The sequence below is a fragment of the Herbaspirillum camelliae genome (genome assembly GCF_001929405.1).
In the GTDB taxonomy this organism is placed as follows: Bacteria; Pseudomonadota; Gammaproteobacteria; order Burkholderiales; family Burkholderiaceae_D; genus Herbaspirillum; species Herbaspirillum seropedicae.
The window spans coordinates 454,371-512,041 of record NZ_KV880769.1 but is presented as its reverse complement, the minus strand read 5'-3'; the positions used below and the strand labels follow the sequence as shown (position 1 = coordinate 512,041).

The 57,671-nt window shown below is 62.2% G+C and carries 50 protein-coding genes, 1 tRNA gene and 1 pseudogene (2 of these 52 cut by a window edge); 35 read left to right on the top strand and 17 right to left on the bottom strand.

The window, feature by feature from the left end:
* The 6 genes from BGK68_RS02325 to BGK68_RS02300 form a co-directional block, all read right to left on the bottom strand.
* A protein-coding gene (locus BGK68_RS02325; protein ID WP_233149221.1) for a toxic anion resistance protein crosses the window boundary here: on the bottom strand, positions 1-1,128 show its 5' portion. It extends 72 nt beyond the left edge of the window; 1,128 of the gene's 1,200 nt are visible here — the first part of the coding sequence; it begins with the start codon at positions 1,126-1,128; the stop codon falls past the left edge of the window.
* An 18-nt stretch (positions 1,129-1,146) separates the two neighbouring features.
* A complete protein-coding gene (locus tag BGK68_RS02320; protein WP_075255756.1) occupies positions 1,147-2,256 on the bottom strand; it encodes a hypothetical protein in 1,110 nt (369 codons plus the stop codon).
* Between the two features lie 368 nt (positions 2,257-2,624).
* Entirely contained in the window at positions 2,625-3,758 is a 1,134-nt protein-coding gene (locus BGK68_RS02315) for an NAD(P)/FAD-dependent oxidoreductase (RefSeq protein WP_075255755.1), read from the bottom strand.
* A gap of 28 nt (positions 3,759-3,786) precedes the next feature.
* A complete protein-coding gene (locus BGK68_RS02310; RefSeq protein WP_075255754.1) occupies positions 3,787-4,137 on the bottom strand; it encodes a RidA family protein in 351 nt (116 codons plus the stop codon).
* Positions 4,138-4,208: 71 nt separating this feature from the next.
* Entirely contained in the window at positions 4,209-5,729 is a 1,521-nt protein-coding gene (locus tag BGK68_RS02305) for an amidase (RefSeq protein ID WP_075255753.1), read from the bottom strand.
* 19 nt (positions 5,730-5,748) lie between these two features.
* Complete coding sequence (locus BGK68_RS02300) at positions 5,749-6,963, bottom strand: MFS transporter (protein ID WP_075255752.1); 1,215 nt, start codon at positions 6,961-6,963, stop codon at positions 5,749-5,751.
* Between the two features lie 186 nt (positions 6,964-7,149).
* Here BGK68_RS02300 and BGK68_RS02295 point away from each other — a divergent pair, with 186 nt between their 5' ends.
* Both BGK68_RS02295 and rfbD read left to right on the top strand, forming a co-directional pair.
* Complete coding sequence (locus BGK68_RS02295; RefSeq protein WP_075255751.1) at positions 7,150-8,070, top strand: LysR family transcriptional regulator; 921 nt, start codon at positions 7,150-7,152, stop codon at positions 8,068-8,070.
* Between the two features lie 187 nt (positions 8,071-8,257).
* Positions 8,258-9,196, top strand: a complete 939-nt coding sequence (rfbD, locus tag BGK68_RS02290; RefSeq protein ID WP_075255750.1) for a dTDP-4-dehydrorhamnose reductase — start codon at positions 8,258-8,260, stop codon at positions 9,194-9,196.
* Between the two features lie 44 nt (positions 9,197-9,240).
* On the opposite strand, the gene BGK68_RS02285 is transcribed toward rfbD, so the two are convergent.
* On the bottom strand, positions 9,241-10,026 hold the full coding sequence (locus tag BGK68_RS02285; protein WP_013236292.1) for an alpha/beta hydrolase: 786 nt from the start codon (positions 10,024-10,026) through the stop codon (positions 9,241-9,243).
* A gap of 218 nt (positions 10,027-10,244) precedes the next feature.
* Between BGK68_RS02285 and BGK68_RS02280 the strand changes: the two genes are divergently transcribed.
* The 12 genes from BGK68_RS02280 to BGK68_RS02225 all read left to right on the top strand — a co-directional run bounded on the left by BGK68_RS02280 (position 10,245) and on the right by BGK68_RS02225 (position 20,998).
* Entirely contained in the window at positions 10,245-11,702 is a 1,458-nt protein-coding gene (locus BGK68_RS02280; RefSeq protein WP_075255749.1) for an HD domain-containing phosphohydrolase, read from the top strand.
* A gap of 559 nt (positions 11,703-12,261) precedes the next feature.
* On the top strand, positions 12,262-12,606 hold the full coding sequence (locus BGK68_RS02275) for an ATP synthase subunit I (RefSeq protein ID WP_075255748.1): 345 nt from the start codon (positions 12,262-12,264) through the stop codon (positions 12,604-12,606).
* Positions 12,603-13,424: a F0F1 ATP synthase subunit A gene (atpB, locus tag BGK68_RS02270; protein WP_039783516.1), complete on the top strand. Its 822-nt coding sequence runs from the start codon at positions 12,603-12,605 to the stop codon at positions 13,422-13,424. The genes BGK68_RS02275 and atpB overlap by 4 nt, the downstream gene beginning before the upstream one ends.
* A 76-nt stretch (positions 13,425-13,500) precedes the next feature.
* Positions 13,501-13,746, top strand: a complete 246-nt coding sequence (gene atpE / locus BGK68_RS02265) for a F0F1 ATP synthase subunit C (protein ID WP_006461334.1) — start codon at positions 13,501-13,503, stop codon at positions 13,744-13,746.
* 74 nt (positions 13,747-13,820) lie between these two features.
* Entirely contained in the window at positions 13,821-14,291 is a 471-nt protein-coding gene (locus BGK68_RS02260) for a F0F1 ATP synthase subunit B (RefSeq protein WP_075255747.1), read from the top strand.
* A 1-nt stretch (position 14,292) separates the two neighbouring features.
* A complete protein-coding gene (locus tag BGK68_RS02255) occupies positions 14,293-14,826 on the top strand; it encodes a F0F1 ATP synthase subunit delta (RefSeq protein ID WP_075255746.1) in 534 nt (177 codons plus the stop codon).
* 45 nt (positions 14,827-14,871) lie between these two features.
* Positions 14,872-16,413 carry a F0F1 ATP synthase subunit alpha gene (gene atpA / locus BGK68_RS02250; RefSeq protein ID WP_075255745.1) on the top strand — a complete coding sequence of 514 codons (1,542 nt, stop codon included), beginning with the start codon at positions 14,872-14,874 and terminating at the stop codon, positions 16,411-16,413.
* 30 nt (positions 16,414-16,443) lie between these two features.
* Positions 16,444-17,316, top strand: coding sequence for a F0F1 ATP synthase subunit gamma (atpG, locus tag BGK68_RS02245; protein ID WP_075255744.1), 873 nt, complete (start codon positions 16,444-16,446; stop codon positions 17,314-17,316).
* 57 nt (positions 17,317-17,373) lie between these two features.
* Positions 17,374-18,774 carry a F0F1 ATP synthase subunit beta gene (atpD, locus tag BGK68_RS02240; RefSeq protein WP_008332979.1) on the top strand — a complete coding sequence of 467 codons (1,401 nt, stop codon included), beginning with the start codon at positions 17,374-17,376 and terminating at the stop codon, positions 18,772-18,774.
* Between the two features lie 121 nt (positions 18,775-18,895).
* Positions 18,896-19,318, top strand: coding sequence for a F0F1 ATP synthase subunit epsilon (locus BGK68_RS02235; protein WP_013236284.1), 423 nt, complete (start codon positions 18,896-18,898; stop codon positions 19,316-19,318).
* Positions 19,319-19,670: 352 nt separating this feature from the next.
* A complete protein-coding gene (locus BGK68_RS02230) occupies positions 19,671-20,132 on the top strand; it encodes a CoA-binding protein (protein WP_075255743.1) in 462 nt (153 codons plus the stop codon).
* Between the two features lie 53 nt (positions 20,133-20,185).
* Complete coding sequence (locus BGK68_RS02225) at positions 20,186-20,998, top strand: polyphosphate kinase 2 family protein (protein ID WP_075255742.1); 813 nt, start codon at positions 20,186-20,188, stop codon at positions 20,996-20,998.
* A 28-nt stretch (positions 20,999-21,026) separates the two neighbouring features.
* Here the strand turns inward: BGK68_RS02225 and BGK68_RS02220 are convergent, their stop codons facing one another.
* Positions 21,027-21,830, bottom strand: coding sequence for a transporter substrate-binding domain-containing protein (locus tag BGK68_RS02220; protein ID WP_075255741.1), 804 nt, complete (start codon positions 21,828-21,830; stop codon positions 21,027-21,029).
* A 258-nt stretch (positions 21,831-22,088) separates the two neighbouring features.
* On the opposite strand from BGK68_RS02220, the gene hemE reads away from it, so the two are divergent.
* From hemE to fmt, 7 genes are all read left to right on the top strand, one after another.
* A complete protein-coding gene (gene hemE / locus BGK68_RS02215; protein ID WP_075255740.1) occupies positions 22,089-23,168 on the top strand; it encodes a uroporphyrinogen decarboxylase in 1,080 nt (359 codons plus the stop codon).
* A gap of 717 nt (positions 23,169-23,885) precedes the next feature.
* On the top strand, positions 23,886-26,012 hold the full coding sequence (locus BGK68_RS02210; RefSeq protein WP_075255739.1) for a primosomal protein N': 2,127 nt from the start codon (positions 23,886-23,888) through the stop codon (positions 26,010-26,012).
* Between the two features lie 213 nt (positions 26,013-26,225).
* Positions 26,226-27,959: an arginine--tRNA ligase gene (argS, locus tag BGK68_RS02205; protein ID WP_075255738.1), complete on the top strand. Its 1,734-nt coding sequence runs from the start codon at positions 26,226-26,228 to the stop codon at positions 27,957-27,959.
* A 21-nt stretch (positions 27,960-27,980) separates the two neighbouring features.
* Positions 27,981-28,640, top strand: coding sequence for an SPOR domain-containing protein (locus tag BGK68_RS02200; RefSeq protein WP_075255737.1), 660 nt, complete (start codon positions 27,981-27,983; stop codon positions 28,638-28,640).
* A 107-nt stretch (positions 28,641-28,747) separates the two neighbouring features.
* On the top strand, positions 28,748-29,437 hold the full coding sequence (locus tag BGK68_RS02195; protein ID WP_075255736.1) for a thiol:disulfide interchange protein DsbA/DsbL: 690 nt from the start codon (positions 28,748-28,750) through the stop codon (positions 29,435-29,437).
* 97 nt (positions 29,438-29,534) lie between these two features.
* On the top strand, positions 29,535-30,341 hold the full coding sequence (locus tag BGK68_RS02190) for an SDR family oxidoreductase (RefSeq protein WP_075255735.1): 807 nt from the start codon (positions 29,535-29,537) through the stop codon (positions 30,339-30,341).
* Positions 30,342-30,374: 33 nt separating this feature from the next.
* Positions 30,375-31,328, top strand: a complete 954-nt coding sequence (fmt, locus tag BGK68_RS02185) for a methionyl-tRNA formyltransferase (RefSeq protein WP_075255734.1) — start codon at positions 30,375-30,377, stop codon at positions 31,326-31,328.
* 20 nt (positions 31,329-31,348) lie between these two features.
* Here the strand turns inward: fmt and BGK68_RS02180 are convergent, their stop codons facing one another.
* Positions 31,349-31,933 carry a phosphorylase family protein gene (locus BGK68_RS02180; RefSeq protein ID WP_075255733.1) on the bottom strand — a complete coding sequence of 195 codons (585 nt, stop codon included), beginning with the start codon at positions 31,931-31,933 and terminating at the stop codon, positions 31,349-31,351.
* A gap of 200 nt (positions 31,934-32,133) precedes the next feature.
* On the opposite strand from BGK68_RS02180, the gene metH reads away from it, so the two are divergent.
* A complete protein-coding gene (metH, locus tag BGK68_RS02175; RefSeq protein WP_075255732.1) occupies positions 32,134-35,877 on the top strand; it encodes a methionine synthase in 3,744 nt (1,247 codons plus the stop codon).
* Between the two features lie 132 nt (positions 35,878-36,009).
* On the top strand, positions 36,010-36,294 hold the full coding sequence (locus BGK68_RS02170) for a WGR domain-containing protein (protein WP_034336458.1): 285 nt from the start codon (positions 36,010-36,012) through the stop codon (positions 36,292-36,294).
* 41 nt (positions 36,295-36,335) lie between these two features.
* On the opposite strand, the gene BGK68_RS02165 is transcribed toward BGK68_RS02170, so the two are convergent.
* Together BGK68_RS02165 and BGK68_RS02160 are read right to left on the bottom strand one after the other, a co-directional pair.
* Positions 36,336-37,118 carry an SDR family oxidoreductase gene (locus tag BGK68_RS02165; protein WP_075255731.1) on the bottom strand — a complete coding sequence of 261 codons (783 nt, stop codon included), beginning with the start codon at positions 37,116-37,118 and terminating at the stop codon, positions 36,336-36,338.
* Positions 37,115-37,441 (bottom strand): nuclear transport factor 2 family protein, encoded by a 327-nt coding sequence (locus BGK68_RS02160; protein WP_075255730.1) that lies wholly within the window; start codon positions 37,439-37,441, stop codon positions 37,115-37,117. Before BGK68_RS02160 ends, BGK68_RS02165 begins: the two co-directional genes overlap by 4 nt.
* Before the next feature lie 102 nt (positions 37,442-37,543).
* Between BGK68_RS02160 and BGK68_RS02155 the strand changes: the two genes are divergently transcribed.
* The 3 genes from BGK68_RS02155 (at position 37,544) to BGK68_RS02145 (ending at position 40,624) form a co-directional block, all read left to right on the top strand.
* Positions 37,544-38,455 (top strand): LysR family transcriptional regulator, encoded by a 912-nt coding sequence (locus BGK68_RS02155; RefSeq protein ID WP_075255729.1) that lies wholly within the window; start codon positions 37,544-37,546, stop codon positions 38,453-38,455.
* A 136-nt stretch (positions 38,456-38,591) separates the two neighbouring features.
* Positions 38,592-39,842 carry an MFS transporter gene (locus tag BGK68_RS02150; RefSeq protein WP_075255728.1) on the top strand — a complete coding sequence of 417 codons (1,251 nt, stop codon included), beginning with the start codon at positions 38,592-38,594 and terminating at the stop codon, positions 39,840-39,842.
* Between the two features lie 92 nt (positions 39,843-39,934).
* The gene (locus BGK68_RS02145; protein WP_013236267.1) at positions 39,935-40,624 is read left to right on the top strand and encodes a MarC family protein; all 690 of its coding nucleotides are present in this window, start codon (positions 39,935-39,937) and stop codon (positions 40,622-40,624) included.
* Between the two features lie 204 nt (positions 40,625-40,828).
* On the opposite strand, the gene BGK68_RS02140 is transcribed toward BGK68_RS02145, so the two are convergent.
* The 4 genes from BGK68_RS02140 to BGK68_RS02125 form a co-directional block, all read right to left on the bottom strand.
* Positions 40,829-41,482: an LON peptidase substrate-binding domain-containing protein gene (locus tag BGK68_RS02140; RefSeq protein WP_075255727.1), complete on the bottom strand. Its 654-nt coding sequence runs from the start codon at positions 41,480-41,482 to the stop codon at positions 40,829-40,831.
* 22 nt (positions 41,483-41,504) lie between these two features.
* On the bottom strand, positions 41,505-43,034 hold the full coding sequence (locus BGK68_RS02135) for a SpoVR family protein (protein WP_075255726.1): 1,530 nt from the start codon (positions 43,032-43,034) through the stop codon (positions 41,505-41,507).
* Positions 43,031-44,299, bottom strand: coding sequence for a YeaH/YhbH family protein (locus tag BGK68_RS02130; protein WP_075255725.1), 1,269 nt, complete (start codon positions 44,297-44,299; stop codon positions 43,031-43,033). The genes BGK68_RS02135 and BGK68_RS02130 overlap by 4 nt, the downstream gene beginning before the upstream one ends.
* A 102-nt stretch (positions 44,300-44,401) precedes the next feature.
* The gene (locus tag BGK68_RS02125) at positions 44,402-46,324 is read right to left on the bottom strand and encodes a PrkA family serine protein kinase (RefSeq protein ID WP_013236263.1); all 1,923 of its coding nucleotides are present in this window, start codon (positions 46,322-46,324) and stop codon (positions 44,402-44,404) included.
* 1,143 nt (positions 46,325-47,467) lie between these two features.
* On the opposite strand from BGK68_RS02125, the gene rpmH reads away from it, so the two are divergent.
* The 7 genes and pseudogenes from rpmH to BGK68_RS02090 all read left to right on the top strand — a co-directional run bounded on the left by rpmH (position 47,468) and on the right by BGK68_RS02090 (position 52,759).
* A complete protein-coding gene (gene rpmH, locus BGK68_RS02120; protein WP_006461360.1) occupies positions 47,468-47,605 on the top strand; it encodes a 50S ribosomal protein L34 in 138 nt (45 codons plus the stop codon).
* A gap of 27 nt (positions 47,606-47,632) precedes the next feature.
* Positions 47,633-48,046, top strand: coding sequence for a ribonuclease P protein component (gene rnpA / locus BGK68_RS02115; RefSeq protein WP_075255724.1), 414 nt, complete (start codon positions 47,633-47,635; stop codon positions 48,044-48,046).
* Positions 48,047-48,063: 17 nt separating this feature from the next.
* Positions 48,064-48,270, top strand: a pseudogene (gene yidD, locus BGK68_RS28175) (membrane protein insertion efficiency factor YidD); the annotation flags it as partial.
* Between the two features lie 172 nt (positions 48,271-48,442).
* Complete coding sequence (yidC, locus tag BGK68_RS02105; protein ID WP_075255722.1) at positions 48,443-50,140, top strand: membrane protein insertase YidC; 1,698 nt, start codon at positions 48,443-48,445, stop codon at positions 50,138-50,140.
* A gap of 147 nt (positions 50,141-50,287) precedes the next feature.
* Positions 50,288-51,688, top strand: a complete 1,401-nt coding sequence (gene mnmE / locus BGK68_RS02100; protein WP_075255721.1) for a tRNA uridine-5-carboxymethylaminomethyl(34) synthesis GTPase MnmE — start codon at positions 50,288-50,290, stop codon at positions 51,686-51,688.
* 290 nt (positions 51,689-51,978) lie between these two features.
* A complete protein-coding gene (locus tag BGK68_RS02095; protein WP_075255720.1) occupies positions 51,979-52,572 on the top strand; it encodes a nitroreductase family protein in 594 nt (197 codons plus the stop codon).
* A gap of 110 nt (positions 52,573-52,682) precedes the next feature.
* A tRNA-Asp gene (locus tag BGK68_RS02090) sits at positions 52,683-52,759 on the top strand.
* 387 nt (positions 52,760-53,146) lie between these two features.
* Here the strand turns inward: BGK68_RS02090 and fusA are convergent.
* Positions 53,147-55,252: an elongation factor G gene (fusA, locus tag BGK68_RS02085; protein WP_075255719.1), complete on the bottom strand. Its 2,106-nt coding sequence runs from the start codon at positions 55,250-55,252 to the stop codon at positions 53,147-53,149.
* A 250-nt stretch (positions 55,253-55,502) separates the two neighbouring features.
* Between fusA and BGK68_RS02080 the strand changes: the two genes are divergently transcribed.
* Positions 55,503-56,135 carry a TetR/AcrR family transcriptional regulator gene (locus tag BGK68_RS02080; RefSeq protein ID WP_075255718.1) on the top strand — a complete coding sequence of 211 codons (633 nt, stop codon included), beginning with the start codon at positions 55,503-55,505 and terminating at the stop codon, positions 56,133-56,135.
* A gap of 79 nt (positions 56,136-56,214) precedes the next feature.
* On the top strand, positions 56,215-57,423 hold the full coding sequence (lhgO, locus tag BGK68_RS02075; RefSeq protein ID WP_075255717.1) for an L-2-hydroxyglutarate oxidase: 1,209 nt from the start codon (positions 56,215-56,217) through the stop codon (positions 57,421-57,423).
* Positions 57,424-57,498: 75 nt separating this feature from the next.
* Here lhgO and BGK68_RS02070 read toward each other — a convergent pair whose 3' ends face one another.
* On the bottom strand, positions 57,499-57,671 hold the end of the coding sequence (locus tag BGK68_RS02070; RefSeq protein WP_075255716.1) for a recombination-associated protein RdgC. 754 nt of this gene lie beyond the right edge of the window; only the last 173 of its 927 coding nucleotides appear in the window; the start codon falls outside the window, past its right edge; it ends in the stop codon at positions 57,499-57,501.

Sequence of the window (57,671 nt, the reverse complement as noted above, 5' to 3'; positions counted from 1 at the left end):
GTCAATGTATTGCTCTGACTTGCTCAGCAGGTTCCTGAGCACCAGGTTGTTCTTGCCCATGTTCTCGATCGCAGCGGAGCGGAAGTTGTCCATGGCGTCCATCGCCTTGTAGGTCGTATCCAGGGATTCCTGCAGGACCTGAATCCCGATCAGTGGATTGGCAGCGAACTCGCCGGTCTTCTGAACGTGCTGATCCAGTTGCTTTGCAGTGTCGGAGACCAGGTTGCCGATACTTTGGCTCACTCCGCTGAGCATGTTCATGACTTCGATCTGGTTGCCCGTGGCGCGGGCCACCGTTTGCGCTGTCGCCAACGCCGACATCCCGGTGGTGGCCACCCGATCGCAACCGTTGATCATCTGCCGCGCGTTCTTGAGCAAGATATCGGTGGACAAGTAACCGAACACATTCACGGCCATCTGCGTCTGCATATCCTGCAAGTTCTGGCGGGTATAGAACAGGACTTCCTGCTCGATGGCCTTGGCGCGCGCGGGATCGGTCGCCTGCAGCGAGGCGGTCTTGGCGGCCAGCTGGGCATCGAGCTGCTCGGCGAAGTGAATCGCTTCCTTGAGCTTGAGCATGGCCTGCCACAGGCTGGCGCGCACTTGCTTGATCTCGATCTCGTCACGCGCCATATCATCCTTGGCCGCGTAGATCTGCGCCATGATCGATTTCAACTGCGCGCCGGCGCTCTGGTACTTGCGGAAATAGGCTTGCAACTGGTTCCCGAACGGGATGAGCCCCAGAATCTTGCGCGGCGCCATCAGATCCCCTTGCCGTCCGGGGTTGAGCTCATCGAGCTGGGCGCGCATGGACTGGATGGCCTTGAAGGCGGACGATTCTTCGATACCCGTAAAATTGCGTTCCATGAACCGACCGCTCATCAGCGCGGCGGCGTTGGAGATCTGTTCCCGGCCGAGGCGGAAGGCCGCATCCAGGTTCTTCTGGAATGATTCGCTCTGGACGTCTTCCTTGAGCAGCGCTTCAACGAACGACGTTACCTGGTTTTCCACCTGCGTCTTTACCTGGGGAGCCAACTCCACCGAATCAGTCGCCTGCGTTGCTGGCACCTCTTCCAGGACATCCGGAGGTGTCAGGGTAAATTTCTTTGTCTGCTCTTGGGTTTCCATGCGTTCCTCAAAGGTGGTTTATTGGAATTTCGCTTCGATGGACTTGATCATCCGTTCGAGGATTTCATACGACGGCGGATCGATGACGTCGGTCAGGATCGTCGGCGCCTCGAGTTTCTTTTGCTTCAGGAACGAAGCGAACAGGTCTGGCGACGATGTGCGGTAGCCATAGTCGGCGGCGAGCTTTTGCAATTGCGCATCGGTGGATAACAGCTCGCCCAGTCGCCGGCCGTTTTCGTTGAAAGGCACCAAGGTGTGCTTGGTGTACAGGGTCGGCTGGGGATAAAGCAGCACCATGTCCGCATTGGGTTGGGCCCGCTTGGACTGGTATTCGAGGAATTGGCTTTCGTAGATAAAGACCAGCGGCGCCTTGCCCATGCCCATCGTCGTGAAGTCTTCGAAGGGGCCGGCGGAACTCGACTCCTGCAGGCCCTGGCGGACAAAGAGCGAGGTCACGAACGGAAGCACCTTGTTCAGTTGCGCATTGTTGTCCACGACGTTGTTGCCGTTGGCCACATAGGAGGCCAGCGCCAGGTACATTGCGCCCGAGTTCGATTTGCGCACGTCGGTTGAGCTGATCAGGATGGTCTTCCCGGTGGGGAAAACGGTGTTCCCGGGAAGATCCTTCCAGCGCAGTCCCTTTTCGCTCATGGACAGCAATTTCCCCATGTCGACGACATACCATGAGCCGTCCGCGCCTTTTTTCACCACTGCTGACTGTTCGAGCACCGGTATGAGCTGGCGCCAGCTGGCGATCGCCATGGGCGTAAAGAACGGCGTGAAGACCTCTTTTGCCTTGATCTTGTTCTGAAGCGTGATCGCCGCAGGCGTGCCGGCCGGGAATGCAAAGTCGTACCCGGCCAGGTCGCGCGAAGCAATTTCGCGCGAGCCGACCTTCTCGACCGTCAGCTCAAAGCCATGCTTGGCTAGCAGTTTGACAACAGATGGATCGTTGAAGAATGACTCCTTTTCAGACCCGATCATGCCTTTCAGGTGGATGATGGCCGCCTGGGCCGCTGTCCGTGCATCTGATTCGACCTGCCGGGTGTGGGATACATAGACGGCGCCGGCAACGCCAGCCAGTACCAGTACGGCGAGAACCGGGCCGAGAATCTTCCTCAAGCTCATCAATGCTCCATCTTGGGTTTAAACGATTGTGGTGACCGGAATACCGGATTCATCCACATCGTAATGAACGAATGTGACAAGTTCGTTAGATTCCCCGTTATCAATAAAAATAGTTATGAAAATTCGGCAGAAGACAGAGTGGGAAGCACAATGACAACACTAAGTTGCGAGCTGGTGCGCATGTGAAGCCATGACTCCATGGGGGGAGCCGTCCGGCCTCGCCGGGGATCTCTTTCCGTTTCGCCAGCAAATCACTTGGCTGGCACAGACCGCCGACCTCTGACAGCCGGCTGCACCCATCGACATCACACGAAATAGGCGAAAAAAAGGACCGCGCTGGCGGTCCCCTGTCCATCTGCTTGCCGGCCTCAGCCCAGTCGCCCCGGACTCAACGCCGCCGCCTCCACCCCAAACCGCGCAATATGTGCCGGCACCGGTTCGCCGCGCACCAGCGCCGCGTAGGTCTCGCCAGCAGCAGGCGCAGACTGGATGCCATAGCCACCCTGGCCGGCGGCCCAGAAGAATCCCGGCAATTCGCGGTCATACCCGCCCACGAAACTCCCATCGGCCACGAAGGAACGCAAGCCCGCCCAGACATGCGCCGGGCGGCGGATCTCCAGCGTGGTGGCGTTCTGGATATGGTCGATGGCAATGGCGATGTCCAGTTCCTCTGCCTGCACATCCTGCGGCGGCACCGGATCGGCATTGGCCGGCGACCCCAGCAGCAACCCGGCGTCGGGCTTGATGTAGAAGGACTCATCGACCGGCATGAACATCGGCCAGTGCTCGCTGCCAGCCGGGGCTGCAAACGTGAACGCCGAGCGGCGCTTGGGTTGCAGGCCGATCGGTGCGGCCCCTGCCAAGCGGCCGATCTCATCGGCCCACGCACCGGCGGCGTTGACGATCACGCCGCCCAGCAATTCGCCCTGGCTGGTGTGTACCCGCCAGGTCTGGCTACCCTCGTCGCGGGTGATGGCTTGCACCTCTGCATGGCACAGCACGCGTGCGCCAGCCGCACGTGCGCCGCGCAGGAAACCCTGATGCAAGGCATGCACGTCGATGTCGCTGGCATCCTCTTCGTAGACCGCGCCGATCAGGTCTTCAGCGCGCAGCACCGGCACCATCGCGCGGGTCTGCTGTGCATCCAGGCGCAGTACCTTGTCCGAGACCGAGCGCACCAGGGCCTCATGCTCGTCCAGTTGCGCCTGCTGCGCCGAGTTGGCGTAGAACAGCGCCCCGCGCGGGGTGAGCAGCGGATGTTCGGCGAAACCCTCGGGGGGATGATCGAAGAAGGCGCGGCTGGCGCAGGTCAGCGCACGCACCTGCGGCGGACCATAGCTCTCCATGTAGAGCGCGGCCGAGCGGCCCGTGCTGTGATAACCCGGTTGCGATTCGCGCTCCACCAGCAGCACGCTGCCGTGCTGCGCCAGCCAGTAGGCGATGGAAGCGCCGGCAATGCCGGCGCCGATGATGAGGTAGTCGACGCGCGTGTGGTCACTCATGGGCAGGCTCCTGGTCTTGACTCGGACTTCAGACGGCCGCCACGACGGCCACTTCCACATCCAGGCCGGGCAGCATCAGCAGCGCCTGGACGCAGGCGCGGGTGGGCGCATGGCCGGCGGGCACCCAGGATTCCCACACTGCATTGAAGGCGGCGAAGTGCTCGGGACTCGAGAGCCAGACATTGGCCGACACGATCCGCTCACGCCCGATGCCCTGTGCCTGCAGCTGTGCGTCGATCTTGGCCAGCACTTCGGCGGCCTGCTGGGGAATGGGCGCGCCGGCATGGCCCGGCACCTGGCCGGAAACAAAGGCAAAACCATTGGCGATGACCAGCTGGCTCATGCGGGCATTGGTGTTGAAGCGTTCAATCTTGTTCATCGTGAGCGGGAAGAATTCTCGAAGTTAAAAATAATAAAAAATATAAATAATATAAATTTGATGCGGCTCTATCAGACGGCCGGTCCGCCCGACTGCTCCGTCCCCTGGCCCTGCAATAGCGGCGGATCGGTGACGATGGAAGTGAGCGGGGCATGTACCGTCTTGAGTTTGGCCAGGTCAGGCCTTGGCCGGCACAGCGTCTCGTTGCCGACAAAGGCCTGTTCCAGCGCGGCGGCGCAGGCCAGCAGGCGGGCGTCGCCACGGAATGGTCCGGTGACTTGCAGACCGAACGGCATGCCGCGATGATCGCGTCCGCAGGGCAGCGAAATGGCCGGATTGGTCGCCAGCGTGACCACGTAGGTCAGGGCCAGCCAGCGATAGTAGTTCTCCAGCGCCACCCCATTGACTTCCTTCAGGTACAGCTCGCTCCAGGGAAAGGGGGACACCGGTGTGGTGGGCGAGAGGATCAGGTCGTAGCGCTCATAGAGTTGCTGGAAGCGGCGGAAGATACGGGTCTGTTCACTCTGCGCCCAGGCGCAGTCGAGCAGGCTCATGGCCGCGCCCATCTCATAGTTGGCGCGCGTGTTCGGTCCCAGCGAAGCGGGATCGCGGCGGTAGGCCGCATCGAAACCGGCCACGAAGGCTTCGGCGCGGATGACGTCGAAGGCGCGGTGGGCTTCGCCCATCTCGACGTCGACTGGCTCGCACAGTTTCACGTAGGGGGCGATGGCGGCCATCTTGTCGCGGAACACCTGGCGGATGCCGTTATCGACGTCGCAGACGCCGAAATCTTCCGTGTAACCGATACGTAACTGCGCCAGATCCACCTGCGGCAAGCTGGCGAACTCGCCGTCACTGACCGCATAGCCCAGTGGATCGCTGGCATGCAGGCCCACGGTGGCGCGCAATTGCAGCACGGTGTCGGCTACGTCGCGGCCCATCGGGCCGACCACTGAAATCGGTGTCCAGCCCAGCAGCTTGCGCTCGCTGGGCACCAGTCCCGGGGAAGGGCGGAAACCGACCACGCCGCACTTGGCGGCGGGAATGCGTAAGGAACCGCCGGTATCGGAACCCGAACACAGCGGCAACAGATCGGTCGCCAGGGCTGCCGCCGAGCCGCCCGACGAACCACCCGCATTGAGCAGCGGATTGAAGGGATTGCCGGTCGCGCCCCAGACAGCATTGCGGCTGTTGGCCCCGGCACCCATCTCCGGCACATTGGTCTTGCCGGCGACGATGGCGCCGGCGCCGCGCAGCCGCGCCACCAGGGCGTTATCCCGGGCCGGGATATTGCCGCGATAGAGCGGCGAGCCATAGGTGGTGAGCAGGCCTTCGGTTTCTTCCAGGTCCTTGATGCCGATGGGCAGGCCGTGCAGCAGACCCAGCGGCTTGCCATCGATGACGGCCTGCTCGGCGGCGCGCGCCTCGCTGCGTGCGCGTTCGAAGCAGGTGGCGGTCACGGCGTTGATGTGCGGGTTGATGTCTTCGATGCGGGCGATGCAGGCTTCCAGCAGTTCGACCGGCGACAGTTGCTTGCTGCCGATCAGCTGCCGCAGTTCGACTGCGCTTTTTTCAACGAGCTTGTCTTGCATGGAAAGTCCTTGTGGTGGATCAGGCGAGCTGCATCTGGCTGTCGCTCTTGTTGGTGTGGATGAACAGGCTTACCAGCACCGAGAAGAAGGCTGCGCCGATGAGGAAGCTGAAGGCGTAGTCATAGTTGGCGAAGGCGCTGACCAGGAAACCGATCACCAGCGGCGAGATGAAGCCCGCCAGCTGGCCGCCCAGGTTGACCATGCCCACGCCGCTGCCCACCAGCTGCGCTTGCAGCATCTTGGTGGGCAGTGCGATGCAGGTGGCCAGCACGAAGGACTTGAAGAAATAGGCCAGGCATTGCCAGGCGATGACGCCTTCGACGCTGGCCGCGCTGTACATGCAATAGACGAACACGGCTGTGAGCAGGGAGCTGCCGATGAGCAGCAGTTTCTCGCGGCCATCGAAGAAGCGCACCATCACCCAGCCGCCGATGGCGGTCGACAGTCCGGCCATGATGTAGGGCAGTGGCAGCAGCAGGCCGACCGCCTTCAGGTTCAGCCCGCGCACCGTCATCAGGTAGGTCGGCATCCAGGTGTCGAGTCCCTTGTTGATGATGGACAGCCCGAACCACACCGCCACGATCTGCCACATCAGCGGCATCTTCATCAGCGCCATGAAGGCCTGCTTGTTGATGGCCCCTGCACCGCCCACGCCGGGGCGCACCGGTCGCACGCAGAACCAGTAGACCAGGGCGAACACGACGCCGGCGATGCCAATGTAGTGGAACACCGCGCGCCAGCCGTAATGCAGGATCAGCGGGGCGATCAACAGCGGCGCCAGCATGCTGCCGATATAGTTGGACGACATGAGCAGCGAGGACATCTTGGGGCGCTCGTCACGGCTGAAGTTCTCGGCCACGCCCTTGACGCTGGCCGCCGGAAACGCGCCTTCGCCCAGGCCGAAGATGAAGCGGATCATCACCAGGCTGGTGACCGACCAGGCCATGCCGGTGACGCCGGTGAAGAGCGACCAGAGCAGGATGGAAATGACGATCACCGGCCGCGACCCGTAGCGGTCGGCCAGCCAGCCGCCGGGCAGTTGCAGCAGTGAATAGCCGAGGAAGAAGCTCGACAGCAGGATGCCCAGATCGGACGGCTTCAGATGGAATTCGCTGGCGATCTGCGTGGCCGCGAAGGTGATCGCGGCGCGATCGATGTAGGAGACGCACCAGCCCAGATACAGCAAGGCCAGTACCAGGTATTTGTATTTCCCCTTCCTTACCGCAGCATCCATGAAGCGATTCCTTCCGGTGCGACGACGGGCCTGCCCCGTCGATTCGTTGACCGATGCTAAGCCTGCATGAGGTTTGCGGCAAGTAGAAGTTTTCGAATAAGTCATTGCCGAATCGGCAAACCGTTTTCGGGCCTCGTCCCGCTGCGAAGCTATGCCGAGCTTGGCGATGAGTTCTACAATGCCCCCATGACTACCATTCACACCCGCGTACTGCAGGAGACTGCGGTGCGTTACTTCCTCGAGGTGGTGCGGCGCGGTTCCATCACCGAGGCGGCCAATACGCTCAATGTGGCCTCGTCGGCCATCAGCCGGCAGATCGCGCGGCTCGAAGCGGAACTGGATACGCCCCTGTTCGAACGCGTGGCGCGTGGCATGCGTCCCAATGCCGCTGGCGAGCTGCTGGCCGCGCACGCCTTGCGCATGCAGCTCGAGGCCGAGCGCATCGGCAATGAACTGGCGGCCCTCAAGGGATTGCGGCGCGGCGAGGTCAAGCTGGCCTGCACCGAGGGCTTCGCGCTGGAATTCGTGCCGGCCACCATCGAGCAGTTCTGCCGTCAGCACAAAGGCATCCGCTTTCAGCTCTCGGTGGGCAATGCGATGCACGTGGCCCAGCAGATACGCGAAGGCGCGGTCGATCTGGGACTGACCTTCACGATGGCGCCTGACGCCGACATCAAGGTCGAGTTTGCCCAGCGTGCACCCATCCTGGCCGTCATGCATCCAGCGCATGAACTGGCCCATCGCAAGCAGGTCAGCCTGTCCGAACTGGCGCCCTATCCTTTGGCGATGCCCAAGAAGACCATCACCATGCGCCGCCTCATCGATGCCTGCTGCAGCCGCCGCAATGTCTTGCTGGAACCCACGCTGGCGGCCGACTCGATCAGCGCGCTGCTGTGTTTCGTGATGGCCGGCCATGGCATCGGTTTTTCTGCAGCCTTGCCGATCCGCAAGCTGGTGCGCGAGGGAAAGCTGGCGGCGCTGCCCATCCGCGACAAGGACATGAATACGCTGCAACTGGAAATTCAGTCACTGGCCGGACGCACCTTGCCCGATGCGGCAAGGGCCTTTCTCAACGCCCTCATTGCGCGGGCAGCGGGACGGCATTGATGGCATTGATTGAGCGGAGATGGCGGCGCCGTGCACTGCGGTCCACTATCGGGCCAGGTCGGGGTGTTGGCGTGGGCGCTTGTGATACCGTCATGGCACGGGTAATCCGTAGTCAGCGCAAGGACGGAACCGTCCCTGTTGACCATCCACTTAAAGAACGGCTGCGCTGTGCGGCAGAGAGTTTCGCATGAGGATTCTACTTACGGGCGCATCGGGACAGCTGGGGCAGGCATTGCAGCCCATGCTGGCGCAACATGGCGAGCTGCTGGCGCCTTCCAGTCGTGCACTCGATCTTGCTGACCGGCAGGCGCTGCAGTCTTTCGTCCAGCAGGCGCGGCCGGGGTTGATCGTCAATGCCGCCGCCTATACCGCAGTGGACAAGGCGGAGTCCGATGTGGCCCGGGCGGAGGCGGTCAACGCCCTTGCTCCCATGATCCTGGCGCAGCAAGCGCAGATGCTGGGCGCGCCGCTGGTGCATTTTTCAACTGATTATGTCTTCGACGGAAAGTCGGCGCGGCCCTACGTCGAGACCGATCCCACCGGTCCGCTCAACGTCTATGGCCGCACGAAGCTGGCGGGCGAAGAGGGCATCGCCGCGCATTGTGATGCCTACTGGATATTGCGGACCAGTTGGGTGTATGGACTCGACGGTACAAACTTCCTCAAGACGATGTGGCGTCTCGCAGGTGAGCGGGAATTTCTAACTGTCGTGGACGACCAGATCGGTGCTCCTACCTGGACGCATACCATTGTCGATGCCTTGGCGTGCATGCTCGCTCATGGCGCGGATGCACAGCAGAGCGTGCGTGATACCACCGGTCTTTATCATCTGAGCGCTGGTGGTGCTACCTCCTGGCATGGATTTGCACAACGCATCCTGCAATTGCTGCGCGCGCAGGGCGAGACAGCACTGCTGGACCCGGCCCTGGTGCGCCCGATCGCCAGCGACGCCTATCCGGCCATCGCGCAGCGGCCGCGCAATTCGCGTCTCGATACCGGCCTGCTGAGGCGGGCGTTTTCCCTTTCCCTGCCGACCTGGGAAGAGGCCTTGGAGCGCTGCCTGCACGCGCCATCGCAGCGGGAAGGGCAGGGCCAGACGTCGGGCACGCCGACGCCTGGCCTCTAGAGAGGACAGGGACGCGGTAGCGTCCGCAGAGCCTGCGAGCAGGCTTACTTGCTCGCCGCCACGGCTTCCAGGATCACCTTGGCCACGTCAGCCGGACGCGATTGCTGCGGCACGTGGCTGGCCGGCAGTTCGGTGGTCTTGGCGTTGATCTGCTTGGCGAAGGCGCGCTCCAGCGCGGGCTGGATCATGCGGTCCTTGGTGCTGACGATGTACCAGCTCGGACGGGTCTTCCAGGCTGCCGTTTCCACCTTGTCGCCAAAGGCCTTCATGGCGATCGGACCTTGTGTGGCCGCCATCACGGCAGCCTGCTTGGCTGGCACGTCCTGGGCGAAATCGGCGGCCAGCGCAGCCGGCGGCAGGCTGGCGAAACCGGCCTTGTCCACCGACAGCTTGGCGATGCCCGGCGGCACCGGCAGATCCTTGCCGAGGTCGCCGGTGGCCTGGCCCGCATCCGGAGCGAAGGCGGCCACGTAGACCAGGCTGGCGACCTTGTCATGGTTGCCAGCTTCGGTAATCACCGTGCCGCCCCAGGAGTGACCGACCAGCACGACCTTGCCGGGCTGGTTGTCGATGGCGCGACGTGCGGCGGCCACATCATCGGCCAGCGAGGTCAGCGGATTCTGCACGGCGGTGACCTTGACGCCCTTGGCTTGCAGCAGGGGGATTACCTTGGCCCAGTCGGAGCCATCGGCGAAGGCGCCGTGCACGATCACCACCGAGGCTTGCTCGGCCGGTGCTGCGCTGGCGGGGCCGGCGGCGCTGAAGGCGGCCGCGACGGCCAGTGCGCCCAGGGCGGTCTTGAGGTTGAAGAGGCGGGACGATGCTTGCATGATGTGCTCCTGTTGGAAGTGATGAGGGGGTGTCCTGTGACCTTGTTGATGTCAGCCAGGCCAGTATAGGAATGGCCATCCGGCCCCGGTATCGGTCAATTGACCGACCCGCTTGTGGCGGACTGGATGTGCGCGCATTGTGGTCGAGCGCACCGGGCCCGCCCAGTTACACGAATGGTTGATTGCCCGTGCGTGCCGCTTACCGCTAAAGTGTCGGGATGCCCGACGCCATTCACCCTGCCGCCCCTGTTTCCTCGCCCACTGTTCCCGCCCAGGTGGCCGTGCGCGCGCTGGCGCTGGCTGGCGACCTGAGCATGGGGCAGCCACCCGACCAGTCAGTGCGAGCGGCGCGTCTGGCGGTGCGGCTGGCGCAACTGCAGGGCGCCGACGAATCCACCGCCAGGCATGCGGCGCTGGTGTCCTTGCTGCGCTGGTCGGGATGCACGGCCAACGCCGCCGGTTTCGCCACGCTCCTGGGAGACGATGTCGGTGGGCGCGAGGCCATGCTGCGCCAGGGCTTGCCCGAGGGGCATCCCTTGAACTTCGCCAATATCGCACCGCTGGCGCATATCCATTGCGAAGTGGCCGGCGAGGTGGCCGCCCTGCTGGGGCTGCCCGGCCCGGTGGAGACCGGCCTGCGCCATGTCTGGGAGCACTACGACGGCAGCGGTGCGCCGCGCCAGCTCACGCACGAAGCGATCCCGCCGGTGGTCTATCTCACCAGCCTGGCCGGTGACCTGGAAATCCTCTCGCGCACCCATCCCGTTTCGGCGGCCTGCCAGATGATCCTGCAACTGGGCGGGGTCAAGTATCCGAGCGCCATGGCCCAACTGGCCGTGGCGCATGCGCCTGCGCTGCTGGCTGCGCTGGAGCAGGCTGGCGATATCGATGCAGACCTGCCGGCGCATCCGGTGGCGCTGAGCATCGTGGCCGAACTGATTGAATTGAAGCTGCCCTGGTTGACCGGCTACTCGCGCCGTGTCGCCGAGCTGGCAGTGCGCGCAGCCGCCCTGGCCGGCCTGGACCCGGAACAAGGGCAGCGGCTGGAACGGGCCGCGCTGTTGCACGGCATTGGCCGCGCCTCGGTCTCCAACACCATCTGGGAGCGCCCGGGCCGGCCCAGCGCCGCCGACTGGGAACGTATCCGCCTGGCACCCTATTGGACCGCCCGCGCCGGCGCGCTGATTCCGGCCCTGCGCGATGAGGCCGAGCTCGCCTCCCGTCTCTATGAACGTCTCGACGGCAGCGGCTATTTCCGCAATCTCGACCATGACAGCCTGGCGATGCCCGCGCGCCTGCTGGCAGCAGCGGCGGCCCTGGCCGCCTTGTGCGCGCCGCGGCCCTGGCGCAGCGCCATGAGCGAGCTCGATGCATGCCAGCAATTGCAGGCCGACGCCCAGGCCGGGCTGTTCGACCCTCAGGCGGTCCAGTGGGTCGTGGCGGCTGCGGCCGGACAGGGCGGGGCGGCGCCGTCGCTGCCCAGGCGCTTGCTCTCCGAGCGCGAGGCCGAGGTATTGCGCCGCATCAGCCTGGGCGAGAGCAACAAGGAAGCTGCCCGCGCCATGCAGATCAGCCCGTCCACCGTGCGCACCCATGTCGAGAGCATCTTCCGCAAGCTCCAGTGTTCCACTCGCGCCGCGGCCACCCTGAAGGGTTTGAGCCTGGGGCTGATCTGATGCCGTAGTTCTACGGCAGGGCGACCCTGCGCAGGACCTGCCCAGATGGGCGGCTCATTTTTGAGCCGGTTTCGCTGTGTTGCAGCAATTCTTTCCAAAAGCGAGTCCAGTTGTCAGACGACAGGTACTTTCCTGACAAAATGTCAGTTTGTCTCCGGATGGATTGCGAGCGTCATAGTTGTGGGCGTAAATCCTTGAATTTGCGGGATATTTATCTGGCGCTTGCGACTCTTTTTGATTAAATTGGCGCCTGTTCAGAAAACGTTTACTACAACTGAGAGTTTTTTCGTCTCCCTCTCGGGTCTGCCTGATCCTGTCTCATCAGATGAGCGGATGAAAGCGGTGCAGCTCAGGCGGGCGGCAGTACAATTTCCTGTTGCGCTGCAAAAAATCAAACTGGCTGCTTATTTGCCACAAATGCCCTGCAAGTGCCTGAGATAAGGCCTTGATCTGGCTGCAAAAGGTTTGACTTACCGGAAAACGAACCTTTATAATCGCCGGGCTTTTAAGCTGCCGTCTGCTCGTAAAGAGTGCGGCGCATGCACGATATTGGATAGATATGCTGCGCATCATTCTCTTGCAGCTCGTAACCACGGCCGTCGTCACCCTGGTGGCGGGCATGCTGGGCGGACTTCCGGCGCTTTGGTCCGCATTGTTGGGAGGCGTCTGCTGTGTCGTTCCCAATGCCCTGTTTGCACTGCGACTTCATGTCAGTGCGCAGAAACCCGGTGGTACCAACCCGATGACGTTTTTCTTCGGGGAATTTATCAAGATTGCTACGACTTTTGCGCTCATGGGCGCGATCGTTTGGTTGTACCACGGTGTTCACTGGCTCGCATTTTTGCTGAGCTTCATCGTGGTGCTTAAGAGTTATTTCATTTTACTGTTTAGACACCGACCATGACCGTAGAAGCCGCAGAGCACGCGCCCACAGCCTCTGAATATATTGTCCACCACCTCGGACACCTCTCCACCCAGCATCAGACCAAGATCGTCGATTTCTCGATCCTGAACGTGGATACCATCTTCTGGTCCGTGTTCTGCGGTGTCATCGCCTGCTTCTTCATGTTCCTGGCCGCCCGCAAGGCGACCTCGGGTGTGCCGGGCCGCTTCCAGGCCTTCGTCGAGATGGTCGTCGAAATGGTGGAAGACCAGTCCAAGGCCATCGTCCACGGCGACCGTACCTTCATCGCCCCGGTGGCGCTGACCGTGTTCGTCTGGGTGGCCCTGATGAACTCGCTGGACTTCCTGCCGGTGGACCTGGCCTCCGGCATCCTGGGCCTGTTCGGCCTGGGTGAAATGCACCACCGCATCGTCCCCACCGCCGACCTCAACGGCACCCTGGGCATCGCCCTGGGCGTGCTGGCCCTGATGCTGTACTACAGCGTCAAGATCAAGGGCGCCGGCGGCTTCATCCATGAACTGTTTGCAGCACCCTTCGGCATCTGGCTGGCTCCGTTCAACCTGCTGCTGAACATCATCGAATTCGCCGCCAAGACCGTGTCCCTGGGCATGCGACTGTTCGGCAACATGTATGCAGGCGAACTGTTGTTCCTGCTGATCGCATTGCTGGGATCGACCGCGACCGCATTCGGCTTCATCGGCCATGTGATCGCCGGTTCTATCTGGGCAATTTTCCACATCCTGATCGTGTTGCTCCAAGCATTCATCTTCATGATGTTGACACTGGTTTACCTGGGCCAGGCGCACGAAGCGCACTAACACAAGGCTTGCAGTACCTGTTTTTCAGTTTGTTTTTTGGTTTTGTATTTAATTTAACTTTTCTTAAGGAATTGTCATGACTGATGTCTCTTTCGTTGCTCTGGCTTGCGGTTTGATCATTGGCCTGGGTGCTATCGGCGCTTGTATCGGTATCGCGATCATGGGCGGTAAGTACCTCGAAGCATCCGCACGTCAGCCTGAACTGATGAACACCCTGCAAACCAAGATGTTCCTGCTGGCTGGCCTGATCGACGCGGCCTTCCTGATCGGCGTTGGTATCGCCATGCTGTTCGCATTCGCAAATCCGTTCATCGCCAAGTAATTCGCGCTTCATAGCCGATTCTCATCTGCCGGACGATTGGTTCCGGCACTCGTTATTCTGAGAAGGAAATTACCGTGAACTTAAATGCAACATTGATTGCACAGTTCGTGGTCTTCTTCATCCTCGCCGGCTTCACGATGAAATTCGTGTGGCCGCCGTTGATTAAGGCGCTCGACGAACGCGCCAAGAAGATTGCGGACGGGCTGGCAGCCGCTGACCGCGGTAAGGCCGATCTGGCCGCCGCCGAAAAGCGTATCCAGGGCGAACTGGCATCGGCACGTGATGAAGGCCAGAAGCGCATCGGCGAAGCCGAAAAGCGCGCTCAGCTGATCATTGAAGAAGCCAAGAAGACGGCCGCTGAAGAAGCTGCCCGCATCATCGCCAACGCAAAGGCGGACGCTCAACAGCAAGTGAACCAGGCGCGTGAAGAACTGCGCGGCCAGGTCGCAACGCTCGCCGTCAAGGGCGCGGAACAGATCCTCAAGCGCGAAGTGAATGCGGCTGCTCACGCCGACTTGCTGAATCAACTGAAGACAGAGCTGTAATATGGCCGAACTCGCAACGATCGCTCGTCCTTACGCCGAAGCCTTGTTCCGTGTGGCCAAGGCAGGCAGCCTGGCAGCCTGGTCCGATCTCGTCGACGAGATGGCCCAGGTGGCGGCGCATCCCGAGGTGCAGGCCCTGGCGCAGAACCCTTCCGTATCGCATGACAAGCTGGCAGAAGTGTTTGCCGCTGCCCTGAAGACCCCGCTGTCGGTCGAGGCGACCAATTTCGTCAAGACCCTGGTCGACAACGGCCGCCTGGTCCTGCTGCCGCAGATCGCCGAACAATTCCACGTGCTCAAGAACACGGCGGAAGGTGCGGCCGATGCCAACATCGTGAGTGCCTTTGAGCTCAGCGACGCCCAGGTCAAGGATGTGGTCTCGGCACTGGAGAAGAAGTTCGGCCGCAAGCTGAATCCCTCCGTGACGGTCGACAGCAGCTTGATTGGCGGTGTGCGCGTCGTGGTCGGCGACGAAGTGTTCGATACCTCCGTGCGCGCGAAGCTGCAGCAGCTGCAAGCTGCTCTGGCCGCGTAAATGCCTCTGCCTGGCTAAGCGAAAGAACAATTTTTAGGAGTTAGTATGCAACTCAACGCATCTGAAATCAGCGAGCTGATCAAGAGCCGGATCCAAGGCCTTGGCGATACCGCTGAGATTCGCAATCAGGGCACGGTCATTTCCGTGTCCGACGGTATCTGCCGTATCCATGGTCTGTCCGACGTGATGCAAGGTGAGATGCTGGAATTCCCGGGCAACACCTTCGGCCTGGCGCTGAACCTGGAGCGTGACTCGGTGGGCGCCGTTATCCTGGGCGAATACGAACACATTTCCGAAGGCGACGTCGTCAAGTGCACCGGCCGTATCCTGGAAGTGCCGATCGGTCCTGAACTGAAGGGCCGTGTCGTGAACGCACTGGGCCAGCCGATCGACGGCAAGGGTCCGATCAACGCCAAGCTGACCGCCCCGATCGAAAAGATCGCTCCGGGCGTGATCGCGCGTCAGTCCGTGTCGCAGCCGATGCAGACCGGCCTGAAGTCGATCGACTCCATGGTGCCTGTTGGCCGTGGTCAGCGCGAGCTGATCATTGGTGACCGCCAGACCGGCAAGACCGCTGTTGCGATCGACGCCATCATCAATCAAAAGGGTCAGAACATGACCTGCATCTACGTTGCGATCGGCCAGAAGGCTTCGTCGGTCAAGAACGTGGTGCGCGCACTGGAAGCGCACGGCGCGATGGAATACACCATCGTCGTGGCCGCGACCGCCTCCGAATCGGCAGCGATGCAATACGTGTCGGCCTACTCGGGTTGCGCCATGGGCGAATACTTCCGCGATCGCGGTCAAGACGCCCTGATCGTCTATGACGACCTGTCCAAGCAAGCCGTGGCCTACCGTCAGGTCTCGCTGCTGCTGCGCCGTCCGCCGGGCCGTGAAGCCTATCCTGGCGACGTGTTCTACCTGCACAGCCGTCTGCTGGAACGTGCTGCGCGCGTGAACGCCGACTACGTCGAGAAGTTCACCAACGGCGAAGTCAAGGGCCAGACCGGTTCCCTGACCGCACTGCCGATCATCGAAACCCAGGCAGGTGACGTTTCGGCCTTCGTTCCGACCAACGTGATCTCGATCACCGACGGCCAGATCTTCCTGGAAACTTCGCTGTTCAACGCCGGTATCCGTCCTGCGATCAACGCCGGTATCTCGGTGTCGCGCGTCGGTGGCGCTGCCCAGACCAAGGTCATCAAGGGCCTGTCCGGCGGTATCCGTACTGACCTGGCGCAGTACCGTGAGTTGGCCGCCTTCGCGCAGTTCGCTTCCGACCTGGACGAAGCCACCCGCAAGCAGCTGGACCGCGGTGCGCGCGTGACCGAACTGTTGAAGCAGGCTCAGTACACCCCGCAATCGATCTCGATCATGGCTGTCACCCTGTTCGCCGTCAACAAGGGCTACATGGATGACGTCGAAGTGAAGAAGATCCTGGCCTTCGAGTCGGCTCTGCACAACTTCATGAAGACCAGCCACGCTGACCTGCTGAAGAAGATCGAAGACACCAAGCAACTGGATAAGGATGCTGAGGCAGCCCTGGCAGCCGCCATCGCTGACTTCAAGAAATCCGGCGCGTACTAATTCTTACTGAAGCTATAAGGAGTCTTACTCATGGCTACAGGTAAAGAGATACGTGGCAAGATCAAGAGCGTAGAAAATACGAAGAAGATCACCAAGGCGATGGAAATGGTCGCGGCATCCAAAATGCGCAAGGCGCAGGACCGGATGCACGCAGCCCGCCCGTACAGCGACAAGATCCGCAACATTGCGGCCAACCTGTCGCAGGCCAATCCGGAGTACGTGCACCCGTTCATGGTCCAGCAGGATACGGCCAAGCGCGTTGGTTTCATCGTCGTCACGACCGACAAGGGTCTGTGCGGCGGCATGAACACCAACTCGCTGCGTCTGTTGACCAACAAGTTCCGTGAACTGGAAGGCCAGGGCAAGGCTATCGAATCCGTCGCCATTGGCAACAAGGGTTTGGGTTTTCTGAATCGCATCGGCGCCCGTGTGGCCGCCAACGTGACGCAACTGGGTGATACGCCGCACCTGGAAAAGCTGATCGGCCCCGTCAAGGTGCTGCTCGACGCTTACCAGGAAGGCAAGCTGGACGCGGTGTACCTGGTGTACACCAAGTTCATCAACACGATGAAGCAGGAAGCCACCCTGCAGCAACTGCTGCCGCTGACCAGCGACAAGCTCAAGGCTGACGAGGGTACGCACTCCTGGGACTACATCTATGAGCCCGATGTGCAATCCGTGGTGGACGAACTGCTGGTGCGTTACGTCGAAGCGCTGATCTATCAAGCCGTCGCCGAGAACATGGCCTCCGAGCAATCGGCGCGCATGGTCGCGATGAAGGCCGCCAGCGACAACGCAGGTAGCGTGATCGGCGAGTTGAAGTTGGTCTACAACAAGACTCGTCAGGCCGCCATTACCAAAGAGCTGTCGGAAATCGTCGCCGGTGCGGCTGCGGTCGGCTGATCAGCTGGCGTAGCGCAGCGAAACAGAATTTAAATTTTATCTATTGAAGGAACGAAAATGGCTGATGGCAAAATCGTTCAGTGTATCGGCGCTGTGGTGGACGTGGAGTTTCCGCGCGATGCGATGCCCAAGGTTTACGATGCCTTGAAATTGGAAGGTTCGGATCTGACCCTGGAAGTCCAGCAGCAGCTGGGCGACGGCGTGGTTCGTACCATTGCGCTCGGTTCGTCGGACGGTCTGCGCCGCGGCCTGACCATCTCGAACACTGGCAAGCCCATCACGGTGCCTGTCGGTACCGCGACCCTGGGTCGCATCATGGACGTGCTGGGCAACCCGATCGATGAATGCGGTCCGGTCTCGCACGAGCAAACCGCGTCGATCCACCGCAAGGCTCCCGCGTACGACGAACTGTCGCCCTCGCAAGAGCTGCTGGAAACCGGCATCAAGGTCATTGACCTGGTCTGCCCGTTTGCCAAGGGTGGTAAGGTCGGTCTGTTCGGTGGCGCCGGTGTGGGCAAGACCGTGAACATGATGGAACTGATCAACAACATCGCCAAGGCGCACAGCGGTCTGTCCGTGTTCGCCGGTGTGGGTGAGCGTACCCGTGAAGGTAACGACTTCTACCATGAAATGGCAGAAGCCAAGGTGGTGGACCTGGAAAACCCGACCAACTCCAAGGTCGCCATGGTCTACGGCCAGATGAACGAACCGCCGGGCAACCGTCTGCGCGTGGCGCTGACCGGCCTGACCATCGCGGAAGGTTTCCGTGATGAAGGCAAGGACGTGCTGTTCTTCGTCGACAACATCTACCGTTACACCCTGGCCGGTACCGAAGTGTCCGCGCTGCTGGGCCGTATGCCTTCGGCCGTGGGCTACCAGCCGACGCTGGCCGAAGAAATGGGCCGCCTGCAAGAGCGTATCACCTCGACCAAGACTGGCTCCATCACCTCGATCCAGGCCGTGTACGTCCCTGCGGATGACTTGACCGACCCGTCGCCGGCAACCACCTTCGCCCACTTGGACTCGACCGTCGTTCTGTCGCGTGACATCGCCTCGCTGGGTATCTACCCCGCCGTCGATCCGCTGGACTCGACCTCGCGCCAGCTGGACCCGCAAGTGGTCGGCCAGGAACACTACGAGACCGCCCGTGCGGTCCAGGGTACCCTGCAGCGCTACAAGGAACTGCGTGACATCATCGCGATTCTGGGCATGGACGAACTGGCTCCGGAAGACAAGCTGATCGTGGCACGTGCTCGTAAGATGCAACGTTTCCTGTCGCAGCCCTTCCACGTCGCCGAAGTGTTCACCGGTTCCCCGGGCAAGTACGTTTCGCTGAAGGACACGATCAAGGGCTTCAAGATGATCGCCAGCGGCGAACTGGACCACCTGCCGGAACAAGCGTTCTACATGGTCGGTACCATCGACGAAGCAATCGAAAAGGCCAAGAAGATCAACTAAGACTGACCACGCCGTGGTCGATAACCGGTGCACAACCGGATGCGGCCATGGCAGGTAAGTAATCATTGATTCATTGGCGCCGCCCCTGTTCACAGGGGCGGTCAATCGACTAGGAAACGACATGGCACATACTATTCACGTGGACGTGGTCTCGGCGGAAGAGGAAATCTTCTCCGGCGAGGCAGAATTCGTCGCGTTGCCGGGCGAAGCGGGTGAACTGGGTATCTATCCCCGTCACACCCCGCTGATCACGCGCATCAAGCCAGGTGCTGTCCGTATCAAGGTCCCGGGTCAGGCACACGAGGAATTCGTGTTCGTGGCCGGCGGCCTCTTGGAAGTGCAGCCCGACGCCGTGACCGTGCTGGCCGACACCGCCATCCGTGGTGCCGACCTGGACGAAGCCAAGGCTGCTGAAGCCAAGCGTCTGGCCGAGGAAGCGCTGGTCAACCGCGACTCCAAGATCGACCACGCCGCAGCCCAGGCCGAACTGGCCGCCGCTGTGGCACAGCTGGCAGCGATCCAGAAGTTGCGTCAGAAGCGCTGATCGTTCGGCGTGTCCTTGCCTCGGCAGGGCCGACAGCAGTAAATCAAAAGGCAGCCTCGGCTGCCTTTTTTCTTGCCCGTGCGGGTCGCAGCGGCAGCGATGGCGCTGCGATGGAACATCAGTGCAGTCCGCGTATCACTGACTCGCGACGCATCTGCTGACAAAGGCTGACCCGTGCTCGACCAAGGCCAAGCTGCAGCGCAGCTCATCATTAATCTGCATCAACCGAACTGCATGCGCGCCTGCCGCCTTCGCGCTGATCGGGTAAAGTGAGTCCTTCGACACGCCAGTGTGAGGCTCACCCGCTGGCGTAAATCATTTAGTGTATTTGCCCACCACAGCAGGAGCAGACATGTCTTCAGCCGTTGCGCCGTCGTCCACTTCTTCCCTTCCTTCACACGTTCACGGCAAGCCCATCATTGCCGTGGTTGGCTTGTCCAATCGCCCCGAGCGGGCCAGCTTCGATGTGGCGGCCTATCTGCAGGCGGCGGGCTATCGCATCGTCGCCGTCAATCCCATGTATTCCGGACAGACCATTCTGGGCGAGTATTGCCACGCCTCGCTGGCTCAGGCCGGTGCCATGCTGGCGCGCAAAGGCTTGCGCATTTCCATCGTGGATTGCTTCCGCAAGTCGGCCGATATCCCGCCGGTGGTCGAGGAGGCCATTGCCATCGGCGCCGATTGCGTCTGGATGCAGCTCGACATCGTCAATGAGGAAGCGGCCGTACTCGCACGCTTGGCCGGCCTGAAGGTGATCATGGACAAGTGCATCAAGATCGAACACGCCATGGGGCAGTTCCACGGCGTGTTGTAATCCCCGGGACTGGCGCAAGCCGGTCCTTTCTCATAACGATAAAGCGAGACAACATGGCAAAAAAGATCGGCCCGCAATTCCTCGTCCATCCGAAATTCGTTCTCAAGGAAACCGAAGCCACCACCAAGCCGCTCTCCAGCGGCGACAAGGAAAAGGATCGCGCCAACGTGCAGCGCCTGTCCGGCCTCATCGGGCTGCAACAGCAGATGCTCTACGCCGGCCACAAGCACAAGGTGCTGGTGGTGCTGCAAGGCATGGATACCAGCGGCAAGGATGGCACCGTCAATGACGTGTTTGCCGCCGTCAATCCGCAGGGGATCCGCATCACCAACTTCAAGGGCCCCACGGCCATCGAACTGGCGCACGACTACCTCTGGCGCGTGCATGCGCAGGTGCCGGTGGCGGGAGAGATTGCCGTATTCAACCGCAGTCACTACGAGGATGTGCTGATTACCCGCGTGCACGACTGGATCGACGACAAGGAATGCCAGCGCCGCTATCGCCATATCAACGACTTCGAACGCATGCTGTGGGAAACCGGGACGGTGGTGTTGAAGTTCTTCCTGCACATTTCCAAGGCCGAGCAGAAGGCGCGTTTGCAGTCGCGCATCGATGATCCCAACAAGCACTGGAAATTCGATCCCCAGGACCTGGCCGAGCGCGAGCACTGGGATGCCTACCAGGCGCGCTATCAGGAAGTCCTGCGCGCCACCAGCACGCTGCATGCGCCCTGGTACGTGGTGCCGGCGGACTCCAAGAGCCATCGCAACCTGGTGGTGGCCAATGTGGTCCTGGAGACACTGCAAAAGCTCAAGCTCAAGTTCCCCGATCCCAAGCCCGAACTCAAGAATCTCAAGTTCGACTGAAGCCGGGGCCGGGCCAGCCAGGCTCAGCTTACTTGAGCCACTTGTCGAAGATCAGCTGATACTCGCCAGTGGCCTTGGCCAGGTGCAGCCAGGTATCGACATAGGCCTTGAAGGCGACGTCGCCGCGCGGCAGCAGATAGGCCTTCTCGGCGAATTGCAGCGGCTGGTCCGGCGTGACCGGGCACAGTTCGGGATGCAGCTTGGATTGCCACAGGGTCTCGCTGGCGTCGGTGACCATCACGTCGGCCTTGCCATCGACGATCTGCTGGAAGATGGTCACGTTGTCGGGATGCAGCGTCAGCGTGGCGCGCTTGTAGCGGGCGCGGGCGAAGCGTTCATTGGTGCCGCCCGGATTGACGATGGCGCGCGTGCCGGGCTGGTCGATCATGTCGAAGTTGCGGAACTTGTCCTTGTCGGCGCAACGGATGATGGGGGCTTTTCCGTCGACCATGGTCGGTTCGGAGAAGGCCGCCTTGCGTGCGCGGTCCAGGGTGATGGAGACCCCGCCCATGGCGATGTCGCACTGGGCGATGAAGTCATTCATCAGGTTGGTCCAGGTGGTCTTGATGAATTGCGCTTCCACGCCCAGCGACTTGGCCAGGGCCTGGCCCAGCTCCACGTCCATGCCCTCGAAGCTGTGGTCGGGCCGGTAGTAGGTGAAGGGCTTGTAGTCACCCGTCATGCAGATGCGCAGCTTGCCCGCCTTGATGACCTGGTCCAGGCGGGAGGCTGGCGCTGCGGCGGCGTCATCGGCCAGGGCCGGCGACAGTGACAGGGACAATGAAAGGGCGGTCAGGCCGACCAGCAGGGCGGCGCGGATGAAGCGAGTCATGCAATCTCCTCGTGGATGGGTAGGGCGGCGGTTTTCTTGTTGATCTGAAGACAGGGAATGCCGGCTGCATGGACGTTCATGCAGTGCGCAGATCATAGCAAAAGCCGCGCCTGCCGCCGCCGTTTTGCCTTGCCACGACTTGCGTCAATGTCCGCGCAGGCCAACAGCGACAATTAGCCGGAAAGCCGAGGTCGCAGGATGCGATAATGCCGCTTTGCCGTCAGATCGTATTGCAGGCCGACCATGTCTTCTTCTTCTATGTCCACCTTCGCTCCGCTCAAAAACGATACCTTCCTGCGCGCCTTGCTGCGCCAGCCCACCGACTACACCCCGATGTGGCTGATGCGCCAGGCCGGCCGCTATCTGCCCGAGTACCGCGCCACGCGCGCGCGCGCCGGTTCCTTCATGGGCCTGGCGACCAACCCGGATTACGCCACCGAGGTGACGTTGCAGCCACTGGAACGTTATCCGCTGGACGCCGCCATCCTCTTCTCCGACATCCTGACCGTGCCCGACGCCATGGGCCTGGGCCTGTACTTCGCCGAGGGCGAGGGCCCCAAGTTCCAGCGTCCCTTGCGTGACGAGGCCGCCGTCAAGGCGCTGCGTGCGCCCGACCTGGGCAACCTGGATTATGTCTTCAAGGCCGTCACCCAGATCCGCCGCGAGCTCGATGGCCGGGTGCCGTTGATCGGCTTTTCCGGCAGTCCCTGGACGCTGGCCTGCTACATGGTCGAAGGCGGCGGTTCGGATGACTTCCGCCTGGTCAAGAGCATGCTCTACAGCCGCCCCGATCTGATGCACCATATCCTCAAGACCAACGCCGAGGCCGTCGCCGCCTACCTCAACGCCCAGATCGATGCGGGTGCGCAAGCGGTGATGATCTTCGATACCTGGGGCGGTGCGCTGGCCGATGGCGTCTACCAGCAATTCTCGCTGTCCTATATGCAGCAGGTGGTCAGCCAGCTCAAGCGCGAGCAGGGTGGTCAGCAGGTCCCGGTGATCGTCTTCACCAAGGGCGGCGGGCTGTGGCTGGAACAGATCGCCGCCATCGGCGCCGACGCCGTCGGGCTGGACTGGACCGTCAACCTCGGCCAGGCGCGCCAGCGCGTGGGCGACAAGGTGGCCTTGCAGGGCAACCTGGACCCCAACGTGCTCTTCGCCGGCGACGAGGCCATCCGCGCCGAGGTGCGCAAGCTGCTTGAGTCCTTCGGTCGTCCGGGAGCGGGCAGCGGCCATGTGTTCAACCTCGGGCACGGCATCTCCCAGCACACCCCGCCCGAGGCGGTCACGACCCTGGTCCAGGCCGTGCATGAGATCAGTCGCGGCTTGCGCGCCTGAGTTTGCGCGTATTTGTCGTTATCTGTTCGCATTTGTGCGCGACGCCAAAACAATGTGAACGTTCTTGCATACCTGGCCCGACTTATGCACATACTGGCCAGTATTCCAATTGAGAATAAAATTTATTGGCGTTGGAAAACTGCAGCCGGGTTGATGCTCTAAGTCATTGATTTTATTGGCCTAATTTTGCTGCCGACAGACGTTGGATGAGCTGGGAGCCGCTGCTGCCGTGGCTCTCGGACTTGTCAAGCCCCACTTGTCAACAAAGTTATCCACAGGGCGTGTGCATAAGGCGTAAAAGCGTTTACAAAACCGTCGCTTACCGGCGTGTTTGAAGGTTTACTTTAAGTTTGTAGGACAGGCGGCGACATTTCCCGCCAGAAAAAGCCTTTCATTTTTTGTCGGCGAGCTCTTGACAAATCGATAGCCGAGCGGAATCGAAAGTCGACTTATGCACATGAAAAGCTTTCGGAGTCTGCGCAATCCGCATGAGCAAATTTTTTTTTCGATGATCGAGGTGCGCTTGCAACTCATTGATTTAAAAGGACTAATTTTTTGACCCGGATTTGAGCATCTCGCTGGAAGCCGCATCCAGACTGCATGAGGGCATGTCAAGAGGCACTTGTCCCCAAAGTTATCCACAGGCGGTGTGGATAGTTCGAAAAACGGCGATTAAACCGTGGCTTAGCCCGCATATTCAGGATTTACATTAAGTTCGTGGAACAACGCATCCTCCAGGTCGCTCTCGATACCCCCCTGCACACGGTCTTTGACTATGCCTGGCAAGCCCAGGTCGAGGGGGAGCCTGTGCCCGCCATCGGCCAGTTGGTGGTGGTGCCGTTTGGCCGCCGCGAGGCGGTCGGGGTGGTGGTCGGCCATGTGCAGCAAAGCGCGCTGGAGCAGGGCAAGATCAAGCAGGTCATTGCCGTGCGTCACCAATTGCCGCCGCTGTCGGCCCATTGGCTGGCCCTGTGCGGTTTCGCCGCCGATTACTACCAGCGCCCGCTGGGCGAGGTGATGCTGCCCGGGCTGCCCAAGAACCTGCGCGCCCTCACCACGGTAGCGCTGGACAAGGCCCTCAAGGCTCTGGGCCGTCTGAGCGCGCCGAAGAAATCCAAGGCCCGCTCCAAAGCGCGCGCCCATCCCGAAGACGAGGCGCAGCAAGAGACTGCGGCTGCCGACGCCACCCAGCCTGATCCGATGCAGTTCGCCCAGGCGCCCGCTCTGAACGCCGCCCAGCAGGAGGCGGCCGACGCCATTGCCGCCGCCCATGCGTTTGCGCCGCTGCTGTTGTACGGCGTCACTGGCAGCGGAAAGACCGAGGTCTATCTGCAAGCGGCGGCGGCCATCCTGCGCCGCGCTGCCGAGGCGGGCGAGCGCGCCCAGATCCTGGTGCTGGTGCCGGAAATCAATCTCACGCCGCAGCTCGAAGGCAATATCCGCGCACGCTTCCCGCACCTGAACGTGGTGGCCCTGCATAGCGGCCTGGCCGAGGGCGAGCGTGCCCGCAACTGGCTGGCGGCGCACCTGGGGCAGGCGCAGATCGTGCTGGGGACGCGGCTGGCCATTCTCGCTTCGCTGCCTGCGCTCAAGCTCATCGTCATCGATGAGGAGCACGATCCTTCCTACAAGCAGCAGGAAGGCTTGCGCTACTCCGCGCGCGACCTGGCCGTGTGGCGCGCCCACCAGCTCGGCATCCCGGTGGTGCTGGGCTCGGCCACGCCTTCTCTTGAGACCTGGCAGCACGCCCAGGCCGGACGCTACCGCCGGCTGGAACTGCGCCAGCGCGCCGCCCGCGAGGCGGTGCTGCCCACCGTCAAGGTGATCGACCTGGAGCGCGACAAGCCCGTCGATGGCCTGACCGCCACCCTCATTGCCGCCGTGCGCAAGCGCCTTGAGCAGGGCGAGCAATCGCTGCTGTTCCTGAACCGGCGCGGCTATGCCCCGGTGCTGGCCTGCGACGCCTGCGGCTGGATCAGCAATTGCATGCGCTGCGACGCCTTCATGGTGGTGCATCGCCCGGAGCGCCGCCTGCGCTGCCACCATTGCAGCCTGGAACTGCACATCCCGCGCGCCTGCCCGACCTGCGGCAACGTTGACCTGCAACCCTTGGGACGCGGCACCCAGCGGGTTGAAGAGGGCTTGCAGGCGATCTTCCCCGAGGCCCGCGTGCTGCGTATCGACGCCGATTCGACCCGCCTGAAGGGCTCGGCCCAGAGCGCGTTTGATAGCGTGCACCGGGGCGAGGTCGATATCCTGATCGGCACCCAGATGGTGGCCAAGGGCCATGACTTCAAAAAATTGACGCTGGTGGGCGTGCTCAATCCCGATACCGCGCTGTTCTCGCACGACTACCGCGCCAGCGAGCGCCTCTTCGCCCAGCTCATGCAGGTGGCCGGGCGCGCTGGACGGGCCGGCCTGTCGGCCGATGGCAGCTCGGGCGAGGTGCTGATCCAGACGCGTTATCCCCATCATCCGCTGTACCAGGCGGTGATCCGTCATGACTACGACGGCTTTGCCGGAGAGTTGCTGGAGGAGCGCCGTCAGGCCCACTTCCCTCCCTTCATGTACCAGGCGCTGCTGCGCGCCGAAGCGCGCGAGCTCGACACCGCCATGGCCTTCCTCAAGGACGCCGCCGCGCTGCTGGAGGCGCCGGCCATCACCATCAACGAACCGATCCCGATGACGCTGATGCGGGTGGCCAATGTGGAGCGGGCGCAATTGCTGATCGAATGCGCTTCGCGTCCGGTGCTGCAGGCTTTTCTCAAGCAGTGGCTGGCCCTGTTGCGGCCGGTGAAGACACGGGCGCGCTGGTCGCTGGAAGTCGATCCGGTTGATATCTGACCGGATCGGACGTGCGCCTCGATTTTGTTGTGATTCCTGCATCTTTGTCCTGGTGGCAGGCTTGCTCCGACGCAAGCTGCCTGCCGGGGCCGCCAACACGGTGCGCCTAGCCGGTATAATCTCGGCTGCTCAACCAATTGCAAGCGATCCCTCCGCGCGGCGCGGCACGCCAGACCAGCGCCCCGGCCGCTTCTGCTTTACCCCCTCATTCCCATGCTCGCACAACAGAAACAACGCATCTCCGACCTGTTCTCGTCCGCCTTGCAGCCGCTGCTGGCTGATAGCGGCCTGACGCCGACCATCACCCTGGAGCGTCCGCGCGATGCCTCGCACGGCGACGTCGCCTGCAACATCGCCATGCAGCTGGCCAAGCCGCTGAAGAAGAATCCGCGCGAGCTGGCGCAGGCCATCGTGGCCGCCGTCATGGCCGACCCGGCCCGCGAAGGCCTGGTGGAGTCGGTCGAGATCGCCGGCCCCGGCTTCATCAACCTGCGCGTGGCCGCAGCGGCCAAGCAGGCGGTGGTCAAGGTGATCCATGAACAGGGCGAGGCTTATGGCCGTGGCAGCGCCGGTGCTGGCAAGAAGGTGCTGGTCGAGTTTGTCTCGGCCAATCCCACTGGTCCGCTGCACGTGGGCCATGGCCGCCAGGGCGCGCTGGGCGATGCGCTGTCCTCGCTCCTGGAAGTGCAGGGCTACGATGTGCTGCGCGAGTTCTACTACAACGATGCCGGCGTGCAGATCGCCACGCTGGCCACCTCGGTGCAGGCGCGTGCGCGCGGCTTCAAGCCGGGTGACGCCCAATGGCCCGAGTCGGCCTACAACGGCGACTACATCGCCGACATCGCCCGCGACTTCCTCGACAAGAAGACCGTCTCGGCCAGCGATGGCGAACCCGTCACCGGCAGCGGCGACGTCGAGGACATCGAATCGATCCGCCGTTTCGCCGTGGCCTACCTGCGCCACGAGCAAGACCTCGACCTGCAGGCCTTCGGCGTGAAGTTCGACAATTACTACCTCGAGTCCTCGCTCTACGCCGACGGCAAGGTGGCCGCCGCCGTGGAGGCGCTCATTGCCGCCGGCAAGACCTACGAGCAGGATGGCGCGCTCTGGCTGCGCACCACCGACTATGGCGACGACAAGGATCGCGTCATGAAGAAGACCGACGGCACCTACACCTACTTCGTGCCCGACGTCGCCTATCACATCAACAAGTGGCAACGCGGCTACGGCAAGGTCATCAATATCCAGGGCAGCGACCACCACGGCACCATCGCGCGCGTGCGCGCCGGCCTGCAGGCTGCTGGCGTGGGCATTCCGCAGGGCTATCCGGACTACGTGCTGCACAAGATGGTCACCGTCATGCGCAATGGCGAAGAGGTCAAGATCTCCAAGCGCGCCGGTTCCTACGTGACCCTGCGCGACCTCATCGAATGGTCGGCCGGTGAGCCGGTCGAGGGTCAGGAACGCGACCTCACCCGTGGCCGCGATGCGGTGCGCTTCTTCCTCATCTCGCGCAAGGCCGATACCGAGTTCGTCTTCGATGTCGACCTGGCGCTGGCGCAGTCCGATGAAAACCCGGTCTACTACGTGCAGTATGCGCATGCCCGTATCTGCACCGTGCTGGGCAAGTCGGGCGTGGACGAAGAGGCGCTCAAGACCACCGCCGACCTGTCGCTCTTGACCGCGCCGCGCGAAGCAACGCTCCTGGCCAAGCTGGCCGAGTATCCGGACATGCTGGCGCATGCCCTGCAGGAACTGGGACCGCACCAGGTCGCCTTCTACCTGCGCGATCTGGCAGGCGAACTGCATAGCTACTACAATGCGGAACGCGTGCTGGTCGACGATGTCCCAACCAGGTCCGCGCGCCTGGCGCTGTTGTCCGCCACCCGCCAGGTGCTGCGCAACGGCCTGGCGCTGTTGGGCGTATCGGCTCCGGCCAGAATGTAAAACAAGCAGCTAAAGAGAAACGTGAAACCGTTGAACGCGAAATATCACAAGCAGGCCGGCGGCACGCTGCTCGGTCTGATCCTGGGTTTGATCGTCGGCCTGGGCATCGCCGTGGGTGTGGCCCTGATGATCACCAAGTCGCCCATCCCCTTCGTCAACAAGGTGACGCGCCCCGAACGCGCCGATCCGACGCCGGCCCAGGCAGCCGATCCCAACCGTCCGCTCTACGGCAACCGCGACATCGCCCGCGAAGCAGCGCGCGACCAGCAGCAGTCGCAGACGCCGGTGCCGCCCAATACCGCCGCCGCCCAGCCGGTCCCGCCCGTGGCGCCGACGCCGCAGGCTACTGCGCCGGCCGCCAAGCCCGACAGCAAGACGGCGGACGCCAAGCCCTCGGCCAGCACGCCGCCGGCCAGCGCGTCCAAGAACGACGCCAACGACGACAAGTGGACCTACTTCCTGCAGACCGGCGCCTTCCGCGACCAGGCCGATGCCGAAAGCGCCCGCGCCAAGCTGGCCCTGCTGGGCTTCGAGGCCAAGGTCACCGAACGCACCGCCGACAGCGGCGTGCTGTACCGGGTCCGCATCGGCCCCTTCGCCCATGCCGAGGCAATGAACCGTACGCGCAGCAAGCTGTCCGACAACGGGGTCGATGCCGCCATCGTGCGCATTCCCAAGTAATCCGATTTCACCGTGGATGCCGGCGGCTGGGGATGGCCGGCCGGTACGACGGTGTGCAGGCCGGCACAGGCCGGCCCGACCGACTATCCATCAGAGAGGGTAATACCATGCGTTTCCATCAAAAGCTGCTGGCTGCCGTCAGTTTCGGCGTGCTGGCCTTCACCGCCAGCGTTGGCGCCTCGGCCTCCCCGGCCAATCCGCAGGTAGGCACTGACTATCGTGTGCTGGAGCAGGCCCAGCCCACCGATTCCGGCAACAAGGTCGAGGTCACCGAATTCTTCTGGTTCGACTGCCCGCACTGCGCCGCCTGGGATCCCTCGCTGACGGCCTGGGTCAAGAAGCAGGGCGACAAGATCAGCTTCAAGAAGGTGCCGGTCGCTTTCCGCGACAGCTTCGTGCCGCAGCAGAAGCTCTACTACACCCTGGAAGCCATGGGCCGCGCCGATGAGCTGACCCCCAAGATCTTCCACGCCATCCACGTCGAGAACCAGCGCATCAATACCGACAAGACCATCCTCGCCTACATCGAGAAGGCCGGTATCGACAAGCAGAAATTCCTCGACCTCTACAATTCCTTCGGCATCCAGACCAAGGCCCGCCGCGCAGCCCAGCTGCAGGAAGCCTACAAGGTCGACGGCGTGCCGATGATCGCCATCGATGGCCGCTACGTGACCTCGCCGGCCGTGGTCGGCGTGGCGCTGGCCAACCAGCCCGAGTCCATGCAGCAGGCCGCCGCTCTGCAGGTGATGGATCACCTGGTGGCCAAGGCCGCCGCCGAGAAGGCCAAGAAGAAGTAAGCAAGACCCTTCGTCGACGGTCCGCGTCCGCGAGGTCGCGGACCGTTTTCATTTGCACGGCGCCGGTGCGCTCTGCTGGCAAGCTAAAGGAGTTGGCATGACATCCCTTCCCATCGTCGGTGCTTCGCTGCGGGTCTTCTTGACCGGCGCTTCCAGCGGCCTGGGCATGGCCCTGGCGCGCGCCTATGCCAGCCAGGGCGCGGTGCTGGGATTGGTGGCGCGGCGCACTGCCGAGCTCGAGGCCTTGCGCGCGGCCCTGCCGCATGCTGAGCGCCATCGCGTCTATGCGCTCGACGTCACCGATCACGCCGCGCTGGCCGCGGCGGCCACCTCCTTCATGGATGAGTTTGGCGGCGCTGATGTGCTCATCGCCAATGCCGGCATTTCGCAGGGCACGCTGACCGAATTCCAGGAAGACCTGGCGGCCTTCGAACGCATCCTGGCGGTCAACGTCACGGCCACCTTCGCCACCTTTACGCCCTTCGTGGCGCGCATGAAGGCCTTGCCTGAAGCCCAGCGCCGCCGCTGCCGCCTGGTCGGCATCGGCAGCGTGGCCGGCATACGCGGCCTGCCCGGAGCGGGCGCCTACAGCGCCTCCAAGTCAGCCGTCATCAGCTACTGCGAATCGCTGCGGGTGGAATTGCGCGCCTGCGGCATCAAGGTCGTGACCATCGCGCCGGGCTACATCGATACCCCGATGACCCGCGTGAACACCTATCGCATGCCCTTCCTGATGCCGGTGGAGCGCTTTGCCGCGCGCGCCGTGCAGACCATTGACGCGGGCGTCAGCTATCGCGTCATTCCCTGGCAGATGGGGGTGGTGGCCAAGCTGCTGCGCCTGCTGCCCAACTGGCTCTACGATATGGCCTTCGCCCGCGCCCCGCACAAGCAACGCAAGCCCTAACCGTCGCGGCCCGCGCCGCACCTGGAGTTTTTCATGAAGATCATTTTTGCCGGTACCCCGGAGTTCGCCGCCGTCGCCCTCGAAGCCCTGTATGCCGCCGGCCACGAGATCACGCTGGTGCTGACCCAGCCCGACCGCCCCGCCGGGCGCGGCATGCAGCTGCAGGCTTCGCCGGTGAAGCAGTGCGCGCTCAAGCATGGCACGCCGGTGGCGCAGCCGGTCTCGCTGCGCCTGGATGGCAAGTATCCCGAGGTGGCGCAAGAGGCGCATGCGCTGCTGCGATCGACGCCGCATGACGTGATGATCGTGGCGGCCTATGGCCTGATCCTGCCGCGCAGCGTGCTCGACATTCCGCGTTACGGCTGCATCAACATCCACGGCTCGCTGTTGCCGCGCTGGCGTGGCGCCGCCCCCATCCATCGCGCCATCGAGGCGGGCGATGCCGAGACCGGCATCACCATCATGCAGATGGAAGAGGGCCTCGACACCGGTCCCATGATGCTCATCGAAAGCTTGCCCATCATTGACGAGGACACCACCGGCAGCCTGCATGACAAGCTGGCCGCGCTGGGCGCAAAGATGATCGTGGAAGCCATGGAGAAGCTGGAGCAGGGCGCCCTGCCAGCCACGCCGCAGCCGGAAGAAGGCGCCAACTATGCCGCCAAGATCGCCAAGGAAGAAGCCGCGCTGGACTTCAGCCAGAGCGCCGAGCAACTGGCACGCCGCATCCGCGCCTTCAATCCCTTCCCGGGTGCGACTGGCCGTTTCGGCGATACCGTGGTCAAGCTCTGGAAGGCGCGTCCGGTCAGCGTGGCGCAGCAGGGCGAACCCGGCCAGGTGCTGTCGGCCGATGCCCAGGGCGGCATCGTGGTGGCCTGCGGCGAAGGCGCGCTACTGCTGACCGAATTGCAGAAACCCGGCGGCAAGCGCCTGCCGGCGGCGGAATTCCTCAAGGGTTTCCCGATGGAAGGCGGCCGCCTGGCCTGAGCTGCGCTGATCCGTTCGCCTCAGGCGTAGGGCTTGAGAACGTGCGGCAGGTGCCGCCAGAACAGTTCCTCGCCCAGATGCACGCGCGCCTGCCAGTCATCGGCGGCGTCATCATTGGCGCCGTCGGTGATGAACTTGAAGGCGCGCCACGGCACGCCGAAGTGCTTGCACACGCGGGCGATGGCAAACAGTTCCATATCCACCAGATCCACCTTCTGCTCCAGAAGCCACTCGTCGGCAGCCGTCACGAAGCTGTCGCCGGTGCCGCAGAGCACGCCGGCATAGCCCGATTCCAGCCGGGCCGGCTGCTGTTCCTGGTTCACCAACGGCGTCACTCCGCGCGGCGCCAGCGGCATGGCCGCCATGTCGCGCTGGATCACGGCGGCCACTTCCAGCAGCCCATCATGCAATGGATCGATCTTGCCGGCCGTGCCGAAATTGATGACCGCGCGCGGACGGTGAGCCAGGATGGCCGCCGTGGTATGCAGGGCGGCATTGACCTTGCCGACGCCGCAATAGACCACCTTGACGTCCGCCGGGGCAGCCGCGGCGTTGAGTTCGCTTTCCAGAGCGGTCAGGATGAGGATGGGTTGCTGATCTGGCATCTGTGTAAATAGTTAACGGTTTGCAACGAGGCGCCGCCCGCAAAGGCTTCCCGGGGGCGGGAGAAGGGCGCTTTGGCGTATAATCGGGCTCACTTTTCGCCTGTCAAACCGGTCCATTTCTGGCCGGTTTTTTTATCCGCAACTGCGTTGCTCGCGGTGGCAGGCTCTGCATTGTTGCCGTAACCAGAGAAAAACGCCAGATGAAGCCGAACGAACTGTGCCAGACCGAATTGCTGCTGCGCGACCTGATGTCGCAGCGCATCCTCATCCTCGATGGCGCCATGGGCACCATGATCCAGCGTTACAAGCTGACCGAAGAGGATTACCGTGGCCAGCGTTTTGCCGATTTCAGCGTTCCCGGCAAGGACCTGTTCGTCAAGGGCAACAACGAATTGTTGTCGCTGACCCAGCCGCACATCATCCAGGAAATCCACGAGCAATACCTGGCCGCCGGCGCCGACCTGATCGAGACCAATACCTTCGGCGCCACCAGCGTGGCCCAGGACGACTACCACATGGCGCACCTGGTCTACGAGATGAACGTGGAGTCGGCGCGCCTGGCGCGCGCCGCCTGCGACAAGTACTCGACCCCGGACAAGCCGCGCTTCGTGGCCGGCGCCCTCGGCCCCACGCCCAAGACCGCATCGATCTCGCCGGACGTCAACGATCCCGCCGCCCGTAACGTCACTTTCGATCAACTGGTCGCCGCCTACCTGGAGCAGACCCGCGCGCTGGTCGAAGGCGGCGCCGACGTGCTGCTGGTCGAGACCATCTTCGACACGCTCAACTGCAAGGCCGCGCTCTTCGCCATCGATACCTTCTTCGAGGAAAGCGGCAAGCGCCTGCCCATCATGATCTCGGGCACCGTCACCGATGCGTCCGGACGCATCCTGTCGGGCCAGACCGTGACGGCCTTCTGGAACTCCATCCGCCACGCGCGCCCGCTGACGGTCGGCCTGAACTGCGCACTCGGTGCGGCCCTGATGCGCCCCTATGCGGAAGAGCTGTCCAAGATCGCCGATACCTTCGTCTGCATCTACCCGAACGCCGGCCTGCCCAATCCGATGAGCGACACCGGCTTTGATGAAACCCCGGATGTCACCTCGGCCCTCTTGAAGGAATTCGCCGAGAGCGGGTTCGTCAACGTCGCCGGTGGCTGCTGCGGCACCACGCCGCCGCACATCAAGGCCATTGCCGAGACGGTCGCCAAGATCGCGCCGCGCAAGGTCCCCGAGCCCACCCACGAGATGCGCCTGTCGGGCCTGGAGCCCTTCACCATCAATGACCAGTCGCTCTACGTGAACGTCGGCGAGCGCACCAACGTCACCGGTTCCAAGGCCTTCGCCCGCCTGATCCTCAACGAACAGTACGACGAAGCCCTGGCCGTGGCGCGTCAGCAGGTCGAGAACGGCGCGCAGATCATCGACATCAACATGGATGAGGCGATGCTCGATTCGGTCGCCGCCATGACGCGCTTCCTCAACCTGATCGCCTCCGAGCCCGACATCGCCCGCGTGCCCATCATGATCGACTCTTCCAAGTGGGAAGTGATCGAAGCGGGTCTGAAATGCGTGCAGGGCAAGTCCATCGTCAACTCCATCTCGATGAAGGAAGGCGAGGAGAAATTCCTGCGCGAAGCCAAGCTGTGCCGCCGCTATGGCGCGGCCGTCATCGTCATGGCCTTCGACGAAGTGGGCCAGGCCGACACCTTTGCCCGCAAGATCGAGATCTGCGAACGCGCCTATCGCCTGCTGGTGGACAAGCTGGACTTCCCGCCCGAAGACATCATCTTCGACCCCAACATCTTTGCAGTCGCAACAGGCATCGAGGAACACAACAACTACGCGGTCGACTTCATCGAAGCCACCCGCTGGATCCACCAGAACCTGCCGTACGCCAAGATCAGCGGCGGCGTCTCCAACGTCTCCTTCAGCTTCCGTGGCAATGACCCGGCGCGCGAAGCCATCCACACGGTCTTCCTGTATCACGCCATCAAGGCCGGCATGACCATGGGCATCGTCAATGCCGGCATGATCGGCGTCTATGACGACCTGCCGGCCGAGCTGCGCGAGCGTGTGGAAGACGTGGTCCTGAACCGCCGCGAAGACGCCACCGAGCGCATGATCGAATACGCCGCCACCTTGAAGGCCGGCGACAAGAAGGAAGAAGCCACCCTGGAATGGCGCAACCTGCCGGTCGCCAAGCGCCTCTCGCATGCGCTGGTGCACGGCATCACGCAATGGATCGTGGAAGACACCGAAGAGGTGCGCCAGCAGATCGCCGCCGATGGCGGCCGTCCCATCCACGTGATCGAAGGTCCGCTGATGGATGGCATGAACGTGGTCGGCGACCTGTTCGGCCAGGGCAAGATGTTCCTGCCGCAGGTGGTCAAGTCGGCGCGCGTGATGAAGCAGGCCGTGGCGCACCTGATTCCCTTCATCGAAGAAGAGAAGCGCCAGCTCGAGATCGCCACCGGCGAAGTGGCCAAGCCCAAGGGCAAGATTGTGATCGCCACCGTCAAGGGCGACGTGCACGACATCGGCAAGAACATCGTCACCGTGGTCCTCCAGTGCAACAACTTCGAAGTGGTCAACATGGGCGTGATGGTGCCCTGCGCCGAGATCCTGGCCAAGGCCAAGGAAGAGAAGGCCGACATCATCGGCCTATCGGGCCTGATCACCCCGTCGCTGGAAGAGATGGCCTACGTCGCCAAGGAAATGCAGCGCGATCCATATTTCGCGGGTCTCAAGATGCCGCTGATGATCGGCGGCGCCACCACCTCGCGCGCCCACACGGCAGTGAAGATCGCGCCCAACTACGAAGGTCCGGTGGTCTATGTGCCGGACGCATCACGCGCCGTCTCGGTGGCGCAATCACTGCTGGCCGACGAGCAGAAGACGCAGTACGTGGCCGACCTGAACGCCGACTACGAACGCATCCGCGAACAGCACGCCAGCAAGAAGGCCGCGCCCATGCTCTCGCTGGCCGCCGCCCGCGCCAACAAGACCAAGCTGGAATTCGCCCCGGTCAAGCCCAAGTTCATCGGCCGCCGTCTGTTCAAGAATGTGGACCTGGGTTTGCTGGCCAACTACATCGACTGGGGCCCGTTCTTCCAGACCTGGGACCTGGCCGGCCCGTATCCCGCCATCCTCACCGATGAAGTCGTGGGCGAAGCCGCCACCAAGGTCTTCCAGGAAGCCCAGGCCATGTTGAAGAGGATCATCGATGGCCGTTGGCTCACCGCCAATGGCGTCATCTCGCTGTTGCCGGCCAACACCGTCAACGACGACGACATCGAGATCTACACCGACGACAGCCGCAGCCAGGTCGCCTTCACCTACTACGGCCTGCGCCAGCAGACCGAGAAGCCGGTGGTGGACGGCGTCGCCCGTCCCAACCAGTGTCTCTCGGACTTCATCGCGCCTAGGGACTCGGGTGTGCAGGATTACATCGGCATGTTTGCCGTGACCGCTGGCCTCGGTATCGAGAAATACGAAAAGCGCTTCGAGGATGCCCACGACGATTACTCGTCCATCATGCTCAAGGCCCTGGCCGACCGCCTGGCCGAAGCCTTTGCCGAATACCTGCATGAGCGCGTGCGCAAGGACCTGTGGGGCTATGCCGCTGACGAGAACCTCAGCAGCACCGACCTGATCAAGGAAAAATACCTCGGCATCCGCCCCGCACCCGGCTATCCGGCCTGCCCCGAGCACACCGTGAAGGCTGACGTTTTCCGCACCATGCAGTGCGACGAGATCGGCATGCAGTTGACCGAGTCCTACGCCATGTTCCCGGGTGCTTCGGTGTCGGGCTTCTACTTCGCCCATCCGCAGTCGAAGTACTTCGTAGTCGGCAAGATCGGCGAAGATCAAGTCGTGGATATGGCAGAGCGCCGCCATGTGCCCAAGGAAGAGGTGGAACGCTGGCTGGCGCCTAATCTGTAAATAATTTACGGGTCATCGTCCGGCCTGCTGCCGGACGATGAGTTTCGTTTCTGTACCTTTGCCGCTGGTCCTTGTATTCCGCCGCCGTCCTGCTATCATCCACGCCCGCCGTTCCGTAGCCCTGCTTTTGCCATGATCGATTCCGCTGACCACGTCACCCATGCACTGCCCGTGACCGTGGCCACGCGCCTGCACTTCACCGACGGCAAGACGCGCGCCATCTTTACCGTGGACCTGGTGCAGGACCTGCTGGGCGACTGGGTGCTCACCCAAGCCTGGGACGGCATCGAAGGCCGCAGCGCGGTGCGCCGGGTGGTGGTGGCCGGGCATGAGGAGGGTTTGCGGATGCTGCAGAAGATTGCGCGGCACAAGGAGCGGCTGGGTTTTCGGCCGGTGCATCTTTATCACGTGGGCTGAGGTTGCCCGGCTTTCTATAGAACGCCGCTCGCTGCGCCTGCTTACACGGTAGGAACAGTACCGCCGTCTATTCGATATTCGGTCCCGGTGATCGACGCGGATCGCGGGGACGCCAGGAAAGCGATCAAATCGGCGACCTCTTGTGGTTTTGCGGGGCGACCCACGGGAATTCCTCCCAGCCAATCCATGATGATCTTCTTGCCGCCTTCGTAGTCTGTTCCGGCGTGTGCAGCCGTGCGCTGCGCAAATGCTACCGAAGCCTCGGTCTCGATCCAGCCAGGTGCAACGCTGAGGACGCGGACACCCTTGGATGTCACCTCTTTTGCCAGTGACTTGCTGTAGGTCGTGAGGGCTGCTTTTGCAGCGGCATAGGCGGTCGTTGATTCGGGCAAAGGCAGCACACGCTGGATAGAGCTGACGTGAATGATGACCCCCGACCCTTGGGCCAGCATGTTCGGCAGCAGTGCACGATCCATGCGTACGGCAGGCATCAGGTTCAGATTGAATTCGGCGAACCAGTGCTCATCACTGATTGCAGCGAAACCACCGCCGGGTGTCTTTGATCCGCCGAGCGCGTTGATCAGGATGTCGACGCCGCCCCAATCCTTCAAGACTGTCTGGGAAAAGTGATGCGTGCCCTCCGCTGTCGACAGGTCAGCAGCTAAGTAGGTGACGCCCTCGACAGACTGCAGAGGCAAGCTACGAGCCGATGTCGCCACCCTTGCACCTGCTTGCGCAAGGGTTTTCACGACTGCTGCGCCAAGGCCCTGCGTGCCGCCGGTAACCACAGCCCGCAGGCCGTTGAGGTGAAGGTCAAAGCTCATGTCGTGATCTCCAACGATGCGATCAGGCCACGTTCCAGGCGAAAGCGGTAAGACATGACAATCGGGCTGCCAGGGAAGTTGCCGGTGACGTTGGCGCGCACGAGTTGGACGCTGTCCTCCCGCTCGATGGCGAACGGCAAGCTCGTCGCACTGTACTTGGCCCATGCCTTGGCCAAGAAGGTCGTGATGGCGTCGACTCCCGTATAGGTGTGACCGTCATCCTTCATGACAGCTTGCGCCGTGAAGCACTGTGCCAGGGCTGCAGGGTCATGTTCGGCCGCGAAGTACGCGGCGATGGGTTCAGGAAGGGGCAAGGTGTTCATGTTGTTGGCTCCATGCGATCAGTAAAGGCACTAGGATGCGCGTCAGGTTGAATTTAGTGAATATCATATAATCGTCATGATCTATGTAGCAGGAAATACATAATGCGTGGATCCGAATTTAACGAACTCAAAGCATTCGTGGCCGTTGTGGAGCGCCAGAGCTTTGTCCGGGCGGCAGAGCATCTGGGTCTGTCGCCATCGGCGCTTAGCCAGACGATCCGGCAGCTCGAAGACCGTATTGGCGCACGCCTTCTGAATCGCACGACGCGAAGCGTCGCGCCATCGGCCAATGGAGAACTGCTCTACAGGCGTGTGGCTCCGCTATTTCGGGAAATGGCTGCGGCTGTTGCTCAAGCAAGTGAGGCCACAGGACAGATGAGCGGCAGGCTACGTATCAACACCCTGGGGATTGCTGCGAGAACCATCATCGCGCCGCGGCTTGCGCGCTTCCATCAAGCGCACCCTGACGTGGTTCTCGACATCGTGGTGGACGATACGCTGACGGATATCGTGGCTGGCCGCTTCGATGCGGGTATTCGCGTGGGTAACAGAGTCGAGAAAGACATGGTAGCTATCCGTCTGACGCCGGACCTGAACATGGTTGCCGTGGCATCGCCGGACTATCTCGCGCGTCGAGGGGTACCGAGGTCCCCCAAAGATTTGCATGACCATATATGCATCAACTGGCGCCTGCAGATGGACGGCAGGCACTATCGCTGGGAGTTCAAGAAACGAGGTCAGCAACTCGAGGTTGCGGTGGACGGTCCCATCATCACGAATCATGTTGACATCGGCGTCGCTGCAGCGCTTGGTGGGCTCGGCATTGCTTATCACTTCGAACGCGATGGCGTGAGTGAACTGTTGGGCCAGGGACGACTGGTTCAGGTCTTGGCGGACTGGTCGATTTCGCGCCCAGGCTTGTTCCTCTACTATCCTAACAGGCAGCATCGGCCAGCCCTTCTCGGTGCGTTCATCGACTGTCTGTTGGATCGAAAGCTGGTCGATCAACCCTAGAACGCATCTCATGCCCATTTATGAAATGAGTTCTAAGGAAGTTTGACAGGGAAGAATGTCTTAGACCTTTTGCGTTGTCACCGCGATGAGCACTGAGAAGACGGTTATACCCCAATAAAATTAATCCGGAGACCCCATGCCCCCTACCTCACCCCCGCAGTCCCCTCCCGTCGACCGCCTCCAGGTCGATTCCCCCTACGCTGTAATGCGCCTGTGCATCACCCTGGTCCTGATGATCGTGGGCGCCAGCGGCATGTACGTGATGGCGGTGGTGCTGCCGGCAGTGCAGGCGCATTTCCAGGTGGATCGCGGGCTGGCGTCCATGCCCTATACCCTGACCATGCTGGGCGTGGGCGTAGGCGGCCTGCTGATGGGGCGCATGGCCGACCGCTCCGGCATCACGCGCCCGCTGCTGCTGGGCGGGGCCTGCCTGGGCGCGGGCTTCATCGCGGCGGCAATGGCGCCCAACATCTGGTTCTTCATGGCCGCGCACTGCCTGCTGATCGGCTTGCTGGGCACGGCCTGTACCTTCTCGCCGCTGGTGGCCGATACCTCGCTGTGGTTCCGCAAGCGGCGCGGCATCGCCGTGGCGGTGTGCGCCAGCGGTAACTACCTGGGCGGCGCGCTGTGGCCGCCCATCATCCAGCACTTCGTCGACAGCGTCGGCTGGCAGCACACCTATATCGGCATGGGTATCGCCTGCAGCCTCATCATGTGCAGCCTGGCCCTGCTGATGCGCGCGCGTCCGCCGGCTCAGGACAGCAGCGCCGCCAGCGCCCGCCCGGGCGGCGGTCCGCGTCCCTTCGGACTGGCCCCGGGCGCGGCGCAACTGCTGCTGTGCGTAGCCGGGGTGGCGTGTTGCGTGGCCATGGCCATGCCCCAGGTGCATATCGTGGCCTATTGCGGCGACCTCGGCTATGGCCCGGCGCGCGGCGCCCAGATGCTGTCGTTGATGCTGGCCTGCGGTGTGGTCAGCCGCCTGGTCTCGGGCGCCATCTGCGACCGTATCGGCGGCCTGCGCACGCTGTTGCTGGGCTCCATGCTGCAGGGCTTGTCGCTGCTGCTGTTCATCCCCTTCGACAGCCTGGCCTCGCTGTACCTGATCTCGGCGCTGTTCGGCCTGTTCCAGGGCGGCATCGTGCCTTCCTATGCCATCATCGTGCGCGAGTACTTCCCCGCCGCCGAGGCTGGCCAGCGCGTGGGTGCAGTCATCATGGCCACCATGTTCGGCATGGCGCTGGGTGGCTGGGTGTCGGGCAAGATCTTCGACATGACCGGCTCCTACCACGCTGCCTTTGCCAATGGCATCGGCTGGAACCTGCTCAACCTGGCCATTGCCCTGTTCCTGCTCACCCGCGTGCGCAGCCTGCATCTGCGCGCTGCCTGAGCTGGTGCGTGCGGTCGTGGTTGGCAGCGTAGCGGCTTTCGGCTACGCTGCCGGCTCAACCGATCAATGCTTGCTACCCGCGCTCATCCGCCATGTTCATCCTCTTTCTCAAGGCCGTCGTCCTGATCCCGGTCACGCTCTTGCCCATCCTCAATCCCCTGGGCATCGCGCCGGTGTTCGCCAACCTGCTGGGCAATGTCAGCCGCAGCACCGAAAAGCGTATTGCGCGCCAGGTGGCTATCAATTGCTGGTTCATGCTGGTGGCGGCCATCTTCATCGGCTCGCACGTACTGACCTTCTTCGGCATCTCGCTGCCCATCGTGCGGGTGGGCGGCGGGCTGCTGGTGGCGGTATCGGGGTGGAAGCTGCTCAATGACAACAGCCAGGACAGTTCCATCCCGACCCAGGTCGCCAAGACCTATGACGAAGACCTGCCCGATGATGAGATCAAGGCGCGCAGCTTCTATCCGATGAGTTTTCCGCTGACGGTGGGGCCGGGGACCATTGCCGCTTCCATCACGCTGGGCGCCAATACCCCCACGCGCCTGCTGGACTGGGTGATTTCGGTCGGTAGCGCCGCGCTGGGCGCGGCCCTGACGGCGCTGGTGATCTTCCTCTGCTACAACTATGCGCACAAGCTGGTCCATCTGATGGGCCGCCTGGGCACCATGGTGGTGCTGCGGCTGTCGGCCTTCATCCTGCTGTGCATCGGAATCCAGATCTTCTGGTCGGGCATGTCGGCCTTGCTGGCCGAGGCGGGGATCAGTGGGGTGGCGCCGTGAAGATTGAAGAGTTCGGGATTTCAGACTCCCGTTCGGACTGAGTAGGCCCGCCAGGGCCGTATCGAAGACGCTCTGAAGGTGCATCTTCGATACGCGGCTGCGCCGCTACTCAGTCCGAACGGGTGGAGATGAACCGGGGAGCGGATATCTCAGGAATTTAGAATTGAAACGTGAAAAACTTAGTTTCTCCAGAGTAAAAACTAACTATTTCAACCACCCCAGCTCATCCAGCGCATCCTGCACCAGCTCCAGCCTGAGCACGGGATTGTCCAGCGCCAGCAGGCTCTGCTTGAGTTCCACGCTGATGGGCATCATCTCGGCCCAGCGGTTGGCCACCCAGCCGCAATCATCGAGCCGGTAAGGCGCGGCAATGGGCACCTCGCTGTCCGGCAAGCCCTGGCGCAGCACCGATTGCAGCAGGTTCTCCAGCGCCTGCGTGGTATTGCGCAGTTCTTCCGGGATGCTGACCGCGCGGTCCCCCTCCATCATTTCCACCTGGGCAGTCCATAGCCCATGTTTCTGCTGCTCGGCCTGGACGATGCGAAAACGCTCGCCGCCCAGGCAGGCGATGCGCATGAGACCGGGCGAGGGCGTGCTCCATTCCTGGATGCGCGCCAGCGTGCCCACACCGACGAAGCGCTCGCTCTGCCCGGGGCGGCGCACTTCTGCGCCTTGCGTGAGCGCGACCACGCCAAAGCTGCTGCCCTCGGCGATGCACTTGCCTATCATGTCCAGGTAGCGCACCTCGAAGATCTGCAGCGGCAGCCGCCCTTCGGGAAAGAGCGTGCTGGCCAGCGGAAACAGCGGGATGGTCTGGGCCGAGATCGGCGGGCGCGGGGTGGCGGGGGCGGCGGGCATGGTCACTCCTGGAAGCTCTCACTCATGAACGCAGAGCATACCGGTTCTCGGCCACGCATTCATAGCGCTGCACGATGTAGCCATTGTCGTCCACGCTTTCGAGATAGACGTCGAACTGCCACAGCCGCGCCATGTGGCGCAGCACTTCATTGGTACTGTCGCCCAGCGAGCGGCCATCGCTGCGGAAGTGACGCAGGGTCAAACTGCGATTGCCACGCGTGTTGACCGACCACACCTGGATGTTGGGCTCGCGGTGGTTGATGTCGTACTGCCGGGACAGGGCCTGGCGCACGTACTGGAAGCCGCGCTCGTTGTGGATGGCCGAGACTTCGATCTCGCTGCGGGATTCGTCGTCCAGCACGGCGAACATGCGCATGTCGCGCATGAGCTTGGGCGAGAGGTATTGCGCGATGAAACTCTCATCCTTGTAGTTACGCATCACGTACTGCAGGGTATCGAGCCAGTTACGTCCGGCGATGTCGGGGAACCACTCGCGATCTTCATTGGTGGGGTTCTCGCAGATGCGGCGGATGTCGCTCATCATCGAGAAGCCCAGCGCATACGGATTGATGCCGTTGTAATAGGGTTTGGTGATGGGCGGCTGGAATACCACATTGCTGTGCGAATGCAGGAATTCCATCATGAAGCCATCGGTCAGGCGGCCTTGATCGTAGAGCGTGTTCAGCAGCGTGTAATGCCAGAAAGTGGCCCAGCCTTCGTTCATCACCTGGGTCTGGCGCTGCGGATAGAAATACTGGCCAACCTTGCGTACGATGCGGATGACTTCGCGTTCCCAGGGTTCCAGCAGGGGCGCGTTCTTCTCGGCGAAATAGAGCAGGTTTTCCTGCGGTTCGGAGGGAAAGCGGCCCTCCACGGCGGCGGCCGTCATTTCCTTTTTCGCCGGCAGGGTGCGCCACAGTTCGTTGACCTGCGATTGCATGTAGGCCTCGCGCTCGCGCTGGCGCGCCTTCTCCTGCGCTAGCGACAGGCGCTGCGGACGCTTGTAGCGGTCCACGCCATAGTTCATCAGCGCATGGCAAGAGTCCAGCAACTCTTCCACACGCTCGAAGCCATGGCGCTCTTCGCACTCGGCGATGTAATTACGCGCATACACCAGGTAATCGATGATGGCGCTGGCATCGGTCCACAACTGGAACAGGTAGTTGCCCTTGAAGAAGGAGTTGTGACCATAGGCCGCGTGCGCGATGACCAAAGCCTGCATGGTCATCGTGTTCTCTTCCATCAGGTAGGCGATGCAGGGATCGGAGTTGATCACGATCTCATAGGCCAGGCCCATCTGCCCGCGCTTGTAGTCGCGCTCGGTGAGCATGAAATGCTTGCCGTAGGACCAGTGCCGGTAATTGACCGGCATGCCGTGCGAGGCATAGGCGTCCATCATCTGCTCGGCCGAGATGATCTCCAGCTGGATGGGGTAGATGTCCAGCTCGTAACCCTTGGCCACCCTGGCGATTTCCTCGTTGTAGCGCTCGATGAGCTCGAAGCTCCAGTCCGAGGGGCAAGGCAGCGGGTCATGCTTGAAGCGGCTGTTCATGCGTGCACCTGCTTTTCAAAGAGTTCGCGGAAGACCGGGTAGATCTCGGCGGCCGATTGCACCTTCTTCATGGCGAAGTGCGGGTGCGATTCGATGAGCTGCATGTACTCGGTCCACAGGTTCTGTTCCGGCTCGGCCACCTGGATGTAGGCGAAGTAGCGCGTCAGGGGCAGGATGGACGATTCCAGTAGTTCGCGGCACTTGGGCGAATCGTCGTTCCAGTTGTCGCCGTCCGAGGCTTGCGCGCCGTAGATGTTCCACTCGCTGGGCGAGTAGCGCTTGGTGATGATGTCGTGCATCAGCTCCAGGGCGCTGGAGACCACGGTGCCGCCGCTTTCCTGCGAATGGAAGAAGGTGTTTTCATCGACCTCGTCGGCGCGCGTGTGATGGCGGATGAAGACCACTTCGATGTGTTCGTAGTTACGCGTGAGGAAGAGGTAGAGCAGGATGAAGAAACGCTTGGACAAATCCTTGCGCTGCTCATCCATCGAACCCGACACGTCCATCACGCAGAACATCACGGCGCGGCTGGACGGTTGCGGCTGGCGCACGCGGTTCACGTAGCGCAGGTCGAAGGGATCGATGAAGGGAATGCGCAGGATGCGGGCGCGCAAGTGCCGGATTTCTTCTTCCAGCAACTTGATGTCGGCGCCATGCTCCTCCGGCTTGCGCTTCATCTCGGTCAGCGCTTCCTCGGCCGCATCGAGTTGCCGTTGCAGCGGTCCGCCCAGGGCGATGCGGCGACCCAGCGAGGAACGCAGCGAGCGCACCACGTCGATATTGTTGGGCGAACCATCGACCGAATAACCGGCGCGCTGGTTCTTCCAGTTGGGGACCTGCAGCAGGTTGGTTTCCACCAGGCGCGGCAGTTCCAGATCCTCGAAGAAGTAATGCATGAATTCTTCGCGGGTCAGTTCGAAGGTGAAATCGTCCTGGCCTTCGCCATCATTGCTGGCGCTGCTACCGCCACCACCGCCGCTGCCGCCGTTCTGGCGCGGGATGCGGTCACCCTGCAGATAGTCCTGGTTGCCCGGATGCACGGCTTCGCGCTTGCCGCCCTTGCCGTGATGGAAGAAGGGCTCCGAGACATCCTTGCGGGGGATGCTGATGCTCTTCGATTTTTCCAGATCGGTGATGCTGCGGTCGCGCACCGCGTCCGCCACCGAACGTTGGATATGCCCTTTGAAGCGCCGCAGGAAGCGCTCCCGATTGGCGATGCTCTTGTTCTTGCCAGCCAGCCTGCGGTCGATGATCTGATGCAGCACTCGGTTCTCCTGCTAGTGGTCGGCGGTGCGCCAGGCGCACGGCGCCGAAGGGTCGCTGCGCACATCGCCGCGCCAGCGGCGGGCGATGCGCAACAGCGGCGCTTACGAGGACTTGCGCACGCGCAGGTACCACTCGCACAGCAGGCGCACCTGCTTGGGCGTGTATCCCTTGCTGACCATGCGATTGACGAAGTCTTCGTGTTTCTGCATTTCCTCGGTGGAGCCCTTGGCGTTGAAGGAAATCACCGGCAACAGGTCTTCGGTGTTGGAGAACATCTTCTTCTCGATCACCACGCGCAGTTTTTCGTAACTGGTCCACAGCGGATTCTTGCCACCGTTGTTGACCCGCGCGCGCAGCACGAAGTTGACGATCTCGTTGCGGAAGTCCTTGGGGTTGCTGATGCCGGCCGGCTTCTCGATCTTTTCCAGTTCCGCATTCAGGGCCGCACGGTCGAAGCTTTCGCCGGTATCGTGATCGCGGTACTCCTGATCCTGGATCCAGAAGTCGGCGTAGGTGACGTAACGGTCGAAGACGTTCTGGCCATATTCCGAATACGACTCCAGATAGGCGGTCTGGATTTCCTTGCCGATGAACTCGGCGTAGCGCGAGGCCAGCGTGTCCTTCACGAAGGAGAGATATTTCTGCTCGGTCTCCTGCGGGAATTGTTCGCGCTCGATCTGCTGTTCCAGCACGTACATCAGGTGCACCGGATTGGCCGCTACCTCGGTGGTATCAAAGTTGAATACCCGCGACAGAATCTTGAAGGCGAAGCGCGTGGAGATGCCGTTCATGCCCTCGTCGACACCGGCATAGTCGCGATACTCCTGGTAGGACTTGGCCTTGGGGTCGGTGTCCTTGAGGTTCTCGCCGTCGTAGACCTGCATCTTGGAGAAGAGGCTGGAATTTTCCGGTTCCTTCAGGCGCGTCAGTACTGAGAACTGCGCCATCATCTTCAGCGTGCCGGGCGCGCAAGTGGCCTTGCCCAGCGAGGAGCTGCGGATCAGCTTTTCGTAGATCTTGATTTCTTCGGACACGCGCAGGCAATACGGCACCTTGACGATGAAGATGCGGTCCAGCAGCGCTTCATTGTTCTTGTTGTTGCGGAAGGCCTTCCATTCCGATTCGTTGGAGTGGGCCAGGATGACGCCATCGAAGGGGATCGCGCCGAAACCTTCAGTGCCCTTGAAGTTGCCTTCCTGCGTGGCCGTCAACAGCGGGTGCAGCACCTTGATGGGCGCCTTGAACATTTCCACGAATTCCAGCAGGCCCTGGTTGGACAGGCACAGGCCGCCCGAATAGCTGTAGGCGTCGGCATCGTCCTGCGAATACTGTTCCAGCTTGCGGATATCGACCTTACCGACCAGGGTGGAGATGTCCTGGTTGTTTTCATCGCCCGGCTCGGTCTTGGAAATGCCGATCTGGCGCAGGATGGACGGATAGCGCTTGACCACGCGGAACTGGCGGATGTCGCCGTTGTACTCGTGCAGGCGCTTCACGGCCCAGGGGCTGAGGATGGGTTTGAGATAGCGACGCGGGATGCCGTACTGCTCTTCCAGGATGGGGCCGTCTTCGTCGTAGTCGAACAGGCCCAGCGGGGATTCGTTGACGGGCGAGCCCTTGATGGAATAGAAGGGTACCTGTTCCATGAGTTGCTTGAGGCGCTCGGCAATGGAGGACTTGCCGCCACCAACCGGGCCCAGCAGGTAGAGGATCTGCTTCTTCTCTTCCAGGCCTTGGGCGGCGTGGCGGAAGTAGGAGACCACTTGTTCGATTACTTCTTCCGCGCCATAGAATTCCTTGAAGGCGGGATAGACCTTGATGACCTTGTTGGCGAAGATGCGCGAGAGGCGCGGATCTTCCCGGGTATCGACCTTTTCCGGCTCGCCGATGGCCATCAGCATCCGTTCGGCAGCCGATGCGTAGACCGCCGGGTCGTTCTTGCAAAGATTCAGATACTCTTCAAGCGATAATTCTTCTTCTCTGGTCTTGTCGAACCGGCTTGCAAAGCTGCTGTAGATATCCATACCACCTCCGTCGCTCTCAAAAAAGTACGAAACAGATTCATATGTCTGGACTTGCCATCTGCGGTTATCAAAGAACGCGTCGGTGACTCTGGGTTGCGTCATTGCCGGTGTGTTCTTTGAAAGCCGTAGCATCAACAGCGCGATGCGAAGATCTTTTGAAATCCTGTTTTTATTCTAGTCCTTTTTTTGCCCACGCTTTACTTCACCTTAGTGAGCCCCTATCTGCAGTATGGTTCATTTCCGACCCCACCTTTCGAGATAGCGTAGCGGGGCAAGCTGATCAACCTCCTGATCGTTCAATGTGCAGGTGCTGGTTGCGGTTGACTTCACGGTGCGCCATTTTCGCGCAGAGCGCTATCATGAAAAACCTGATGCACATCGCGATTAAACCCGCAGACACTGTGCGCCCCCATCCTCTGCCGGCCCTGCCGCTTATGTGTCCAGCGTCCCTCGCGCGGTGCACGGTATCTTTCCTGGCAGCCCCTGACCTCCTTATAGCTGGAATCGTGCCAGGCCGGTATGACTTCTTTGCTCGTGCTGCGGGGATGGCGCATTTATTTTGTAACGGTGCGCCATGGATGGCGGTGGTGTTGCTGATCTGCCTCATCCCTCTGCCTTGCCGGCTGGTCGCGCAACAACGTGCAGCGCCGCTGAAAAAATGCTTTAGATGATTTACGCATTTGCTTTTCCGTGGCCGCATGTTCCTGTCTGGCTGCGGTGCCGGGTGAGGGGAGGGGAGGGTGAAAGATGTCTGCGTGGCAATTTTCAGGCCTAGCCGGCGGGCCGGCATGGCAAATCTGCCACGCTCTGGCATCAAATGCAGCCATGGGCCGCCGTGCCGCCCCTGTAAAGCGCATAAGTCATTGACAGCTAAGTAGAAAATGCAGTCTAATTCAGGGTTCACCATCTGAAGAATTGCGCGCGGTGCCGACGCAGTGCTGTTTCAGTTGCCCACCGGTCGATTACCCAGGTATACCACCGGGAGGCGGCAGAGGCCAACAAATGGTGTCAGCGATGCAGGGGCTGCCGGCTTATTGGGCGGCAGGGCATCGGTGATGCGGAACAGGCACACCGAAAGCGGTTCCAGAATTCCGATTTATTTTTGCTGTTTGCTCCAAGGCAGCCCAACTTAGCGAGTCCAACATGAAACGTACTTACCAACCTTCCGTCGTGCGTCGCAAGCGTACCCATGGTTTCCGCGCCCGTATGGCAACCCGTGGCGGCCGTGCCGTGATCAACGCCCGTCGCGCCAAGGGCCGCAAGCGTCTGGCTGCAGTTTAAGCTAGCGCATCTGCGCTGCCGTTTCGTGTGACGGACGTCCGTTTACCGCTACCAGCACGTCAAGCAGGCGACTTCCCACGCGATCGGCGAATCGTTAAAACGGATGAGTTTTCATCCGTTTTTCGTTTGCGCCCCGTGCATCGTACCGAGCATTTCGTGTTGTATGCACGCCGCAACAGTCTGGCTCAGGCTCGCCTGGGTGTGGTTGCCGCCAAGCGGCTGGCGCCGCGTGCGGTGACCCGCAACACGATCAAGCGCGCCACCCGCGAGCTGTTCCGCCAGGCCGAGCTGCCCGCCGTGGACTGCATCGTGCGCCTGTCGCGGCCGGTCAATGGCAGGCGCGACCCGGCCCGCAGCGCCGCCCTCAAGGCGATGTTGCATGCCGAACTGAGGCAGTTGTTCGCCTTCTTGCCGAACGCCCCCGCGTTCGCCAGGAAATAGCCAGGAAACAGGAAGTGATGAAAACGCCTTTGCTCCTGCTGTTACGTGCCTACAAGCTGGGAGTGAGCCCGTTCCTGGGGCAGAATTGCCGTTTCTATCCCAGCTGTTCCGATTACGCCGCCGAGGCGGTGCGCGTGCATGGCGCCCTCAAGGGTAGCCTGTTGGCTGGCAAGCGCCTGTGCAAGTGCCACCCCTGGCATCCCGGCGGGCTGGACCTGGTGCCAGGTTCGCCCGAGGCGCGTGCGCATGCGATGGCCCAGTCTGGCGGCGCTTGCTCGTCCGATTCGTCTTGTTCGTCCAATTCTCCGATTCCTTCGACGCAGCCCGGTGCTGCGCGGGTTTCTCCCCCTGTGGCCGCTGACGGTTGCAGCCACTCCTGAACTCATCAATACGCATATGGATATCAAACGTACCGTCCTGTGGGTTGTATTCTCCTTCTCCCTGCTGCTGCTCTGGGATGGCTGGATGCGCCATAACGGACATCAGTCGATGTTCTTCCCGTCGGCCAACCCGACTCAGGAGCAAGCCGCCGCCAATCCGGCCGCGCCCACGGCCAGCCCGAATGGCTCCCCGGTTCCGCAGGCAGGTACGCCGGCGCCGGGCGTCGTGCCGGGGGCTGACGTCGCCGCCACCGCCACCAAGGGCGAAACCATCGTCATCACCACCGATCTGGTCAAGGCCAGCATCGATACCGTGGGCGGTGAATTGAAGCGCCTGGAACTGTTGAAGCAACCCGACGTGGTCGATCCGACCAAGAACGTCGTGCTGTTCGATTCCGAACCAGGTCACATGTATCTGGCCGAATCGGGCCTGATCGGCGGTCCCTTCCCCAACCACAAGACCATCTTTACTGCCCAGGCCGGCCCGCGTACGCTGGACAATGGCAATGAAATCCAGCTGGTGCTGGTGGCCGACCAGGGCGGCGTGAAGCTGACCAAGACCTATACCTTCAAGCGCGACAGCTACCTGATCGACGTCAAGCACACCGTGACCAACACCACGGGCGCGGCCATCAATCCTTCGCTGTACCTGCAACTGGTGCGCGACGGCAACAAGCCGGGCGGCGAATCGCACTTCTACAGCACCTTCACCGGTCCGGCCGTCTACAGCAACAGCGAGCACTTCGAGAAGCTGGACTTCGAGAAGATCGCCAACGGCAAGCAGCAGCACGTCAACAAGACCGACAATGGCTGGATCGCCATGGTGCAGCACTACTTCGTGTCGGCCTTCATCCCGCCGCAGAACGCGCAGCGCGACGTCTTCAGCAAGAAGGTGGGCGACAACCTGTACGCCGTGGGCTCCATCCTGCCGCTGGGCACGGTCGCGCCCAACGCCAGCGTGACCATGGACAGCCAGCTGTATTCCGGCCCCACCGTCTCCAAGACCCTGCAAGCCATTGCCCCGGGCCTGGACCTGGTGCGCGACTACGGCCACCTGACCGTGATCGCCGAGCCCATCTTCTGGCTGATGACCCATATCCACAACATCGTCGGCAACTGGGGCTGGACCATCATCCTGCTGACCGTGCTGATCAAGCTGATCTTCTTCCCGCTGTCGGCGGCCAGCTATCGCAGCATGGCCAAGATGAAGGCGGTCTCGCCCAAGATGCAAGCCATCCGCGAGCGTCACAAGGGCGATCCGCAGGCGATGAACCGCGAGATGATGACGCTCTACAAGACCGAGAAGATCAATCCGCTGGGCGGCTGCCTGCCCATCGCGATCCAGATCCCGGTGTTCATCGCCCTGTACTCGGTGCTGCTGGCGTCGGTGGAAATGCGCGGCGCGCCCTGGCTGGGCTGGGTGCATGACCTGACCGCGCCTGACCGCCTGTTCGGCACCATCCCGTACTTCAACATGCCCATTGGCCTCTTGCCCATCATCATGGCTGCCTCGATGTTCCTGCAGACCAAGCTGAACCCGACCCCGCCGGATCCGGTGCAGGCCAAGGTGATGATGTTCATGCCGCTGGTGTTCTCGTTCATGTTCTTCTTCTTCCCGTCCGGCCTGGTGCTGTACTGGGTGACCAACAACATCCTGTCGATCGCGCAGCAATGGGTGATCACCCGCAACATCGAGAGCGGCAAGACCAAGTAAGACCCACAGGTCCGCCATCAAAGGAAAAACCCGTGGATTCCACGGGTTTTTTTCGGTCGTAGCGGCCAGGCAGGTTTACCATTGTCAGGCTGGCCCATCCCGAAGGGGGATGCGGCGCTCTTCCATCACAACAAAAAGCAGACGCAGATGACTTTCGATTCTTCCCCCATTGCCGCCATCGCCACAGCCCCGGGACGCGGCGGCATCGGCGTGGTCCGCCTTTCCGGCAAGAACCTGGCGCCGGTGATCCAGGCCGTGTGCGGCCGCGCCAGCCTGGCGCCGCGCCACGCTACCTATTTGCCCTTCCTGAACGAAGACGGCAGCGCCATCGACCAGGGCCTGGCGATCCACTTCCCGGCGCCGCATTCCTACACTGGCGAAGACGTGCTGGAACTGCAGGGCCACGGCGGCCCGGTGGTGATGCAGATGCTGCTGGCGCGTTGCGTGCAGGCCGGTGGCGAGATCGGCCTGCGCCTGGCCGAGCCGGGTGAATTCACCCAGCGCGCCTTCCTCAACGACAAGATCGACCTGGCCCAGGCCGAGGCCGTGGCCGACCTGATCGAAGCCACCACCGAGGCAGCAGCCAAGTCGGCCTCGGAGTCGCTCTCCGGCGCCTTCTCCAAGGTCATCCACGAGCTGGTGGACCAGGTCACGCGCCTGCGCATGCTGGTCGAAGCGACCCTGGACTTCCCCGAGGAAGAGATCGACTTCCTCAAGCAAAGCGATGCCCGTGGCCAGTTGGCCACCATCCGCAGCACGCTGGAAGAGGTCTTCAAGCACGCCGCCCAGGGCGCATTGCTGCGCGACGGCCTCAATGCCGTGCTGGCCGGCAAGCCCAACGTGGGCAAGTCATCGCTGTTGAACGTACTGGCCGGCTCCGATGTCGCCATCGTCACTCCGATCGCCGGCACCACCCGCGACAAGGTCACCCAGACCATCCAGATCGAAGGTATGCCGCTGAACATCATCGACACCGCCGGCATCCGCGAGGCGGGTGACGATGGCAGCGGTCCGGACGAAGTCGAGCGCATCGGCATCGAACGCACCTGGGCCGAAGTGGCCAAGGCCGACGTAATCCTGCACATGCTCGACGCCGATCGTGGCCCGACCCTGGAAGATGAAAAGATCACCGCACGTTTCCCCGACGGCGTGCCCATTATCCGCATCTGGAACAAGATCGACCGTTCCGGCCACAAGGCGGCGGTGGACAAGATGCCCGACGCCACCCACGTCTACCTGTCGGCCTCCGAAGGGCAGGGCGTGGACCTGCTGCGCGCCGAACTGCTGCGCATCGCCGGCTGGCAACAGACGGTGGAGTCGCGCTACCTGGCGCGTGAACGCCATCTGCTGGCGCTGAAGGCGGCCGACGAACACCTGGCCCACGCCGCCGCCCATGCGGCGCTGGACAACGAGGCCGGCGAACACGCGCTGGACCTGTTTGCCGAAGAGCTGCGGCTGGCGCAAGAGCGCCTCTCCAGCATCACCGGCAAGTTCACGCCGGATGACCTGCTGGGCGTGATCTTCTCGCGCTTCTGTATTGGCAAGTAAACGTCTGTTCGTGAGGCATCCTGACAAGAAGTCGTCACTAAGCGACAAATTGGCAACGGATGTTACAGCGTGTAAAAAGCTTGGAGGTGGCGGCGGGGGATGGTTATTCTGAAGGTCCTCCCCCTCCAATTCATCACCCCTGAGAATTGGATTTAACCCGCCGCCGCAAGGTGCGCGGGTTTTTTTATGCCTGTAGTGATGTTCCGGCCCGCTCTGCAGGAAACAGGCTGCGCTGCTAATATGCCTGCTGTCTGAATTCGCCCGTCCACCTACTTCACAGGAAAAAGAGCATGTCCGCCAATCCGCGTAACGCCGACTATCCCATCGATCCGCAATTCCTGAACCGCTGGTCGCCGCGCGCCTACAACGGCGCCGAGATTTCCGAAGAAACCGTCCTCACCTTCCTGGAAGCCGCGCGCTGGGCGCCGTCGGCCTACAATGCCCAGCCCTGGCGCTTCGTCTACGCCCGTCGTGGCACGCCGGCGTGGGACAGTCTCCTGGGCCTGTTGAACGAATTCAACCGCAGCTGGTGCGCCAACGCATCGGTGCTGATCGTCGTGCTGTCGCGCACGGTGATGCTGCCGCCGGGCGCGACCGAGGTCGTCCCTGCGCCGACGCACTCCTTCGACACCGGTTCGGCCTGGGGCTACCTGGCCCTGCAGGCTTCGCTGTCGGGCTGGCACGCCCACGGCATGGCCGGCTTTGACAAGGACAAGGCGCGCACTGAACTGAATGTGCCGGCCGAGTTTGCGGTGGAAGCCATGGTCGTGATTGGCAAGCTGGGTGACAAGTCCGTGCTGCCGGAAGGCCTGCAGGCCCGCGAAGTACCGAGCCCGCGCGAGCCGCTGTCGAAGCTGGCCTTCGAAGGCAAATTCAAGGCGTGACGGCTGGCCGTAAAATATTTCGCAGTTTTATAAAAAAGGCCTAGCTTTTTGAAAAATGCTCTCCTATAATAGCGTTCTTTCAGCAAGCAACGACAGCTGAAACGGTTTTAGGAGTGGTAGTTCAGTTGGTTAGAATACCGGCCTGTCACGCCGGGGGTCGCGGGTTCGAGCCCCGTCCGCTCCGCCAAATAAAATGCCCTGTTTGCAAGAACAGGGCATTTTTGTTTTTGCGCAGCAAGAACTGCGGAGTGGAGGGAGCCGCCTGCGCGGCTCACGGCGGGGCGAGAAGGGAATCGCTTGCAAGCGATTCCGCGGCCTGCGCTTGTGTAGGGGAGCCCCTGCCGCTGCGCCAGATAAAACGCCTCATTCGTAAGAATGGGGCGTTTTTGTTTTTGCGCTTTGGCTCCCGTTCGTCCTGAGTAGCGGCAGCGCCGCGTATCGAAGCCTGTCCTGAGCTTGCCGAAGGGGCGCACCGTCGGCGCGTCTTCGATACGGCCCTTAAGGGCCTACTCAGTCCGAACGGCTCCAGATTGAGCAGGAGAGGGGAAATCTTGCCCTCATCCTGCAAGCGCTATCAACCCTTCGCCTTACCCCCCGACAACTGCTCCACCACCTGCCGCGGCGCCTCGGCATAGTGCTTGAACTCCATCGAGTAGGTCGCGCGCCCCTGTGACAGCGAGCGCAACGTGGTCGAATAGCCGAACATCTCCGACAACGGGACTTCAGCGCGCACCAGCTTGCCGCCGCCCACCATGTCTTCCATGCCCTGCACCATCCCGCGCCGGGACGACAGGTCGCCCATCACGTTGCCCATGAATTCCTCGGGCGTTTCCACCTCGACCTGCATCATCGGCTCCAGCAGCATGGGGCCGGCGCGCTTCATCGCTTCCTTGAAGGCTATGGAGCCGGCCATGCGGAAGGCGTTCTCGTTGGAGTCGACGTCGTGATACGAACCGAAGGTCAGCGTGGCCTTCACGTCCACCACCGGATAACCCGCCAGCACGCCAGCTTTCAGCGACTCCTGGATGCCCTTGTCGACCGCCGGGATGAATTCGCGCGGCACCACGCCACCCTTGATGGCATCGACGAATTCATACCCCTTGCCGGCCGGTTGCGGCTCCAGCTTGATCACCACGTGGCCGTACTGCCCGCGTCCGCCGGACTGCTTGACGAACTTGCCCTCGACATCTTCCACGGCCTTGCGGATGGCTTCGCGATAAGCCACCTGCGGCTTGCCCACCGTGGCCTCGACGTTGAACTCGCGTTTCATCCGGTCCACCAAAATTTCCAGATGCAGCTCGCCCATGCCCGACATGATGGTCTGGCCCGATTCCTCATCGGTATGCACGCGGAAGGACGGATCTTCCTGCGCCAGGCGATTCAGGGCGATGCCCATCTTTTCCTGGTCGGCCTTGGTCTTCGGTTCCACCGCCTGCGAGATCACCGGCTCGGGGAAGATCATGCGTTCCAGGATGATGGGATGCTCCGGGTCCGACAACGTGTCACCGGTGGTCACGTCCTTCAGGCCCACGGCGGCGGCGATGTCACCGGCAAACACTTCCTTGATCTCCTTGCGCTCGTTGGCATGCATCTGCAGGATGCGGCCCAGGCGTTCCTTCTTGCCCTTGACGGGGTTGTAGACCGTATCGCCCGAATTGACGATGCCGGAATACACGCGGAAGAAGGTCAGCTGCCCCACGAAGGGATCGGTCATGATCTTGAAGGCCAGCGCCGAGAACGGTTCCTCGTCCGAAGGATGGCGTTCGATCTCGCTGTCATCCTCGCCATGCCCGGCGATGGCCGGCACGTCCACGGGCGAGGGCAGGTAGTCGATCACTGCATCCAGCATCGCTTGTACACCCTTGTTCTTGAAGGCGCTGCCAGCCAGCATGGGCACGATCTCGTTGGCCACCGTGCGCAGGCGCAGGCCGCGCTTGATGTCGTCCTCGGTCAGCGGATTGCCGGAGAGGTATTTCTCCAGCAGCTCCTCATTGGCCTCGGCGGCCTGCTCGACCATGTGGTCGCGCCACTGGCGTGCGGTGTCCTCCAGCTCCAGCGGGATGTCTTCATACTTGAACAGCACGCCCTGGCTGGCCTCATCCCAGATGATGGCCTTCATCTTGACCAGATCGATCACGCCCGAGAAATGGTCTTCCGCACCCACCGGAATCTGGATGGGAACAGCCTTGCCCTTCAGGCGTTCCTCGATCTGCTTCTGCACGCGGAAGAAGTCGGCGCCGATGCGATCCATCTTGTTGACGAAGGCAATGCGCGGCACCTTGTACTTGTTGGCCTGGCGCCAGACGGTCTCGGACTGCGGCTGCACGCCGCCCACCGAGTCATACACCATCACCGCACCATCGAGCACGCGCATGGAGCGTTCCACCTCGATGGTGAAGTCCACGTGACCGGGGGTGTCGATGATGTTGATGCGATGCTCGGGGTAATTGCCGGCCATGCCCTTCCAGAAGGCCGTGGTGGCGGCCGAGGTGATGGTGATGCCGCGTTCCTGCTCCTGCTCCATCCAGTCCATGGTGGCCGCACCGTTATGCACTTCGCCGATCTTGTGGTTCACACCCGTATAAAAAAGAATGCGCTCGGTGGTCGTGGTCTTGCCCGCGTCGATGTGGGCGCTGATACCGATGTTGCGGTAGTTTTCTATTCGGGTCTTGCGGCTCATGGCATGTCCTTTCGATGGGTGCCGTCAAATGCTTGGTTCAGTTCAGGTTCAAGCGTTCAATATGTTGGTCAGATAACAGAGTGTCAATTTTGCTCATTACATCCTTATTTATGTAATGAGCATTAGATAATAGGAATGTCATCGTCAATATTCAAGGGCTGACGATTTATTTTTGTAACGCCGATTAAAATAAACTACACTGCCCGACAACACCATTACCGCCAAGGGTAATACCCCGCAAAGGAAACCGATGATAAGAACCCGCGGCCGCCCGCGCAGCTTCGACCGCGACCAGGCGCTGCAGCAGGCCATGCAAGTGTTCTGGAGCAAGGGCTACGAAGGCACCACCATGGCTGACCTGAGCGAGGCCATCGGCGTGAAGGCACCCAGCCTCTATGCCGCCTTCGGCGACAAGGATGCGCTCTTTCGCGAAGTCGTGGAGGTCTATGCCCGCACCGTGAGTGCAGAACCGTTGCGCCTGTTGCAGGCCGGCAAGGGTATCCGCGAAGACTTGCAGGCCATGCTGCGCGCCAGTGTGCGCATGTATTCGGGCAAGTCCACGGTGCCGGGCTTGCCGGCGGGAAAGGGGTGCATGGTCGTGATTTCAGCCATCAACTGCGCGCCCGAGAACAGCGAGCATAGTGACGCCCTCTCGCAACGTCGGCACAAGCGCCGCAATGAAATCCGCGCACGGCTGTTGCAGGCGCAGCGGGAAGGGGAAATCAGGGCCGATGCCGATGTCACCGCCCTGGGGGACTTCTACACCAGTTTTCTCAACGGGCTGGCCCTGGGGGCAAGGGACGGCGTCTCCAGTGCGCGCCTGGCCGCCACACTCGGTCCGGCCATGCTGCCGCTGGAGAGTGTGCTGCTGGACGCACGCTGATATTCGGCTTTACCAAACCTGGGCCTTGCGGCAACATTCGGTTAATTCTTCGCTTTGGCTCCGGCCTTCCACCGACAACATGAAACCTCTGCGTTACGCCGTCATTGGCGGCGGCATCAACGGCCTGGCCGTGGCCCGTCAACTGCTGCTGGATGATCCCGACGTGCGCGTCACCGTCTTTGAAAAGGAAGATGCGGTGGCGCGGCACCAGTCCAGCCACAATTCCGGCGTGGTGCATGCCGGGCTGTACTACGAACCCGGGGGCCTGAAAGCCACCTTGTGCCGGCGCGGCGTGGAGCTGGTCAAACGCTATTGCGAGCAGAACGCGCTGCCCTATGACGAGTGCGGCAAGGTGGTCGTGGCGTTGAATGAGGAAGAGCTGCCGCGCCTGGACGCCATCTATCGCAAGGCGCTGGCCAATGGCGTGCCGGATGTGGAGATGATCGACGCGGCGCGCCTGCGCGAGATCGAACCCAATTGCGTCGGCCTGCGCGCGCTGTATTCGCCGCGCACCGCCATCGTCAGCTATGGCCAGATCGCCCAGCGTATGGCGCAGGAGATCGAGGAGCGCGGCGGTACGATCCGCCTCAATGCGCCGGTGCGGCGGGTCATCGAACGGGGCGACCAGGTCCATATCGAACTCCAGAGCGGCGAGATGCACCCCGAGGCATTCGATTCGGCCATTGCCTGCAGCGGTCTGCAATCGGACCGCCTGGCGCAGCAGTCGGGTGATGCCGCCACCCCGCGCATCGTGCCTTTCTTCGGCCAGTATTACGTGATCGACGAGGCCTACAAGTCGCACGTCAAGGGCCTGATCTATCCCGTTCCTGATCCGCGCTTCCCCTTCCTGGGCGTGCATTTCACCAAACGCATCGACGGCCAGATGACCATCGGCCCCAACGCCTTCATCTCGCTGGGCCGCGAGAATTACCACGGCGACCGGTTCAGCCTGCGTGACATCGCGGACTACCTGTCCTATCCCGGTTTCTGGAAGTTCGCCAGCCGCAACGTGCCGGCGACCTTGCGCGAACTCAAGACCGTGGTCAGCGAGCGCATCTTCGTGCGGGAAGCCGCCCGCTATGTGCCGGCGCTGGCCGAGGTGGGCGTTACGCCGGCCGTGCGCGGCATCCGTGCCCAGGCCATGGAAAGCAATGGCCGCCTGGTGGATGACTTCGTGATCCGTCAGAGCAGTCGCGTCACCCACATCCGCAACGCACCCTCACCGGGCGCTACCTCGTCGCTGGCCATCGGCGAACATATCGTGCGCAATCTGATCCGGCGCGATTGAGCCAATAGAAAACGCCGCGACGGTCGGACCGTCGCGGCGTTCTGATCCTGCATCAACGGGGATGCGCAGCGCCGCTCAGGCAGCCTGCGCCAGTGTTCCGTCGTTTTCCTTCAATTGGCCGCCCAGTGCATCGACCAGGGCCGTGAGCAGCTTGGCCAGCTCGCCGGTCATCAGCATGAAGTCGCCGTCGAAGCGTTCATCGTCGTTCTTGCCGGCGATCTCGCTGTCTTCCTTGAGCACATCCAGCG

Excerpts from the sequence above, each read along its gene's own strand:
- BGK68_RS02140 (WP_075255727.1), bottom strand. The coding sequence starts at position 41,482 with ATGCCCGCCGCCCCCGCCACCCCGCGCCCGCCGATCTCGGCCCAGACC.
- BGK68_RS02135 (WP_075255726.1), bottom strand. The coding sequence starts at position 43,034 with ATGAACAGCCGCTTCAAGCATGACCCGCTGCCTTGCCCCTCGGACTGG.
- atpG (WP_075255744.1), top strand. The coding sequence starts at position 16,444 with ATGGCTACAGGTAAAGAGATACGTGGCAAGATCAAGAGCGTAGAAAAT.
- BGK68_RS02150 (WP_075255728.1), top strand. The coding sequence starts at position 38,592 with ATGCCCCCTACCTCACCCCCGCAGTCCCCTCCCGTCGACCGCCTCCAG.
- atpD (WP_008332979.1), top strand. The coding sequence starts at position 17,374 with ATGGCTGATGGCAAAATCGTTCAGTGTATCGGCGCTGTGGTGGACGTG.
- argS (WP_075255738.1), top strand. The coding sequence starts at position 26,226 with ATGCTCGCACAACAGAAACAACGCATCTCCGACCTGTTCTCGTCCGCC.
- yidC (WP_075255722.1), top strand. The coding sequence starts at position 48,443 with ATGGATATCAAACGTACCGTCCTGTGGGTTGTATTCTCCTTCTCCCTG.
- BGK68_RS02310 (WP_075255754.1), bottom strand. The coding sequence starts at position 4,137 with ATGAACAAGATTGAACGCTTCAACACCAATGCCCGCATGAGCCAGCTG.
- BGK68_RS02160 (WP_075255730.1), bottom strand. The coding sequence starts at position 37,441 with ATGAACACCTTGCCCCTTCCTGAACCCATCGCCGCGTACTTCGCGGCC.
- BGK68_RS02155 (WP_075255729.1), top strand. The coding sequence starts at position 37,544 with ATGCGTGGATCCGAATTTAACGAACTCAAAGCATTCGTGGCCGTTGTG.
- BGK68_RS02195 (WP_075255736.1), top strand. The coding sequence starts at position 28,748 with ATGCGTTTCCATCAAAAGCTGCTGGCTGCCGTCAGTTTCGGCGTGCTG.
- BGK68_RS02225 (WP_075255742.1), top strand. The coding sequence starts at position 20,186 with ATGGCAAAAAAGATCGGCCCGCAATTCCTCGTCCATCCGAAATTCGTT.
- BGK68_RS02190 (WP_075255735.1), top strand. The coding sequence starts at position 29,535 with ATGACATCCCTTCCCATCGTCGGTGCTTCGCTGCGGGTCTTCTTGACC.
- fusA (WP_075255719.1), bottom strand. The coding sequence starts at position 55,252 with ATGAGCCGCAAGACCCGAATAGAAAACTACCGCAACATCGGTATCAGC.
- BGK68_RS02235 (WP_013236284.1), top strand. The coding sequence starts at position 18,896 with ATGGCACATACTATTCACGTGGACGTGGTCTCGGCGGAAGAGGAAATC.
- BGK68_RS02285 (WP_013236292.1), bottom strand. The coding sequence starts at position 10,026 with ATGCAAGCATCGTCCCGCCTCTTCAACCTCAAGACCGCCCTGGGCGCA.
- BGK68_RS02180 (WP_075255733.1), bottom strand. The coding sequence starts at position 31,933 with ATGCCAGATCAGCAACCCATCCTCATCCTGACCGCTCTGGAAAGCGAA.
- mnmE (WP_075255721.1), top strand. The coding sequence starts at position 50,288 with ATGACTTTCGATTCTTCCCCCATTGCCGCCATCGCCACAGCCCCGGGA.
- BGK68_RS02165 (WP_075255731.1), bottom strand. The coding sequence starts at position 37,118 with ATGAGCTTTGACCTTCACCTCAACGGCCTGCGGGCTGTGGTTACCGGC.
- BGK68_RS02315 (WP_075255755.1), bottom strand. The coding sequence starts at position 3,758 with ATGAGTGACCACACGCGCGTCGACTACCTCATCATCGGCGCCGGCATT.
- rfbD (WP_075255750.1), top strand. The coding sequence starts at position 8,258 with ATGAGGATTCTACTTACGGGCGCATCGGGACAGCTGGGGCAGGCATTG.
- BGK68_RS02275 (WP_075255748.1), top strand. The coding sequence starts at position 12,262 with ATGCTGCGCATCATTCTCTTGCAGCTCGTAACCACGGCCGTCGTCACC.
- BGK68_RS02320 (WP_075255756.1), bottom strand. The coding sequence starts at position 2,256 with ATGAGCTTGAGGAAGATTCTCGGCCCGGTTCTCGCCGTACTGGTACTG.
- BGK68_RS02280 (WP_075255749.1), top strand. The coding sequence starts at position 10,245 with ATGCCCGACGCCATTCACCCTGCCGCCCCTGTTTCCTCGCCCACTGTT.
- BGK68_RS02300 (WP_075255752.1), bottom strand. The coding sequence starts at position 6,963 with ATGGATGCTGCGGTAAGGAAGGGGAAATACAAATACCTGGTACTGGCC.
- BGK68_RS02170 (WP_034336458.1), top strand. The coding sequence starts at position 36,010 with ATGATCGATTCCGCTGACCACGTCACCCATGCACTGCCCGTGACCGTG.
- BGK68_RS02125 (WP_013236263.1), bottom strand. The coding sequence starts at position 46,324 with ATGGATATCTACAGCAGCTTTGCAAGCCGGTTCGACAAGACCAGAGAA.
- BGK68_RS02305 (WP_075255753.1), bottom strand. The coding sequence starts at position 5,729 with ATGCAAGACAAGCTCGTTGAAAAAAGCGCAGTCGAACTGCGGCAGCTG.
- BGK68_RS02080 (WP_075255718.1), top strand. The coding sequence starts at position 55,503 with ATGATAAGAACCCGCGGCCGCCCGCGCAGCTTCGACCGCGACCAGGCG.
- lhgO (WP_075255717.1), top strand. The coding sequence starts at position 56,215 with ATGAAACCTCTGCGTTACGCCGTCATTGGCGGCGGCATCAACGGCCTG.
- atpA (WP_075255745.1), top strand. The coding sequence starts at position 14,872 with ATGCAACTCAACGCATCTGAAATCAGCGAGCTGATCAAGAGCCGGATC.
- BGK68_RS02145 (WP_013236267.1), top strand. The coding sequence starts at position 39,935 with ATGTTCATCCTCTTTCTCAAGGCCGTCGTCCTGATCCCGGTCACGCTC.
- atpE (WP_006461334.1), top strand. The coding sequence starts at position 13,501 with ATGACTGATGTCTCTTTCGTTGCTCTGGCTTGCGGTTTGATCATTGGC.
- BGK68_RS02230 (WP_075255743.1), top strand. The coding sequence starts at position 19,671 with ATGTCTTCAGCCGTTGCGCCGTCGTCCACTTCTTCCCTTCCTTCACAC.
- atpB (WP_039783516.1), top strand. The coding sequence starts at position 12,603 with ATGACCGTAGAAGCCGCAGAGCACGCGCCCACAGCCTCTGAATATATT.
- rpmH (WP_006461360.1), top strand. The coding sequence starts at position 47,468 with ATGAAACGTACTTACCAACCTTCCGTCGTGCGTCGCAAGCGTACCCAT.
- fmt (WP_075255734.1), top strand. The coding sequence starts at position 30,375 with ATGAAGATCATTTTTGCCGGTACCCCGGAGTTCGCCGCCGTCGCCCTC.
- BGK68_RS02255 (WP_075255746.1), top strand. The coding sequence starts at position 14,293 with ATGGCCGAACTCGCAACGATCGCTCGTCCTTACGCCGAAGCCTTGTTC.
- hemE (WP_075255740.1), top strand. The coding sequence starts at position 22,089 with ATGTCCACCTTCGCTCCGCTCAAAAACGATACCTTCCTGCGCGCCTTG.
- metH (WP_075255732.1), top strand. The coding sequence starts at position 32,134 with ATGAAGCCGAACGAACTGTGCCAGACCGAATTGCTGCTGCGCGACCTG.
- BGK68_RS02220 (WP_075255741.1), bottom strand. The coding sequence starts at position 21,830 with ATGACTCGCTTCATCCGCGCCGCCCTGCTGGTCGGCCTGACCGCCCTT.
- BGK68_RS02295 (WP_075255751.1), top strand. The coding sequence starts at position 7,150 with ATGACTACCATTCACACCCGCGTACTGCAGGAGACTGCGGTGCGTTAC.
- BGK68_RS02095 (WP_075255720.1), top strand. The coding sequence starts at position 51,979 with ATGTCCGCCAATCCGCGTAACGCCGACTATCCCATCGATCCGCAATTC.